The 57,671-nt window shown below is 63.3% G+C and carries 44 protein-coding genes and 2 pseudogenes (1 of these 46 running past the window's edge); 19 read left to right on the forward strand and 27 right to left on the reverse strand.

The window, feature by feature from the left end; all coding sequences use genetic code 11:
* Positions 1-150: 150 nt before the first annotated feature.
* Together ACVIGA_RS40330 and ACVIGA_RS40335 are read left to right on the forward strand one after the other, a co-directional pair.
* Entirely contained in the window at positions 151-1,338 is a 1,188-nt protein-coding gene (locus ACVIGA_RS40330; protein ID WP_456670405.1) for a pyridoxal phosphate-dependent aminotransferase, read from the forward strand.
* A gap of 185 nt (positions 1,339-1,523) precedes the next feature.
* The gene (locus ACVIGA_RS40335; protein ID WP_456670406.1) at positions 1,524-2,858 is read left to right on the forward strand and encodes a dicarboxylate/amino acid:cation symporter; all 1,335 of its coding nucleotides are present in this window, start codon (positions 1,524-1,526) and stop codon (positions 2,856-2,858) included.
* Positions 2,859-2,872: 14 nt separating this feature from the next.
* On the opposite strand, the gene ACVIGA_RS40340 is transcribed toward ACVIGA_RS40335, so the two are convergent.
* Together ACVIGA_RS40340 and ACVIGA_RS40345 are read right to left on the reverse strand one after the other, a co-directional pair.
* Complete coding sequence (locus ACVIGA_RS40340; RefSeq protein ID WP_456670407.1) at positions 2,873-4,105, reverse strand: FAD-dependent oxidoreductase; 1,233 nt, start codon at positions 4,103-4,105, stop codon at positions 2,873-2,875.
* Positions 4,106-4,211: 106 nt separating this feature from the next.
* Positions 4,212-7,418: an Rne/Rng family ribonuclease gene (locus ACVIGA_RS40345; RefSeq protein WP_456670408.1), complete on the reverse strand. Its 3,207-nt coding sequence runs from the start codon at positions 7,416-7,418 to the stop codon at positions 4,212-4,214.
* 705 nt (positions 7,419-8,123) lie between these two features.
* Here ACVIGA_RS40345 and ACVIGA_RS40350 point away from each other — a divergent pair.
* From ACVIGA_RS40350 to ACVIGA_RS40370, 5 genes are all read left to right on the forward strand, one after another.
* On the forward strand, positions 8,124-9,443 hold the full coding sequence (locus ACVIGA_RS40350; protein ID WP_456670409.1) for an N-acetylmuramoyl-L-alanine amidase: 1,320 nt from the start codon (positions 8,124-8,126) through the stop codon (positions 9,441-9,443).
* 280 nt (positions 9,444-9,723) lie between these two features.
* A complete protein-coding gene (locus tag ACVIGA_RS40355; protein WP_456670410.1) occupies positions 9,724-12,225 on the forward strand; it encodes a penicillin-binding protein 1A in 2,502 nt (833 codons plus the stop codon).
* A 106-nt stretch (positions 12,226-12,331) separates the two neighbouring features.
* Positions 12,332-13,463 (forward strand): peptide chain release factor 2 gene (gene prfB, locus ACVIGA_RS40360; protein WP_223967877.1). Its coding sequence is split into 2 segments (ribosomal slippage): positions 12,332-12,400 and positions 12,402-13,463, totalling 1,131 coding nucleotides; the frame shifts between segments, so codons are not numbered across the junction.
* A 3-nt stretch (positions 13,464-13,466) separates the two neighbouring features.
* A complete protein-coding gene (locus ACVIGA_RS40365) occupies positions 13,467-14,336 on the forward strand; it encodes an NAD(P)-dependent oxidoreductase (RefSeq protein ID WP_456670411.1) in 870 nt (289 codons plus the stop codon).
* Between the two features lie 84 nt (positions 14,337-14,420).
* On the forward strand, positions 14,421-15,356 hold the full coding sequence (locus tag ACVIGA_RS40370) for a DMT family transporter (protein WP_456670412.1): 936 nt from the start codon (positions 14,421-14,423) through the stop codon (positions 15,354-15,356).
* Here ACVIGA_RS40370 and ACVIGA_RS40375 read toward each other — a convergent pair.
* The gene (locus ACVIGA_RS40375) at positions 15,316-17,469 is read right to left on the reverse strand and encodes a carbamoyltransferase C-terminal domain-containing protein (RefSeq protein ID WP_456670413.1); all 2,154 of its coding nucleotides are present in this window, start codon (positions 17,467-17,469) and stop codon (positions 15,316-15,318) included. The genes ACVIGA_RS40370 and ACVIGA_RS40375 overlap by 41 nt on opposite strands.
* Before the next feature lie 159 nt (positions 17,470-17,628).
* Between ACVIGA_RS40375 and ACVIGA_RS40380 the strand changes: the two genes are divergently transcribed.
* Entirely contained in the window at positions 17,629-18,864 is a 1,236-nt protein-coding gene (locus tag ACVIGA_RS40380; protein WP_456670414.1) for an ABC transporter substrate-binding protein, read from the forward strand.
* Positions 18,865-19,044: 180 nt separating this feature from the next.
* Here the strand turns inward: ACVIGA_RS40380 and ACVIGA_RS40385 are convergent, their stop codons facing one another.
* From ACVIGA_RS40385 to ACVIGA_RS40410, 6 genes are all read right to left on the reverse strand, one after another.
* A complete protein-coding gene (locus ACVIGA_RS40385) occupies positions 19,045-20,355 on the reverse strand; it encodes an O-antigen ligase family protein (RefSeq protein WP_456670415.1) in 1,311 nt (436 codons plus the stop codon).
* Between the two features lie 6 nt (positions 20,356-20,361).
* On the reverse strand, positions 20,362-21,786 hold the full coding sequence (locus ACVIGA_RS40390) for a glycosyltransferase family 4 protein (protein WP_456670416.1): 1,425 nt from the start codon (positions 21,784-21,786) through the stop codon (positions 20,362-20,364).
* Entirely contained in the window at positions 21,783-22,523 is a 741-nt protein-coding gene (locus ACVIGA_RS40395; protein WP_456670417.1) for an ABC transporter ATP-binding protein, read from the reverse strand. Before ACVIGA_RS40395 ends, ACVIGA_RS40390 begins: the two co-directional genes overlap by 4 nt.
* Positions 22,524-22,526: 3 nt before the next feature.
* Positions 22,527-24,467 (reverse strand): glycosyltransferase, encoded by a 1,941-nt coding sequence (locus ACVIGA_RS40400; protein ID WP_456670418.1) that lies wholly within the window; start codon positions 24,465-24,467, stop codon positions 22,527-22,529.
* A 17-nt stretch (positions 24,468-24,484) separates the two neighbouring features.
* Complete coding sequence (locus ACVIGA_RS40405; protein ID WP_456670419.1) at positions 24,485-24,715, reverse strand: hypothetical protein; 231 nt, start codon at positions 24,713-24,715, stop codon at positions 24,485-24,487.
* 196 nt (positions 24,716-24,911) lie between these two features.
* Positions 24,912-25,346, reverse strand: coding sequence for a hypothetical protein (locus ACVIGA_RS40410; RefSeq protein WP_456670420.1), 435 nt, complete (start codon positions 25,344-25,346; stop codon positions 24,912-24,914).
* 149 nt (positions 25,347-25,495) lie between these two features.
* On the opposite strand from ACVIGA_RS40410, the gene ACVIGA_RS40415 reads away from it, so the two are divergent.
* Both ACVIGA_RS40415 and ACVIGA_RS40420 read left to right on the forward strand, forming a co-directional pair.
* A complete protein-coding gene (locus ACVIGA_RS40415; protein ID WP_456670421.1) occupies positions 25,496-26,371 on the forward strand; it encodes a DUF6502 family protein in 876 nt (291 codons plus the stop codon).
* Complete coding sequence (locus tag ACVIGA_RS40420) at positions 26,368-27,603, forward strand: DUF5666 domain-containing protein (protein WP_456670422.1); 1,236 nt, start codon at positions 26,368-26,370, stop codon at positions 27,601-27,603. The genes ACVIGA_RS40415 and ACVIGA_RS40420 overlap by 4 nt, the downstream gene beginning before the upstream one ends.
* Positions 27,604-27,673: 70 nt before the next feature.
* Here ACVIGA_RS40420 and ACVIGA_RS40425 read toward each other — a convergent pair whose 3' ends face one another.
* On the reverse strand, positions 27,674-29,017 hold the full coding sequence (locus ACVIGA_RS40425; protein WP_456670423.1) for a peptidoglycan DD-metalloendopeptidase family protein: 1,344 nt from the start codon (positions 29,015-29,017) through the stop codon (positions 27,674-27,676).
* Between the two features lie 99 nt (positions 29,018-29,116).
* A complete protein-coding gene (locus ACVIGA_RS40430) occupies positions 29,117-29,830 on the reverse strand; it encodes a peroxiredoxin (RefSeq protein WP_456670424.1) in 714 nt (237 codons plus the stop codon).
* Between the two features lie 228 nt (positions 29,831-30,058).
* Between ACVIGA_RS40430 and ACVIGA_RS40435 the strand changes: the two genes are divergently transcribed.
* Positions 30,059-33,766, forward strand: coding sequence for a hypothetical protein (locus ACVIGA_RS40435; RefSeq protein ID WP_456670425.1), 3,708 nt, complete (start codon positions 30,059-30,061; stop codon positions 33,764-33,766).
* Positions 33,767-33,990: 224 nt separating this feature from the next.
* Positions 33,991-35,745 (forward strand): hypothetical protein, encoded by a 1,755-nt coding sequence (locus ACVIGA_RS40440; RefSeq protein ID WP_456670426.1) that lies wholly within the window; start codon positions 33,991-33,993, stop codon positions 35,743-35,745.
* A gap of 249 nt (positions 35,746-35,994) precedes the next feature.
* Here the strand turns inward: ACVIGA_RS40440 and ACVIGA_RS40445 are convergent.
* The 5 genes and pseudogenes from ACVIGA_RS40445 to ACVIGA_RS40465 all read right to left on the reverse strand — a co-directional run.
* Positions 35,995-36,378 (reverse strand): annotated as a pseudogene (locus tag ACVIGA_RS40445) (cupin domain-containing protein); the annotation flags it as partial.
* Between the two features lie 17 nt (positions 36,379-36,395).
* Complete coding sequence (locus ACVIGA_RS40450) at positions 36,396-37,757, reverse strand: ester cyclase (protein ID WP_456670427.1); 1,362 nt, start codon at positions 37,755-37,757, stop codon at positions 36,396-36,398.
* Between the two features lie 94 nt (positions 37,758-37,851).
* Positions 37,852-38,154, reverse strand: a pseudogene (locus ACVIGA_RS40455) (MFS transporter); the annotation flags it as partial.
* Positions 38,155-39,513: 1,359 nt separating this feature from the next.
* A complete protein-coding gene (locus ACVIGA_RS40460; protein WP_456670428.1) occupies positions 39,514-39,687 on the reverse strand; it encodes a hypothetical protein in 174 nt (57 codons plus the stop codon).
* 62 nt (positions 39,688-39,749) lie between these two features.
* Positions 39,750-40,187 (reverse strand): hypothetical protein, encoded by a 438-nt coding sequence (locus tag ACVIGA_RS40465; RefSeq protein WP_456670429.1) that lies wholly within the window; start codon positions 40,185-40,187, stop codon positions 39,750-39,752.
* A gap of 236 nt (positions 40,188-40,423) precedes the next feature.
* Here ACVIGA_RS40465 and ACVIGA_RS40470 point away from each other — a divergent pair, with 236 nt between their 5' ends.
* From ACVIGA_RS40470 to tnpC, 4 genes are all read left to right on the forward strand, one after another.
* Positions 40,424-41,533, forward strand: a complete 1,110-nt coding sequence (locus ACVIGA_RS40470) for an IS110 family RNA-guided transposase (RefSeq protein WP_173643979.1) — start codon at positions 40,424-40,426, stop codon at positions 41,531-41,533.
* A 356-nt stretch (positions 41,534-41,889) separates the two neighbouring features.
* Positions 41,890-42,327: an IS66-like element accessory protein TnpA gene (gene tnpA / locus ACVIGA_RS40475; protein ID WP_224925010.1), complete on the forward strand. Its 438-nt coding sequence runs from the start codon at positions 41,890-41,892 to the stop codon at positions 42,325-42,327.
* Entirely contained in the window at positions 42,324-42,680 is a 357-nt protein-coding gene (gene tnpB, locus ACVIGA_RS40480) for an IS66 family insertion sequence element accessory protein TnpB (protein WP_224925012.1), read from the forward strand. The genes tnpA and tnpB overlap by 4 nt, the downstream gene beginning before the upstream one ends.
* 110 nt (positions 42,681-42,790) lie before the next feature.
* Entirely contained in the window at positions 42,791-44,263 is a 1,473-nt protein-coding gene (gene tnpC / locus ACVIGA_RS40485) for an IS66 family transposase (protein WP_224925014.1), read from the forward strand.
* A gap of 324 nt (positions 44,264-44,587) precedes the next feature.
* Here tnpC and ACVIGA_RS40490 read toward each other — a convergent pair whose 3' ends face one another.
* The 5 genes from ACVIGA_RS40490 to ACVIGA_RS40510 form a co-directional block, all read right to left on the reverse strand.
* Positions 44,588-44,800 carry a hypothetical protein gene (locus ACVIGA_RS40490; protein WP_456670430.1) on the reverse strand — a complete coding sequence of 71 codons (213 nt, stop codon included), beginning with the start codon at positions 44,798-44,800 and terminating at the stop codon, positions 44,588-44,590.
* Positions 44,797-45,285: a hypothetical protein gene (locus ACVIGA_RS40495; RefSeq protein WP_456670431.1), complete on the reverse strand. Its 489-nt coding sequence runs from the start codon at positions 45,283-45,285 to the stop codon at positions 44,797-44,799. The genes ACVIGA_RS40490 and ACVIGA_RS40495 overlap by 4 nt, the downstream gene beginning before the upstream one ends.
* Before the next feature lie 259 nt (positions 45,286-45,544).
* On the reverse strand, positions 45,545-46,222 hold the full coding sequence (locus ACVIGA_RS40500; RefSeq protein WP_456670432.1) for a hypothetical protein: 678 nt from the start codon (positions 46,220-46,222) through the stop codon (positions 45,545-45,547).
* Between the two features lie 744 nt (positions 46,223-46,966).
* Complete coding sequence (locus tag ACVIGA_RS40505) at positions 46,967-48,241, reverse strand: VapE domain-containing protein (protein ID WP_456670433.1); 1,275 nt, start codon at positions 48,239-48,241, stop codon at positions 46,967-46,969.
* Positions 48,124-49,188 (reverse strand): DNA-primase RepB domain-containing protein, encoded by a 1,065-nt coding sequence (locus tag ACVIGA_RS40510; RefSeq protein WP_456670434.1) that lies wholly within the window; start codon positions 49,186-49,188, stop codon positions 48,124-48,126. The genes ACVIGA_RS40505 and ACVIGA_RS40510 overlap by 118 nt, the downstream gene beginning before the upstream one ends.
* 34 nt (positions 49,189-49,222) lie before the next feature.
* Here ACVIGA_RS40510 and ACVIGA_RS40515 point away from each other — a divergent pair, with 34 nt between their 5' ends.
* Positions 49,223-49,390 carry a hypothetical protein gene (locus tag ACVIGA_RS40515; protein WP_456670435.1) on the forward strand — a complete coding sequence of 56 codons (168 nt, stop codon included), beginning with the start codon at positions 49,223-49,225 and terminating at the stop codon, positions 49,388-49,390.
* 378 nt (positions 49,391-49,768) lie between these two features.
* Here ACVIGA_RS40515 and ACVIGA_RS40520 read toward each other — a convergent pair whose 3' ends face one another.
* Both ACVIGA_RS40520 and ACVIGA_RS40525 read right to left on the reverse strand, forming a co-directional pair.
* Entirely contained in the window at positions 49,769-50,554 is a 786-nt protein-coding gene (locus tag ACVIGA_RS40520; RefSeq protein ID WP_456670436.1) for a hypothetical protein, read from the reverse strand.
* Position 50,555: 1 nt separating this feature from the next.
* Positions 50,556-50,708: a hypothetical protein gene (locus ACVIGA_RS40525; RefSeq protein WP_456670437.1), complete on the reverse strand. Its 153-nt coding sequence runs from the start codon at positions 50,706-50,708 to the stop codon at positions 50,556-50,558.
* Between the two features lie 387 nt (positions 50,709-51,095).
* On the opposite strand from ACVIGA_RS40525, the gene ACVIGA_RS40530 reads away from it, so the two are divergent.
* Positions 51,096-51,917, forward strand: a complete 822-nt coding sequence (locus tag ACVIGA_RS40530) for a hypothetical protein (protein ID WP_456670438.1) — start codon at positions 51,096-51,098, stop codon at positions 51,915-51,917.
* A 711-nt stretch (positions 51,918-52,628) separates the two neighbouring features.
* Here ACVIGA_RS40530 and ACVIGA_RS40535 read toward each other — a convergent pair.
* The 4 genes from ACVIGA_RS40535 to tyrS form a co-directional block, all read right to left on the reverse strand.
* Positions 52,629-52,889 (reverse strand): helix-turn-helix transcriptional regulator, encoded by a 261-nt coding sequence (locus ACVIGA_RS40535; RefSeq protein ID WP_456670439.1) that lies wholly within the window; start codon positions 52,887-52,889, stop codon positions 52,629-52,631.
* A gap of 205 nt (positions 52,890-53,094) precedes the next feature.
* On the reverse strand, positions 53,095-54,411 hold the full coding sequence (locus tag ACVIGA_RS40540; RefSeq protein WP_456670440.1) for a tyrosine-type recombinase/integrase: 1,317 nt from the start codon (positions 54,409-54,411) through the stop codon (positions 53,095-53,097).
* 226 nt (positions 54,412-54,637) lie between these two features.
* Positions 54,638-55,885, reverse strand: coding sequence for an MFS transporter (locus ACVIGA_RS40545; protein ID WP_456670441.1), 1,248 nt, complete (start codon positions 55,883-55,885; stop codon positions 54,638-54,640).
* Between the two features lie 56 nt (positions 55,886-55,941).
* On the reverse strand, positions 55,942-57,195 hold the full coding sequence (gene tyrS, locus ACVIGA_RS40550) for a tyrosine--tRNA ligase (RefSeq protein ID WP_456670442.1): 1,254 nt from the start codon (positions 57,193-57,195) through the stop codon (positions 55,942-55,944).
* Between the two features lie 152 nt (positions 57,196-57,347).
* Between tyrS and ACVIGA_RS40555 the strand changes: the two genes are divergently transcribed.
* A protein-coding gene (locus ACVIGA_RS40555; protein WP_456670443.1) for an anhydro-N-acetylmuramic acid kinase crosses the window boundary here: on the forward strand, positions 57,348-57,671 show its 5' portion. 780 nt of this gene lie beyond the right edge of the window; 324 of the gene's 1,104 nt are visible here — the first part of the coding sequence; the start codon lies at positions 57,348-57,350; the stop codon falls past the right edge of the window.

Genomic DNA, 57,671 nt, shown 5'->3' on the forward strand with positions numbered 1-57,671 from the left:
CAGTCTGTTGTTTTTGCAGTTCTTCTTCACGCGAACCGGGTATTCACTTGGCCTGAAAGCGTTATAAGGAGCCACCGAATGCGGCCAGTCTGGGGCGGTAGCCGGTATCGGAACCCGAATTCGGCAGCGGCCGTGCCATAGCAGAAATCCATGCCTGAAGCGACAGCGAGAGACCGTGTGAGCAGCCTTTTGACAGCGTCCGGCCGGAGCGATGTTCCGCCGTTCATGGTGATGGACGTGATGGCCGCGGCGGCGCGAATCGAGGCCGCCGGCGGCCATGTCATCCACATGGAGGTGGGGCAGCCCGCCGAGGGCGCGCCGAAGCCGGCGATCGCGGCCGCACAGGCCGCCCTTGCCGGTGGCCGGATCGACTACACCTCCGCGCTCGGCATCCCCTCATTGCGCGCGCGCATCGCCCGGCATTACCGCGACACGTATGGCTGCGCGGTCGATGCGGAGCGCATCATCGTCACCACGGGCTCGTCGGGCGGGTTCATCCTGGCGTTTCTTGCGATGTTCGAGCCGGGCGACCGGGTCGCCGTCACCGTGCCGGGCTATCCGCCTTACCGGCACATCCTGACGGCGCTCGGCTGCGAGCCCGTGCTGATCGAGACCTCCGGCGAGACCCGCCACGCGCTGACCGGGGAGGCGCTGCTGGCTGCCCATCGCAAGGCGCCGCTGAAGGGCGTGCTGGTCGGCAGCCCTGCGAACCCGACCGGCACGATGATGTCGCGCGAGGCGCTGTCGAGCCTGATGGCCGCCGCCGACAGCGCGGGCATCCGCTTCATCTCCGACGAGATCTATCACGGCCTCGACTACGCGTTTCCTGCGGTGACGGCGGCGGAGCTGTCGCCGAACGCACTCGTGATCAACTCGTTCTCGAAGTACTTCTGCATGACCGGCTGGCGCGTCGGCTGGATGGTGGTGCCCGACGTGCTGGTGCGGCCGATCGAGCGGCTGCAGCAGAATTTGTCGATCTCGGTGCCGACCTTGTCGCAGATCGCCGCCGAAGCGGCGTTCGAGGGCCGCGAGGAGATGGAGGCGATCAAGCGCGGCTATCAGGAGAATCGCCGCATCCTGATCGAAGGCTTGCCCAAGGCCGGGCTGACCAAGTTCCTGCCGGCCGACGGCGCATTCTATCTTTACGCCGATGTCTCCGACTTCACCTCCGACAGTTTCGCGTTCGCCAGCGAGATGCTCGAGAAGGCGCATGTCGCAGCGACCCCGGGCGTCGATTTCGACCCGATCCACGGCCGTGCCTTCATCCGATTTTCCTATGCGCGCTCGGCGGCGGAGATGCAGGAAGCAGTTGCGCGGATCGCGCATTGGCTTAAATAGCCCGCGAAGTTCGAGAGCCTTCCGTCTTGTCAGACAGATCGATTTCGCATCCGGCGCCGTGATCGCGGCCGCGCGGTGCGCGGCAGATCGTCGCGGATAAGCGGCAGGGCGCAAACAGTTCCAGTTTGACTCGAACGGCCAAGTTGATCTTGGCTATTTCCGCCATTTCTGAGGGGGAGTGACACATGGCAACGGCAACCGTTGCCACGGCTTCACCGGCGTCTGCCGGTGGCAAGCCGTGGTACAAGATTCTCTATGTCCAGGTTCTGATCGCGATCGTGCTCGGCGCGCTGGTTGGCTGGTTGTGGCCCGGCATTGCCACCAACGAGTGGATCAAGGCGCTCGGCGACGGCTTCATCAAGCTGATCAAGATGGTGATCGCGCCGATCATCTTCTGCACGGTGGTCTCGGGCATTGCCCATATCCAGGACGCCAAGAAGGTCGGCCGCATCGGCGTCAAGGCGCTGGTCTATTTCGAGGTCGTCTCGACTTTCGCGCTGGTGATCGGATTGCTCGTCGGCAATATCGTGAAGCCGGGCGCGGGCTTCGGTGGCGCGGCGGCGAGCGCCCAGGCGGTTGCCGGCTATGCCAAGCAGGCGGAAGCGCAGAAGAGCGTCGACTTCGTGCTGCACATCATTCCGGACACCGTGGTCGGCGCCTTCGCGCAGGGCGAGATCCTGCAGGTGCTGCTGTTCTCGGTGCTGTTCGGCTTTGCGATCATGGGCCTCGGCGAGCGCGGCCACACCATCCGCTCGTTCATCGACGACGCCGCGCATGCGGTGTTCGGCGTGATCTCGATCGTGATGCGGGCAGCGCCGATCGGTGCGTTCGGCGCGATGGCCTTCACCATCGGCAAGTTCGGCACCGGCGCCATCCTCAACCTGATGGGGCTGATTGCGACCTTCTATCTGACCGCAGCCCTGTTCGTCCTCGTGGTGCTCGGCATCATCGCGCGGATCGCCGGGTTCTCGATCTTCAGGTTCCTGGCCTACATCAAGGACGAGCTCCTGATCGTGCTCGGCACCTCGTCCTCCGAGAGCGCGCTGCCGTCATTGATGGAGAAGCTCGAGCGCCTCGGCTGCTCGAAGTCGGTGGTCGGCCTCGTGGTGCCCACGGGTTATTCGTTCAACCTCGACGGCACCAACATCTACATGACGCTGGCGACGTTGTTCATCGCGCAGGCGCTGGGCTACGACCTCTCGTTCAGTCAGCAGCTCACGATCCTGGTGGTGGCGATGCTGACTTCGAAGGGCGCCTCGGGGATCACCGGCGCGGGCTTCATCACGCTGGCGGCAACGCTTGCCGTGGTTGATCCGCGGCTGGTGCCGGGCATGGCGATCGTGCTCGGCATCGACAAGTTCATGAGCGAGTGCCGCGCGCTGACCAATCTGTGCGGCAACGGCGTCGCCTGCGTGATCGTCGCCTGGTGGGAAGGCGAGCTCGATCGCGACAAGCTCAACGCCAATCTCGCCCGGCAGATCGACCCGACCGACCTGGAGACCGCGCTGACGACGGAGTAAATCCGCGTCAGCGGTCAGAAGCGATCCAGCCGATACGGCGAGGTGTCCACCGAGGATGCCTCGCCGTTCATCGTTTCGGCCAGCACCCGCGCCGTCGCCGGGCCCAGCGTAAAGCCCTGGTGGCCGTGACCGAAATTCACCCACAGCCCGCGATGGCGCGGCGCAGGTCCGAGCACCGGCAGCATGTCGGTGGTGCAGGGGCGGGTGCCGAACCAGGGCTCGGGCTCGACGCGGCTGCCGATCTCGATCAGCTCGCGTGCGGCCGCTTCGGCATGGCCAAGCTGAATCGGCGTCGCCGGCGCGTCGGGGCTGGTCAGCTCCGCGCCGGTCGTGATGCGGACCCCCTTGGCCATCGGCGCCATCGCATAGCCATTCGCTGTGTCGACCAGCGGCAGGTCGAGCGAGCGACCGCCCTGGTAATGCATATGGTAGCCGCGCTTGCGCACCAGCGGGATCCGGTAGCCGAACTTGCGCAGCAATTGCGGTGACCATGGCCCGAGCGTGATCACGATGTGGGCGGCATCGATCCGGCCGCCGGTCGTGTCGACCGACCAGCCGGTTGTGGTCTCGGTCAGCGTCTGCGCGTCGCCGCGCAGCAGCGTGCCGCCGAGACGCTCGAACAATCCGGCATAGGCCGAGACCAGGCCGCCAGGGTCCGACACGGTCCATGGCCCAAGCCAGTGAATGGCGCCGGGCAAGTCGTCGCGCAGCAAGGGCTCCGCCTTGGCGAGCTCGCTGCCGTCAAGCACGCGAAACTGCACGCCGAAGTCACGCTGGTTCTCTTCGGCGACTGCGATCGCCTGCTCCAGTGCCGCCGGGTCGCGATGCAGCAGGCGATAGCCGGCGCGGCGGATCAGATTGTCGGCATGCGCATCGCGGATCAGCGTGTCATGCTCTGCCGTGGCGTAGGCGATCAGGCGCGCCCAGGCGATGGTGGCTTCGCGGTGCCGCTCGGGCGTCGAGTTCCACCAATAGCGCAGCAGCGGACCGGCGTGCCGGGGCAACGAGGCCAGACGGTAACGCACGTCGTTGGTGCGTCCCATCGCGATCCTGGCAAGCGTGGCCGGATCGCGCGGCATCGGATAGGGCCGCACCGCCTCGCTCTGGATGATGCCGGCATTGCCGTAGCTGGTCTCGCGGCCCGGTTCCTTGCGATCGACGAGCGTCACCGACCAGCCGCGGCGTTGCAGGTGTAGCGCCGTGCTGACGCCCACCATGCCGCCGCCAAGAACGATCGCGCTTTGCATCGGGATCCGTCTCCGTCAGGCTCCGTCACGCCGGCGTCTGACGAACGGATGGCCTGTGCAATAAAAACGCCCGGCGTGAACGGGGCGTTTTGACTTCCAGGTGGCGCTAGTTGCCGCCGCCGCCGAAGCGGCGCGACCACCAGCCCTTGCGGGCCGGAGCCTCGGCCGTGGCGGCGTCCGGTGTGGACTGCGGGGCAGCGGCCGCGGGTTCAGGGGCGGGGGCAGCTTCCTCCGCCGGGCTCTGAGCCAGCGCCGCGGCCTCGGGCTGCGGGTTCGACGCGAAGCTGACCTTTTCACGCACCGTCGAGCGGCGCCGCTGGGCGCGGTCGGCGTCCGCCGTGTCCTCGGCGGCAGGCGCCACGACAGGCTCGGGCTCGGGCTCGGGTGCTGCAATCGCCTCAACCGGTGCGGCCTCGATCGGCTGCCATTCCGCCGGCGGGGCAAACAGCTCGGGCTGCGCGAGCGAGGGCGCCGGCTCCGCATCGTGGCTGTCGAAATCGGCGACCGCATCGGTGGCCTCGGGGGCCGCCGCGGGGCTCAACTCATCGGAGATCGATCCGGCGAGACCGTCTTCCGGTCCGCCAGTGCCGCGCCGCCGGCGGCCGCCACGACGTCCGCGGCGTCGTGGACGGCGATCGCCGTTGCCGGCCGGGTCGTCGCCGGCCGCGCCCTGCGCTTCGCCGCCTTCATCCTCGTCGCCTTCCGCATCCGCGGCGGCAACCACCTCGGTGCCATCAGGCAGGACATGCATCAGATCGCCGTCCTCGCGCGGCTGCGGAGCACCGTCACGCGGCTCGTTGGCGCCACCACGGCCGCGGCGCCGACGGCGGCGCTTGCGGCGCTGGCCGTCGCCTTCGCCGTCAGCGGCACCTGCTTCCTCGCCGGCCGCCCGGTCGTCGACGAGGCCTTCGGTCTCGTCGGTCTCGATCTCGGCCTCGTATTCGAACAGTTCTTCCTCGTCATCCGGCTCATCGGCCTGCGCCGGCGCAGCGGCAGCTTGTGCAGCAAGCAGCGCCTTGGCGGCTTCGAGCGTATGCACCTGCTCGCCGCGATCGATGATGTAGGATTGCTGGCCGTGCACCGTGGCGTCGGCGACGATCGACAGCGAGACGCGGAAGGAGTCCTCGAGGTCGCGCAGATGGCCGCGCTTGTGGTTGAGCACGTAGAGGGCGACATCGGTGCGGGTGCGGACCACCAGATTGTGGGTCGCGCCCTTCATCAGGATCTCCTCGATGCCGCGCAGCAGCTGCAGCGCCACCGACGAGACCGAACGGACGTGACCGCTTCCGCCGCATTGCGGGCAGGGCTCGGTCGAGCTCTCCAGCACGCTGGCGCGGATGCGCTGGCGCGACATTTCCAGGAGGCCGAAATGCGAGATGCGGCCGACCTGGATCCGGGCACGGTCCTGGCGCAGACAGTCGGACAGCTTGCGCTCGACCGCACGGTTGTTGCGCTTCTCGTCCATGTCGATGAAGTCGATGACGATCAGGCCCGCGAGATCGCGCAGACGCAATTGACGCGCGACTTCTTCCGCGGCTTCCAGATTGGTCTTGAGCGCGGTGTCCTCGATATGGTGCTCGCGCGTGGCGCGGCCGGAGTTGACGTCGATCGAGACCAGCGCCTCGGTCTGGTTGATCACGATGTAGCCGCCGGAGCGCAACTGCACAGTCGGCGAGAACATCGCGTCGAGCTGGCTTTCGACGCCCATGCGCGAGAACAGCGGCTGGCCGTCGCGATATTGCTTCACCGCGCGCACGTTGGCCGGCATCAGCATCTTCATGAAGTCGCGCGCTTCGCGGTAGCCGGCTTCGCCCGCCACCTGAATCTCGTCGATCTCCTTGTTGTAGAGGTCGCGCAGCGAGCGCTTGATCAGCGAGCCTTCCTCATAGACCAGCGTCGGCGCCTGCGACTTCAAGGTCAGGTCGCGCACCGTCTCCCACATCCGGATCAGGTACTCGAAGTCGCGCTTGATCTCCGGCTTGCTGCGGGAGGCGCCGGCGGTGCGTAGGATGATCCCCATGCCCTCGGGCACGTCGAGGTCCTGCACCACTTCCTTCAGCCGCGAGCGGTCCTGGGCCGAGGTGATCTTGCGGCTGATGCCGCCGCCACGCGCGGTGTTGGGCATCAGCACGGCGTAGCGGCCGGCGAGCGACAGATAGGTGGTCAGCGCGGCGCCCTTGTTGCCGCGCTCTTCCTTGACGACCTGCACCAGCATCACCTGCCGGCGCTTGATCACTTCCTGGATCTTGTACTGGCGACGCGGGCGGAACGCGCGCTCCGGAACCTCCTCGAGCGCGTCGTCGCCGCCGACGGACTCGACGACATCCTCTTCCTCGCCGTCATCCTCGTCATCGTCTTCGCCGGCATCGTCGCCATGCCGAGCCTCGGCCGCGGCTCCGTCCGCAAGCGTTGCGTAGTCGGCGACGCCGTGCTCATCGGCGGCGGCGTGGACTTCATCGGCAGCCCCGTGCGGTGCGTCGTCGGCATGCGCGGCGTTTTCCGCGACCTGTTCCTCACGGGCCCGCTCGGGCTCATGATTGACCTCGGCGGTCTCGACGAATTCCGGCGCGGCTGACGCAACGGAGGCCTCGACCACCGCGACAACGGGATCGGACGGCGCGTCGGCGGCCGGCGCCTGGCTCGTTACGGGGGCGTGGTCGTGATCGTGCGCATGATCATGGTCGTGGTGATGATCGTGATCATCGTGGCCATGATCGTCGTGACCATGGTCATGGTGATGCTCATGCTCATGGTGATGGTCGTCGTGATGCGCATGATCATGCGCCTCATGCTCGTGACCCTCATGGGCGACCACGCCGTGCTCGTGATGCCGGGCATCATGTTCATGATGCCCGCTATCGACGGAATGTTCGTGAGCCTCGGTTGCCGGCTGCGTCTGCGCGTCGCCCGCACCCTCGATCACCTCGCTCTGGACGCGGTCGCCATGGCCGCGGCGGCGGGCGTTGCGATGGCGCGACCGGCGGCGATGGCCGCGGTTCTCGTGCTCTTCCTCGGCCTCGCGATGGGCGCGCTCGTCGGCTTCGATCAGCGCCTGACGGTCGGCGACCGGGATCTGGTAGTAGTCGGGATGGATTTCGCTGAAGGCCAGGAAGCCGTGTCGGTTGCCGCCATACTCGATGAAGGCAGCCTGCAGCGACGGCTCTACGCGCGTGACCTTGGCGAGGTAAATGTTGCCGCGCAGTTGTTTGCGCTGGGCGGTCTCGAAATCAAACTCTTCGACGCGATTGCCGCGGACCACAACGACCCGGGTCTCTTCCGGGTGGGTGGCATCGATCAACATCTTGTTGGGCATTTTGGGGCTCTTGACGGCGGCGGGCGCGGATCATGGCGCGCGCAAACTGCGCCGCCCGGTGACGCGACGGTCCACCTGATTCGGGGGTGAGGGGAAGGCCAAAACGCGTCTCGCGGCGCAGCGCCGGACGGGAACCCACCGGGATGATGCGACGGGCGAAGTTTTCACCTCGCGTCAGCGCGATCATTGGGGGGATCCTGGTCGGCAATGCAGTCTGGCGCATTAAGCGTCGGCCCGTCTAAACATGTTGGCGGCGAAATTGACCGCCGTATCTTTTGCTGAAGGCCCCGCCTGGCGCCGAAGCGCCTGCCGGCCATCGCATATCGAGGCCCCAAGGGGCCGGATAATCGGTTACGCCGTGTCTCAAACCGTCCCTCTGGCGAGGGAGTGTGTCTGGGACCGGACGCCGCTCGGGCTTGAATCCGCCTCTCCGTGTCAGCCGCGCGCGGCGCTGGCTGGGGAGGGACCGGAAAAACACGGCGGGATCTTCGACTTGGAAGGTTCCACCGCTGCACCAAGAGGCTGAACGTGACACAACCGGGAGTACTAGCCGTCAGCACTCCGTACATACGTGGATTGCCCGCCGCGTGCAAGGGAAGCGTCACGCCGCCGCAACACTCGGTTCTTTTCACCGGCGCGTCATTAGCCTGCGATTAACCGTGCGGTTCTAATGCGGTAAGAAGCAGCTGGGAGGCTCCGAATCGGGTGGAGAACCGCGCAAAACACCTTGTTTTCTTGGGATGCGGACTGTTGTGCGCTGCAGCATTGGCGCTTGCGGTGGCCAGCGCCCCGAGCGCGGCCGAGGGACCAAAGGACGGCCAGCCGGCCGCCACTGCTTCTGCCGCCAACGCTCCGAATTTCCCGATCGCATCCGGCGCCAGGCTCGCCGGCGACGACAAGCAGACCCGATTCATCCTCGATCTCGACCGCAAGATCGAGTTTCGCGCCTTCCCGCTGGCCGACCCCTACCGTGTCGTGGTCGATATCCCGCAGGTCAATTTCCAGCTTGCTGCCGGCACCGGCGCGGCGGCGCGGGGCTTGGTGAAGGCGTTCCGCTATGGCCTCGTGATGCCCGGCGGCTCCCGGATCGTGTTCGACATGACCGGCCCGGTGAAGATCGCCAATTCCTATGTGCTCGATGCCGCCAATGGCCAGCCGCCGCGGCTGGTGCTCGACTTCGAGCAGGTCGATCGCACCAGCTTCGTGCAGTCGCTCGCGCCGGAGAGCCGGCCCGAATTGAAGCCCGCGATCTCCGAAGGCAACACGGCAAGCATCCCCGCCGTCACCACGGCGGCATTGCCGCCGGTCGCGACCACCGACTCGCGCCCGCTGATCGTGATCGATCCCGGTCACGGCGGCATCGACAACGGCACCCAGTCCGGCGACCAGACCGAGAAGAGCCTGGTGCTGGGCTTCGGCCTCGCTTTGCGCGACCGGATCGAGAAGTCGGGCAAATATCGCGTGGTCATGACCCGGTCCGACGACACCTTCATCCCGCTCAACGACCGGGTGAAGATTGCCCGCTCGCAATCCGCGGCACTGTTTGTCTCGATCCACGCCGATGCCTTGCCGCGCCGCGAGGGCGACGCCCAGGGCGCCACGATCTACACCGTGTCGGACAAGGCGTCCGACGCCGAGGCCGAACGGCTGGCGGAAGCGGAAAACAAGGCCGACGCGATCGCCGGCGTGAACCTGACCGACGAGCCGACCGAGGTCGCCGACATCCTGATCGACCTCGCGCAGCGCGAGACCAAGACCTTCTCCAACCGCTTCGCCCGCCTGCTGATGGACGAGATGAAGTCCACGGTGCGGATGCACAAGCATCCGTTGAAATCGGCCGGCTTCCGGGTGCTGAAGGCGCCCGACGTGCCGTCGGTTCTGGTCGAGATCGGCTACGTCTCCAACAAGGGCGACCTCGAGCATCTGGTTTCCGAGAACTGGCGCAACAAGGCCGTCGGATCGATGGTCCAGGCGATCGACGCGTTCTTCGCCAAACGGCTGGCAACCGCCGGACCGGCAAAGTGAAATTGGCCGTCTGAAAAGCCCGGGCCGTGGCCCGGAAGCCCTAGTTTGGCCACAGCAGCGACGCTATAGACAAGGGACCGCAGGTCCGCAGAATCGACCATATTGTCCGGCGGCTTTTGTTTATTCGCGTGCGCAAGGCGGCTCGCTGGGCCAAGGCTTTGAAGTAAAGGCCTCACTGCAAAGGCCTCGAATGTAAAGGCCTCCGTTATGTGAGGCTTCGCACTTTTGGACAGGCGCTTCTGACGATTGAGCGCCGGAGGGTAGGAACGGAACGTCGATAATGCGCCTGCTCGTGCGGTTCATGGGTTTCTTGTTCGCCGCCGGAACCGTCGTGTTCCTGGTCGGGGTCGCTGCCGTCGCCGGCGCCATCTGGCATTTCTCCAAGGATCTGCCCGACTATTCGCAGCTCCAGGACTACGAGCCGCCGGTGATGACCCGCGTGCACGCCGCCGACGGCGCGCTGCTCGGCGAATACTCCAAGGAACGCCGGCTGTATCTGCCGATCCAGGCGGTGCCGAAGCTCGTGATCAACGCGTTCCTCGCTGCCGAAGACAAGAACTTCTACGAGCACGGCGGCATCGACTATCAGGGCATGGCGCGCGCTGCGATCGTCTATGCGCAGAACTACGGCTCCAACCGCCGCCCGCAGGGCGCCTCGACCATCACCCAGCAGGTCGCCAAGAACTTCCTGCTGACGAACGAGGTCTCGTTCGCGCGCAAGATCAAGGAAGCCTTGCTGGCGATGCGCATCGAGCGCGCCTATTCCAAGGATCGCATCCTCGAGCTCTACCTGAACGAAATCTATCTCGGGCTCGGCGCCTACGGCATCGCGGCGGCGTCGCTGGTCTACTTCGACAAGTCGGTCAACGAGCTGACGATCGCGGAAGCGTCCTATCTGGCCTCGCTGCCGAAGGCGCCGGCCGCGCTGCATCCGGTGCGCAACCGTGACCGCGCGATCGAACGCCGCAACTATGTGATCGACCGCCTGCTGGAGAACGGCTGGATCAAGCAGGCCGACGCCGACAAGGCGCGCAAGGATCCGCTCAACGTCACCAGCCGCTCAAACGGCGCGCACATCTTCGCCGGCGAATATTTCGCCGAGGAAGTCCGCCGCGACATCTTCGAGCGCTACGGCGAAAAGAAGCTCTATGAGGGCGGCCTGTCGGTCCGGACCACGCTGGATCCCAAGATCCAGGTGATGGCGCGCAAGACCATGGTCGCGGGCCTCGTGAATTACGATGAAGCGCAGGGCTGGCGCGGGGCGGTGCACAAGCTCGACGTCTCCGGCGACTGGGGCGTCAAGCTGGCCGATGTCAAATCGCTCTCCGACATCTCGCCGTGGCGGATGGCAGTCGTGCTGGAGACCAGTGATCAGTCGGCGCGGATCGGCTTCCAGCCGGGCCGCGAGCTCGGCGGCGCGGTCAGCAAGGAACGGCAGACCGGCATCATCACGATGGACGGCGTGCGCTGGGCGAAGAGCAAAGGCAAGGCGCCGACGGCGGTTTCGCAGGTGCTGCAGCCGGGCGACGTGATCTATGCCGACCCGCTGGTGACCAAGGACGGCAGTGCGGTCGAGGGCCAGTATCGCCTGCGGCAATTGCCTGAAGTCTCCGGCGCCATGGTGGCGATGGATCCGTGGACCGGCCGCGTGCTCGCGATGGTCGGCGGCTTCTCGTTCGACCAGAGCCAGTTCAACCGCGCGACGCAGGCCTACCGGCAGCCCGGATCGTCGTTCAAGCCGATCGTGTATTCGTCGGCGCTGGACAATGGCTACACGCCGTCGACCACCGTGATCGACGCGCCGATCGAGATCGATCAGGGGCAGGGCGCCGGCGTGTGGCGTCCGGAGAACTATTCGTCCGGCAAGTATTACGGCCCGACCACGCTGCGCAACGCGCTGCAGCGCTCGCTCAACACCGTGACGGTGCGGCTTGCGCAGGACATCGGCATGCCGCTGGTTGGCGAGTATGCCAAACGCTTCGGCGTCTATGACGAACTGCCGAACTATCTGTCGTATGCGCTCGGTGCCGGTGAGACCACCGTCATGCGCATGGTCACGGCGTATTCGATGTTCGCCAATGGCGGCCGTCGCGTGAAGCCGACGCTGATCGATCGCATCCAGGACCGCTACGGCCACACCATCTTCAAGCACGACACCCGCGAATGCCGCGGCTGCGACGCGCCGGGCGGCTGGAAGAGCCAGCCGGAGCCGCAACTCGTCGACCGCCGCGAGCAGGTGCTCGATCCGATGACCGCCTACCAGATCACCGAGATGATGGAAGGCGTGGTCCAGCGCGGCACCGCGACCGTCGTGAAGGAGGTCGGCAAGCCGATCGCCGGCAAGACCGGCACCACCAACGACGAGAAGGACGTCTGGTTCGTCGGCTTCTCGCCGGATCTCGCGGTCGGCGTTTACATGGGCTACGACAAGCCGCGCAATCTCGGCCGCACCGCCACCGGCGGTCACGTCGCGGCTCCGATCGCCCGCGACTTCCTCAAGCTTGCGCTCGCCGACAAGCCGCCGACGCCGTTCAAGGTTCCGGCCGGCATCAAGCTGATCCGCGTCGACGCCAAGACCGGCATGCGCTCCGGCCCGGGCGATAGCGGCAACACCATCCTCGAAGCCTTCAAGCCGGGCACCGCGCCGCCGGACAACTACTCGGTGATCGGTGTCGCCGATGCCGACGGCCGCGGCCCAGCACCTGGTCCGCAGCCGTCGCAGAGTGGCGGACAGCCCGACGGCGGCTTCTTCATGCGGCCGGGAACCGGGGGGCTGTATTAGCGGTCGTTTCGGCCGAATCGCCGGGATTGCGTGGCCAAGCCGATTGCGCTTTGCCGCGCCGGTCGTTACATCCCCGGCAAGCTTTTTCACCAACACCTGAAAGATCATGCGCGCGGAAATCGAACGCCTTGTTGAAGAGATCAAGCAGTCAGTCGGGCTGCTGAGGAGGCATCTTTGACGTCGAACAATCGACGGCACGCCTCGCTGAGCTGAACAAGCTCGCTGAAGACCCCAATCTCTGGAACGATCCGCAGAAGGCCCAACGGCTGATGCAGGAGCGCACCTCATTGGAGGACTCGCTGTCGGGCATCGGCAAGGTCGAGCGCGAGCTCGAAGACAATATCGGCATGATCGAGCTCGGCGAAGCTGAGAACGATGCGGCCGTGGTCGCCGAAGCCGAGAAGGCGCTCAAAGACCTCAAGAAGGAGGTCGCCCGGCGCGAGCTGGAAGCGCTGCTCTCGGGCGAGGCCGACAAGTTCGATTCCTATCTCGAAGTCCATGCCGGCGCCGGCGGCACCGAGAGCCAGGACTGGGCGCAGATGCTGCTGCGCATGTACACGCGCTGGGCGGAGAAGCACGGCTTCAAGATCGAGTTCCTCGAGGAGCAGCAGGGTGAAGAGGCCGGCATCAAGTCCGCCACCATCCAGATCTCCGGCCACAATGCCTATGGCTGGCTGAAGACCGAGGCCGGCGTGCATCGCCTGGTGCGCATTTCGCCGTTCGATTCCAACGCGCGGCGGCACACGTCGTTTTCGTCGGTGCAGATTTTCCCTGTGATCGACGACTCGATCAAGATCGAGATCAAGGAGTCCGACGTCCGCACCGACACCATGCGGTCGGGCGGCGCCGGCGGTCAGCACGTCAACAAGACCGAGTCGGCAGTGCGCCTGACGCACATTCCGACCGGCATCGCGGTGGTCTGTCAGGCCGGACGCTCCCAGCACAAGAACCGGGCACAGGCCTGGGACATGCTGCGCGCGCGGCTTTACGAGATCGAGCTGAAGAAGCGCGAGGAGCAGGCCGCTGCCGATCAGGCCGCCAAGACCGACATCGGCTGGGGTCACCAGATCCGCTCCTACGTCTTGCAGCCGTACCAGATGGTGAAGGATTTGCGCACCGGTGTGCAGACCTCCGACACCTCGGGGGTGCTCGACGGCGATCTCGATGAATTCATGGCGGCGACCCTGGCGCAGCGTGCGTTCGGCACCGGGCCCGGCTCCGTCGAGGATGTGGATTAGCCCATGACGCGCGTCGCTTTCATCGGATTGGGACGCATGGGCCACGGCATGGCCGGCCGTTATCTCGATGCCGGTTTCACGGTCGCGGTGTGGAACCGGAGCAAGGCCAAGGCCGAGGATCTGATCGCGCGCGGCGCGCTGTGGGCGACTTCGCCGGAGGACGCCGCGATCGACGCCGATGCCGTCGTGACCATGGTCGCCGACGATGAGGCATCGCGCGCGGTCTGGCTGACCAAAGACGGCGCCGCCGCCACCATGAAAGCCGGCACGCTGGCGATCGAGTGCTCGACGGTCTCGTACCAGCACACGCTGGACATGGCGCGCGAGCTCAACAGCCGCGGCCTGATCTACATCGATTGTCCCGTCACCGGGCTGCCGGAGGCGGCAGCTGCCGGCAAGCTGACGCTGCTGGTGGGGGCTGATCCGGCCGATCTCGAACGGGCGCAGCCGTTCCTCACGCCGATCGGCAGCACGATCCGCCATTTCGGCGCGGTCGGCACCGGCACCGTGTTCAAGCTGATCAACAATCTGATCGGCGCGGTGCAGATCGCAAGCCTCGCCGAGGGCGTCGCGATCGCCGAGCAGGCCGGTCTCGACATGCAATTGGTGGCCGAGGCGCTGGGGACCGGTGCGATCGCGAGCCCGCAAGTGATCCGCCACTCCAGGCGGATGATCGAGCGCAACTTCTCCGGCGCGTCGTTCACGGCGGCGCTGCGCCACAAGGATGCCGACTACGCCGTGCGGTTCGCCGAGACGCTGCTGCCCGGCGTGCCCGTCAGCCGCGCCGCGCTCGCTGCCTACGAGAAGGCCAAGGCCCATGCGCCCGACGGCGACGAAGGCCAGATGATCGAGATCGTGTCGCGGCCGAAATAGGCAGAGCCGCCATTCACAGAAATCGGGTGGCCAGCGCCGCCGCGCCCGGCTAGGCATCTGCGCCAGCGCAGATGAGTGCCCGCCATGCCTTCCGTTGACAACAGGATCGATCGCCGCGACTGGGGGCTGCTTCTCTTTCTGTCGGTGTTGTGGGGCGGCTCGTTCTTCTTCAACGGCGTCATCCTGCGCGAATTGCCGCCGCTGACGCTGGTGCTGCTGCGCGTCGTGCTCGGCGCGCTCATCCTGCTGCCGCTGCTGCGCGCCCGGAAGATCGAATTCCCGCGTGGTCTGTCCGGCTGGGCGCCGTTCGCCGCGATGGGGCTGTTCAACAACGCGCTGCCGTTCTCGCTGATCGTGTTCGGGCAAACCTATATTCCGAGCGGGCTGGCCTCGATCCTCAATGCGACGACGCCGCTGTTTGCGGTGGTCGTGATGGCGGTGGCCGGCGAGGAGCGGCTGCAGGCGCGCCGCGTGGCGGGCGTGGTGGTCGGACTGATCGGGGTCGCGATCCTGCATGGTGATGCGCTCGGCTTCGAGAGCAGGCAGGGCATCGGCATCCTGCTCTGCCTCGCCGGCGCCTTCAGCTACGGCATCGCGGCGCTGGTCGGACGGCGGCTGCCGCAGCGCGTGCCGCCTCTGGGCACGGCGACGTTCCAGATGATGGCCTCCAGTGTCATGATGGCGGTCGTCGCCGGCGTGGCCGAACGACCCTGGCTGCTGCCGATGCCGCATCTGACCACATGGCTCGCCGTGCTCGGGCTCGCGGCGCTGTCGACGGCGCTGGCCTATATCGTGTTCTTTCAGATCCTGCAGCGCTCCGGCGCGACCAATGTGATGCTGGTGACGCTGCTGCTTCCGGTCACCGCGATGCTGCTCGGATATCTCGTGCTCGGCGAGCCGGTCGCGCCGCGCGAAGTGATCGGCGCGCTCGTGATCGCCAGCGCGCTGCTCCTGATCGACGGGCGCGTCTTGACCTGGTTCAGCCGCGCGCCTGCTTCCACGCCGCATACCAGCCCGTAAAGCGGCCGCTGTCGCGCTCGCCGCCGTGCCAGGCGGCATAAGTCGTGCCGTCGTCGGCGACCAGCACCACGGCATCGAGTCCCCTCGAGCGGCGCAGCGTGTCCATCGCCTGCGCCGGCGTCTGCGCGATGGGACCAGCCACGTTGAACGACGTGTTGACCGACATCTCGACGCCGATATGGCGGCCGAGCGCCTTCAGATAGGCATAGGTGAGGGGATCGTCGGTCTCGCGCACGATCTGGATGCGGCCGGTGCCATCGGCATGCACCACGGCGGGAATCTTCGCGCGCGCCTCCGGCTTCGAATGCGCCGTGAGCACCATGTAATTGTACGCGTTGTAGTCGGCGTCGGACGCGCCGTCTTCGAGCTCGAAATAGTCGCGCGCGGCTTGCAGCGTCGCCATCGGCGCCAGCGGCCGGATCGCCTCGCGATACTTGACGCGCTCGTTGAGCCGCTCGCGCACCTCGGGGTCGCAGGGGTTGGCGAGGATCGAGCGATGGCCTAGCGCGCGCGGGCCGGTTTCGGCCGCGCCCTGATAGATCGCGATCACGCCGCCCTGCGCAACCATGCTGGCCATCAGATCGGCAACCGCATCGCGCCCTTCCGATGTCGCGACATTGCCGATCTCGGTGGAGGCGACGTCGTCGGCGCGCAGCGCCGCGGTGATGTCGGCGTTCGAAGGCGGCAGGCCGCAATGGAAGGCGTGCGACAGCGGCGCACCGCGCGCCGCGCCCGCCATATGCGCGAACAGCCAGGCCGCGCCGATCGGCACGCCGGGATCGCCGGGCACCGGCGGCACCCACATATGCAGCCGGGTCTTGCGCTGCTGCACGCGTTCGAACCACGCCTCGTCGAAGTGCTCGAGCAGCCGCATATTACCGAGCGCGTTCAGCGCCACGCCGCCGGTCAGCACCAGGCGGTCGGTGCCGGTGATGCGCAGGAGATGATCGATGACATGGATCATCGCATCCTCGAACACCAACTGCGTGGCGGCGGCCTTGTCGACGCGGTCCTTGGTGTCGGGGCGGTGATTGATGTCCTCGACGCGCAGCACGGCGTCGGGATTCCAGAGCTGCTCGGGCCGCAACGGCGGGCCGAGGATATCGATCAGCGGCTGATGATAGGGGGTGTCGGCGGGGTCGGCGTACCAATTGGCCATCGCGCGATTGAGCTGCACGCTGCCATTGGGCCCGAGCTGCAGCACCGCCTTCAGGCGCTGATAATACGGATTGGTGGCGCGGTCCATGTCGCCCCAGGCGGCGGCGCCCATGTAGCGGCCCTCGCTGGAGAGCCAGGTCCAGCCGCCCTGGCTCGACGAGATCACGGTGTAGAAGGCGCCGAGCGAATCGAACAGGCTCTCGTTGCAATAGAGCTGCTTCATCTCGCCGTTCTCGGCGACATAGAGCGAAATCGAACCGACGTCGCCGGTGCCGTCGAGCACCGCAATCGCGACCCGCTCGCGCACATCGGCGAACGGCGATGCGGTGAACGAGTACCAGGCGTGATTGTCGTGATGCGGCATGCAGATCAGCGGCAGCTGTTCGCCGAGCCCGTACATCCTGCCGAGCCTACGCGCGATGCGCCGCACCTGGTCCATTTGACGCAGATTGATCGCCGGCGCGATCGGCGCGCGCAGCAATTTGATGCTGCCCGGCGCTTCCTCCAGCGAGGTGCGGATCAGCATCGCCAGCAGCGCTGGATAGTCCCACGTCGTGACGAAGGCCGCGATGTCGCCGACGTCGCGGCCCATCCGTTGCAACACCTTGCGCATGTCGTCGAGCGCGTGTTGCGGAAACTCATTGGTGTGTTTGTTTCCGGAAAAGCGCTCTTCCTCGTTGTTGACGATCAGGCGCGGTCCGTCCTTCTGGGTGACCTCGACCAGTGCGACGCCGGTGTTGTGCGTGCCGGGGCAGGCGAGGCCAGCGATGTAGACGGTCTCGCCGCGCTGCAGCTTTTCGCGGACCGAAGCGATCGTGCGCTGCGCGAACTCGCCGTTGGCCTTGTGCAGGCCACGCTTCGCCAACGCACGTTCGCTGAGGCGGCGCGTGATCTCATAGCCCGCGGCCGCAATACGCGGATGCCGCGGACCGGTACGAATGTCCGGTTTACGCAATCAGAACGCCTCGACTCGTGATCCCCAGATCGACTTCAATCATAAATAGCGCCAGGCAACAATGCCGTTTCGCCCAACGGAAAAACCCAGCGCTTGCCAGCACATGCGTCTCTTGCGAGACTTGCCGTCAAAACTACGACAAAAATCGGGGAGAAAACGATGCCGGCTCGTTCTGGATATATTGGCGCGATCGTGGCCTTCGCAAGTGCCGCATTGATCACGACCTCGGCGACAGCGCAGAAGAAATACGACCCCGGCGCAAGTGATGGCGAAATCAAGATCGGCAATATCATGCCGTATAGCGGCCCGGCGTCGTCCTACGGCGTGATCGGCAAGACCGAGGCTGCGTTCTTCAAGATGATCAACGAGCAGGGCGGCCTCAATGGCCGCAAGATCAATTTCATCAGCTACGACGATGCCTATTCGCCGCCGAAGGCGATCGAGCAGGCGCGCAAGCTGGTCGAGAGCGACGAGGTGCTGCTGATCTTCCAGGCGCTCGGCACGCCGTCGAATTCGGCAATCATGAAATACATGAATGCCAAGAAGGTGCCGCAATTGTTCGTGGCCTCCGGCGGCACCAAGTTCGGCGATCCCAAGAACTTCCCCTGGACGATGGGCTTCCAGCCCAACTACCAGAGCGAAGGGCGGATCTATGCGAAATACATTCGCGACAAATTCCCCGACAGCAAGATCGCGGTGTTCTGGCAGAACGACGACGCCGGCAAGGATCAGTTCAAGGGCCTGAAGGACGGGCTCGGCGACAAGGCCAACATGATCATCGCCGACAAGTCCTACGAGGTCTCCGATCCCTCGATCGATTCGCAGATCGTTGCGCTGCACGATTCCGGCGCCGACATCTTCTTCTCTTGGGCGGCGCCGAAGGGATCGGCGCAGGCGATCCGGAAAGTGGGCGAGCTCGGCTGGAAGCCGAAGTTCTTCCTCGCCAACACCGCGACCACGGTCGCCTCGGTGCTGAAGCCGGCGGGGCTCGAATATGCCAAGGGCATCATCTCGACCCAGTACCTGAAGGATCCGACCGACCCAACCTGGGACAAGGACCCCGCGGTCGTGAAGTGGCGCGGCTTCATGGACAAATACTATCCTGACGGGGACAAGGCCAATTTCAACAACGTCTACGGCTATGTGCAGTCGGAGGCCATGGTGCAGGTGCTGAAGCAATGCGGCGACAATCTCACGCGCGAGAACGTCATGAAGCAGGCGGCCAGCTTGAAGAACTTCCACTCCGACCTGATGCTCCCGGGCATCATGGTCAACACCTCGCCCGACGACTACTACCCGATCGAGCAGATGCAGTTGATGCGGTTCAACGGTGAAGCGTGGGAGCTGTTCGGCGACGTCATCACGGGCGAAGTCGGACACGACGCGACGCGGTAGGCGGTGATGGGAGGCACTGCTTGTATCGCAACACCACCGTCGTCCCGGCGAAGGCCGGGACCCATACGCCGCGGCGGTCGTTGTGAACGGGACTTGTCGTTCCAGCGTTGCGCGACAAGCAGCATCGGTGGTTATGGGTCCCGGCCTTCGCCGGGACGACACCGAATATGTTGCGCGGTACTAGCGCGGCGGCGCACCGCAGGTGTCCGCCAAGATCTTCTCCGGCCGGCGGGCGCGCAGCGCCATGCCGCCGGCGACGCCGACGCCGATCACGTACATCCAGCCTTCGTGAAAATCGGACAGATGTGAGTTCAGCAGCGAGCTCGTGATGTTCTGCACGACGACGGCGAGGCCGATCCAGCTCACGAGATCGCGGCCGGCGAACAGGCGGATGTGGCTGATCCACATCGCGTACAACAGCAGCACGCCAATGAGCCCCCACTGGATCGCGACATCGAAGGTCTGGTTGTGCGGGTTGTTGATCACCTCGGCCTCGAGGCCGGTTTGTCCTGTCGCATCCTGCGTGAAGAGGTGCCTGATCGCGCCGGTGCCGTGCCCGATGAGCGGCGCCTCGGTGATGAACTTCACCGACTTCCGCCAATAGGTCAGGCGCTGCGCGGTGGAGGCGATCCCGGACGTGTCATGCGCGCGATACTCGACGCCGACGTCGGCGATGCGTTGGCGCAGATAGGGGGACGTCGTCCACACCAGCAGGCTCGTCAGCGCGACAGCAGCGAACAGCAGCCGTGTGGCGCGGCGGGACAGATGCAGCGAGGCGAACGGGACCAGCAAGACCGGCATGGTGACCAGCGCGGTCCGCGCCGAGACGACGTAGGACATGTTGGCGACGAACAGCAGGATCAGCGCGATGGCGCCGGCTGCGATGCGCCATTGCCGGGCCCGCAGCGCCGTCAACGCCGGCAGCATCAGCGCGAAGGCGCACAGCACGAATTCCTGGCTCTGGTCGAGGTAGTTCTTGACTGGCACGCCGTCGGAGGCGGTGTGCGCGAGCTTGAGCTGCGGCAGCGCCAGCACGATCCAGGACAGCATCATCAGCAGCGTGCATGACACCAGGAAAGCCAGGAACACCCAAAGCCCGCGCCGCGAGCGCTGGAAGTAGCCGAGCAGGAACGGCAGCAGCAATAGCTTGCCGAGCGGCTTGATGCCTTGCAGCCGCTCAGTCCAGCCGGTCTCCGACCATGCCATGCCGAGCACCGCGAGCGCGACCAGCGCGACCGGCAATGCAAAGGCCGGTTGCGCGAGGTCGAGAATGAACTGCTCCCAGTCGATGGTCGGGATTACGGTGACCAGCCACAGCAGCATGAAGACGGCGAGCGCGGTGGTCGACCACGGCAGCGAGGCCGCGGCGAGTGCGATCAGGATGTCGGTGGTGCGGACGTAGGCGGCCGTACCGGACCAGGCGCGAACCCGGTCGCGCCATCGTGTCGGCGGTTCGATGGCGAGACTGATGGCGTCGGAATCGGTGCTCATGACCCGTCACACACTGTGCGCGGTCGCGCCGTTGAAGGTCGCCATCGCGGCGGTGAGCGCCGCGGCGGCGGTCGCGACATCAGGGGCCGGCCGATGCGACAGCAGGTCGCGCGCCTGGGTGTGGTGGCCGAAGCGCTCGGCGAGCTCGGTGCGGCGCGCGCGGATCTTGTTTCGCCATTGCTCTTGCTCGGCCAGAACCCGGGTGACCGAGGCGCCGATGGATTCGATCGAGAACGGGTCGAAATAATCGGCGAGCTCACCGGCGACTTCGCGGAACACGGCGATATCCGAGCACAGCACCGGCGTGTTGACGGCCAGCGCCTCGATGATCGGGACGCCGAAGCCCTCGGCGAGGCTCGGCATGATCAAGCCATGGGCATCGGCAATCAGGTCGGCTTTCTCGTGCTCCTCGACATAGCCGGAAAAGCGGACATTGGGTGGCGCATTGCGGGTCAGGCTAGGCGCGCCGGTGTAGCCGATCACGACGAGATCGGCCTGGGGCAATTTGCGGAAGGCGCGGATGACCGCGGCGAGGTTCTTGCGCGGCTCGGCGGAGACGATCACGACGAAGTATGGCCGTCCGCTCGGCGCACCTGCTGCCGGCAGCGCCTGTGCATCGAATCTGGTGCGGGGATAGACCACCCGCGCCGGCAGATGCGCGAACTGCGGAAGCAAAGCGCGGAACCGGCCCAGGCTGTAGTTCGAGACGAAGGCGAGCTCGTCGGCCTGCTGCAGGCTGGTGAACAAGCGCGACAGGAACAGTCGCGTTGCGACGTCGCTGAGCTTGAGGTCGGTGAGCGGCAGCAAATCGTGCACCACGCAGATCAACTTGGCGCCGCGCTTGCGCTGGATCGCGACCCGCGTCGGCGTATCGACGAGGATGACATCGTAGCCGCGCGCATCGACCCGCGGCGGCGGCAGCCGCAGCAGCGCCGAGGTGTCCTGATAGCTGTAGAAGCCGGGTTCGAGCAGAAAGTCGCCGAACAGCTTGAGATGGCGCAAATCGGTCGGGATGTATTCGAGGCCGTCGGCGTGGTTCTCGATCAGGCTGACGCCAGCCGGCAGCAGATGGAGCGCGCGTAGGAAGCTGACCGCGAATTCCAGCGAGGTCGCGGCGCGCAGCTTGCCTCGGAACCAGTCCACGGTGCGGCGCAGACCGCCGCTGCTGCGCATAACAGGCGCATTCATGTCGGCCTCGTCGAGGAAACGATAGAGCGCAAGCAGCTCGATCAGCCGCGAGCCGTCGGGCAGCAGCCTGGTGCGCTGCTGGCGTTGGCGCAGCTTGCGATAGCGGCGCGTGGTCTCGACCAACAGCGTCAGCTCGTGGCCGTCGCCGGCCAGCGAGCGGATCAGTTCACGCGTGAAATGGAAGATGCCGCGCTTGTGGTTGGGTTCGCCGAGCGCCTCGCTGACGACCAGAATCTTTGTCATGCGGTTATTTCTCTGAGTTCGAGGTGATGCGGGACGGGCGGAACCAGCGCAACGCTGCTGGTGATGCGGCCGTGATCGAGATTGATGATGCGATTGCATGTCCGGCGCAGCAGCCCCTGGTCATGCGAGGCGATGATCACGATCGCCGCGGCCTCGACCATCTTGCGCAGCCGCTGCTCGGCCTTGGCCGAGAAATTCTCGTCGACCACGCTGAGCCATTCGTCGAGCAGCAGGATGTCGGCGGGAAAGGCGGTCGCGGTCGCGAACAGCACGCGCATCAGCATGCCCGACGAGAACATGCGCAGCGGCAGCCGCTGCATGCGCGCCTCCAGCTCCGTGAACGCCCAGATCTCGTCCAGGATCGCCGGCGTCGGCTTGCGTCCGGAGATCCGCAGCAGCAGGTTGATATTGTCGGCGGCGACGAAATCGAGATTGACGCCGGCGCCGAGGCCGAGCAGCGGCACGATGTTGCCGGAAATCCGGACCTCGCCTCTGGTTGCCGGAAACACGCCGGCGATCAGCCGCAGCAAAGTGGACTTGCCGGAGCCGTTCGGCCCGGCCAGACCGATGCGGGCGCCGGCCTTCGCCTCGATCGAGATGTTGTCGACCGCGCGGATGGTGCGCATCTCGCTGGTCTGGCGGAACAGGCGGCCGAGCAGGCGGCGCTTCAGCGAAAAATCGTAAGCGCCGTACAACGGATAATCGAGGCAGACGTCGCGGAGGTCGATGCTTGCCATGTGCTAGATCCAGAATGCCGCTTTGCGCAATTGAGCGACCGTCACGGTCGCGGCGACCGCGAGCGCAGCAAGGCAGGCCAGCACGTAGATCACGCTCGTCATCGCGACATGGCCCGATGCCAGCGGGTCGCGCCAGACCGCGAACAGATGGGTCAGCGGATTGAGCCGCATCACGGTAGAGCCGCGATCGATCATCTCAGGCGTCCAGATGATCGGCGAAGCCAGGAAGGCCAGCGTTAGCGAGGACTCGATGATCGGCTTGATGTCGCGGTAGCGCGTCGCCAGCGCGCCGAGCACGAGGCTGACGCCGAGCGCGCAGATGACGAACAGGACGAGCCCGGGCAGCGCGGCGATCGCACCGCCGACATCCCGCGGCGTCAGTGTGAGCCACAGGATCAGCGGCACGACTGCATTGTGAGCCGCGAACAGCGCCTGGCGGAAGGTACATTGCAGCAGGAAGATCACCGGCGGCAGCGCGCGATCCTTGATCAGGCTGGCCGAGCCCTGCAGCGCGGTGGTGGCGTCGAGCACGACGCTGTTGAGGAAGGTCCAGGCGGTGAGGCTCGCCGCCAGCATCGGCAGCCGCGCCACCGCGCTGGCGTTGGAGAGATGGCCGATGACCGAGCCGAGCACGGCCACCATGATCGCCATCTGGATCGACATCCAGAAGGGTCCAAGGAGGGAGCGGACATAGCGATGGCGAACGTCTGACCAGGCCAGCGCTGCCGCGATCTGGATCGCGCCGACGAGACCGGCCGTTCGGGGGCGCGGGGCTGGGGCTGACGACCCTGCGTCCTTTGCGGCGGCCTCTTCGGTAACGACCTTGCGGTACACCGTCTCCACTCCCTCCTTGAAGGCTGATGTCGAGTATTTCGTGATCGCGCGATGCCGCGCTGCCTGCCCCATGCGGCGGCGGCGTTCGGGATCGTTGATCAGCGTCTCGATGGCGTCGGCGAGAGCTGTGGGATCGCCGGGCGGCACCGTGATGGCCTCGATGCCGTCGCGGGCGACATGCGGAACGCCGGTGTCGAGCGTGGTGTTGACGATGGGACGGCTCGCCGCCATCGCCTCGAGCTGGGCCAGCCCGAAGGTCTCGGCATTGGTCACTGACGGCATCACGAAGACGTCGGCGATGCGCATCAGCTTGACGCGCTCGCTCTCGGACACCGAGCCGAGCAGGCGGACGCGATCCTGCAAGCCGTAGTCGCGGATCAACTGTTCGAGATGCTCGCGCTCACGGCCCTCGCCGACGATCCAGACCTCGAAATTGCGGGCGTGGGCGGCGCGCACCAGCACGTCAAAACCCTTGTAGGGCACCAGCCGGCCGCAGGCGAGGACGAGGCGGCCGCGGGCGTTGACGTCGTCGGCTTGCGCGGCCGGGCGGTCATACTTCTCGACATCGACGCCGAACGGAACGGCGTGGCACTTGTCGGCAAATTCCTGCAGCAGCGGCGTGGTTTCGATTAGCACCGGATCGGAGACGATGATCGCGGCGGCACGGCGCAAGGTCCGGCGCATCATCGGCTCGACCAGAAAGCGCAAGGCCGCGTGCGAGACGATATCGGCGTGCCAGTGCACCACCAGCGGACGCGCGCGGCCGAGCCCGCATGCGAACACCAGGTCGGCGAGCGGGAAGGGCGCGTGCAGCGCCAGCAGATCGTGCTCGGCGATGCGGCGCCACAGCCGCCACGGATAGGTCGGCGCCGCCGGCAGCGACAGCACATCGCCGAACGAATGCACGCGCTCGACCGCAACGTCATTGACCACGATCTGCCGCTCGCCGCCGGCGCGCGAGCAGACCAGCACGGCGGCGTCGAACGTGTCCTTCAGGGAGGCGCAGATGTCGCGGATCACGGTCAGCGTGCCGCCGAACAGGTCGGGGTAGTAAACCTTGAAGATATGGAGCACCGACGGACGCCGGACCGGCGTGTTCAGACCAATCATGGGCGGCTCGATCCGGATCATGCGACGAACAGGGCGACGACGAACGGCAGCGCCAGCGCGGCGGCGAACACCAGCGAGCGCAGCAGCGCCGGAAACACCGGCTCGATCGGGCCGCAAGGCGCCTGCGGCGCGAAGCAGAAGCCTGCCTGCGGCGGGAAGCGGAGTGTGGTGGCGGCGAACCGGCCGGGTTCGCGATGTGAACCGGGTTCGCAAGACGAACCGGGATCGTGGGCCGAACGAAGAGACATAGCGTCGGATTCCCTGTTGAATGGATTTCTGGGTGCGTGGGAAAATGTCACACGTCAATGGCATCGGACTAAAATGTGGGATTATGTCCCACGTGTGGCGGTGGATAACTTTTTTGACAGGAGGCATCGGAGCGCATGCCGGCGCGATCGCGCCGTGACGGCGCGAGGCGAACAGGTCGTGAGTGCTAGCGAGGTGTCAGGCCGGCTCGGCGGTGCTGCCCGTCGTCGATGGCTGCAACTGGCGGCGGATGGCGGGGATGTCGAAATGGATCCGCTCGGGCAGCATCGCGGCTGCGGGCCGCTGCAGATCCTGCTCGATGACGACGCGCTTGCCGCCATCCGCAGTCACCGCGATCGAGATCGAGTTCGCCCGTGGCTCGGCGGTGAGGCCGGCATGCGCGCGGCAGGCATATTCGCCGGCGCGCAGGCCGCCGAAGCCGAAGGCGAGCAGGCGGCCATAGATGTACAGCGCCAGCAGGTCGGTTTCGCCGAAGCGGCGCGGCGAACCGGGCGCCACGCCCGGCAGGCAGGGATAGCCGCCCGCCATCACCGTCGACACAAACTCGTCGTAGGGAACCTGGGCGATCCGGCAGGCTTCCGCGATCGCAAGGTCGAATCGGGCAGGCGTCATGGAGCGGTCCGTAGGGATATCGGCGCCCGCAGGCCGCGCCGTGTCCGGAGGTTACTTTGTTTCCCATAAGTGGGAAAATGTCACACGTCAAGCAAGGTGGGCAAAACGGTGGGATTGTGTCCCACGCGGCGGACGGCTAAAAGTTAGGCATGAATGCCAAGCCCCCGAAGCCGAAGCCGGGATCGTCCGCGCCGATCGCCGCCGCGAAGCTGCACGCGCCGCTGGCGCGGATGCTGCGCCCGCTGGTGCGGCTTTGCGTGCGCGGCGGCATGACATTTCCGGCGCTCACCCAGCTGTTGCGCGAGCTCTATGTCAACGTCGCCGAACACGACTTCGCGCTCGAGGGCAAGGAGCAGACCGACAGCCGCGTCAGCCTGCTGACCGGCATCCATCGCAAGGAGGTGGCGCGGCTGCGCGGCGCGGGCGCGCCGGTCAATGCGGTGCCGGCGACGCTGTCGCGCACCAGCGCGATCATCGCGCGCTGGCTGGCCGCGCCCGAATTCACCGACGCCAAGGGCGATCCGCTGCCGTTGCCGCGCACCGCCGATGGCGGCGCGCCGTCGTTCGAGACGCTGGTCGAATCGATCACCAAGGACGTGCGGCCGCGCGCCGTGCTCGACGAGTGGCTGGACCGTAAGCTCGTCACCATCAATGACGACGACGAGATCATGCTGGTCGAGGAGGCCTTCGTCCCGCATGGCGACGACGACCGCAAATGGCATTATCTCGGCCGCAATTTGCACGACCACGTCGCGGCCGCCGAGATGAACGTGTCCTCGGCGACACCGCGCTTCCTCGAACGCGCGGTGCATTACGACGGGCTGTCGGCCAAGCTGGCCAAGCGGCTCGAAGGCCGCTCGCGCGAGCTCGCAATGGAGGCTTTGAAAGTCGCCAACCGCGAGGCCAACCGCGCCTTGGCCAAGGACAAGGGCGGCGACTACCGCTGGAATTTCGGCATCTACATCTATCGCGAGGGCCCCGACGGCCCGGTCGATGACGATGCCGACGAAGGCGGTGCGGCATGAAAGGCCCGTCGGTTATTTCCCGTCGCGCGCTGCTGATCGGCTTCTGGTTCGCCGGAACGTCGCTCGCGGGCGCGCAAGTCAAGAAGCGCGGCAACGATCAGGGCATCGGCGGCACCGGGATCACCGGCTCCGACCAGGGCATCGGTGGCACCGGCATTGTCGGCGTGATCCAGCGGTTCGGCTCGATCTACGTCAACGGTGAGCGCGTCGCCTATGCGGCCGACGTGCCAGTCCGGATCGACGGCGAGGCGGCGAACGCAAAGGCGCTGCGGATCGGGCAGCTCGCGCGCGTGGTGGCGGAGCGCGATGCCGGCGGCACGCTGTCGACCAAGCGGATCGACGTGGCGAGCGAAGTGACCGGGCCGGTCGAGCAGATGAAATCGGGCGAGCTGACGGTGCTCGGCCAGAAGGTCGCCTGGAGCGGCCGCGAGAGCTGGCTGAAGGTCGGCGCGCATATCGCCGTGTTCGGGCTGCGCCGGACGGATGGCGTGGTCGTCGCAAGCCTGGTGCAGGAGCGCCATGACGCTGCGATGCGCGTCGCAGGACCGCTCGAGCGCGATCGCGCAGGGACGTTGCGCATCGGCGAGCTCAAGCTCAGCGGCGTCGATGCGGCTTTGGCCGGTCAGCGCGTGCAGGCCGAGGGCCATGTCACGCAGGGCGTGATGCAGGTCTCGCGCAGCCGCGCAGACGACTTCTCCGATCTCACCGGCGCCAAGCGGCTGTTGATCGAGGCCTATGTGCGGCGGGTCGGCAATGACCTGCAGCTCGGCTCCGGCTTCGTCGCGCGCGACCATTCGCGCTTTTCGCCGGCTGCCGATACGCGCGTGGTCGTGAATGCGCAGCTGTCGGGGACGCGCGAGCTACGGGTCGAGTCGGTGCAATCGGTCACCAGATTCCCGGGCTCGTCGGTGCGGAGCACCGGCACGCCGGGCCGCGGCTCTGGCGGCGGTGGCTCCGGGCCGGGACATGGGTCCGGACCAGGCGGGCGCGGCGCGCCTGGCGGTGGCGGCCCTGGCGGGCCATCTGGTGCGCCCGGCGGCGGGCCGCCTGGTGGTGGCGGTCCTGCGCCTGATCCTCTGAGTGGCGGAACGACTGGCCCGGGTCCGGGCGGCTTTGGCTCGCCCGGCGGACCATTCGGCCCCGGTGGTGGTGGCGGTGGCCCATTCGGGCCCGGCGGCGGATTCGGTGGTGGCGGGCCGCCCGGCGGCATGGGCGGCGGCGGCCGTCGCTGATCCGGCAAGACAAAACCGGCGCAGGCTTGGGCCCGCGCCGGTTTCAGAACGTGCCGTGTGATTGGAGGCTTTAGCCTGCGCTGAGCCGGACGCCGGCGCGGAGAAATTTCTGCGGATCGACCGCTTCGCCGTCGATCCGGGTTTCGTAGTGCAGATGCGGACCGGTGGAACGGCCGGTCGAGCCGACAGCGCCGATCACCTGGCCGATCTTGACGTACTCACCGACCTTGACGCCGATCTCGGAGAGATGGCCGTAGCGCGTCGACAGCCCGTTGCCGTGATCAACCTCGACCATGCGGCCGTAACCGCCGGCCCAGCCTGCCGACACCACCTTGCCGTTGGCGGTGACGCGTACCGGATCGCCCTGTGCGGCGCGGAAGTCGAGCCCGGTGTGCATTGCCGGACGGCCGAGGAAGGGATCGGAGCGAACGCCGAAGCCGCTGGTGAATTCGACCTCGCCGACGACAGGCTTGCGGTAAGGCACCAGCGCCAGCGTCTGGTTCAGGCGCTGCATCTGCGCGCGGTTGATGTTGATGCGGTAGAGCTGACGCTCGAACGCGCCGGCGTCGGGTGCGAGCTTCACCGGGACATAGGGGCCGCCCATGCCGGAGCGAGGCGTCGCGGCTTCGAGCTGCGCCATGTTGAGGCCGAGATCGGAGATCACGCCGCGCATCCGGCGCACCCGCGATTCGATGCCGTCCTCGACCGAGGAGAGCGCTGCGACCTGGCGCCGCTCGACCTGGTCGAGCGAGGTCTGCAGGCGGACCAGGACGTTGTCGACGCCCTGGGCCTTGGCGAACTGGTTCGGCTGCGACTTGGCGATCAGCGGCGCGCGCGATTCCAGCCGCGCCTCGCGATCCGGCGGCGCCACGAAGATCACGGTGTCGCTGATCGGGGAGGGCTTTGGCGTGCCGGATGACGGCGCGGCGTCGGCGCGGCCCTGCGGCTTGATCGATCCTGTAGTGGTCGCATCGGGCATTGCGCCGAGCGCGGTGGCGCGCGATTCCAGCGCCGACTGCCGCTTCATGATCTGGTCGAGCTTCTGGTCGAACTGCTCCTGGTCGAGCAGCTGGCGGCTGGTGGTGCGGTCGACCTTGGAGCGCAGCTCCGAGATGCGGTCCTCATAGGCGTATTGCATCTCGGCCTGGCGTGCGATCAGCCGGGTCAGGACGTCGTCACGGAACGCGAAATAGGTCGCAGTCGCCGCCGACCACATGCCGAGCAGGACCACGGTGCCGACCGCGATCCAGAACACCACCGGTCCGAACCGGACCTGCTTGCCGGCATGGACCAGCGTATAGCCCTCGCCGGAAGCCGCCGCCGCTGCTTGCTGCGCGACCGGACGGCGTGCCGGCGTCCGGCCATGGTCCTGAGGATGATGGTGTTTCTGGTGATGACCGGACCGGCTCGACATCGGTACTCCCGCGGCCGGTCGGACCAAGCTCCGTACGGCTAATTTGCGCGGCCGATTTGAGCTCGCCATGGTTAATTTTCAGGAAACGGAACCCCTCCGTCAGAGTGATCGGGCTGCCTCCAATACCGCCTCGGCATGGCCGTCGACCTTCACGTGGCGCCAGATGCGGGCAACTTTTCCGCCGGAATCGACCAGAACCGTGGTGCGAATAATTCCCATGAAGGTCCTGCCATACATGGATTTTTCGCCCCAGGCACCATACGCCTCCAGCATCTGATGGGCGGGATCCGAGACCAGCGGCACCGACAGCTGGTGTTTGTTTCGAAATGACTCCTGCGCCTTAACCGTATCGGCGGAAATGCCGACCACCTCGGCTCCTGAAGCCGCGAACTCATTCTTGAGCCGGGTGAAGTCGATCGCCTCCCTTGTGCAGCCGGGGGTATCGGCGCGGGGATAGAAGAACAGCACCAGCTTCTTGCCGGCAAAATCCCTCAGTGAAACGCTGCCTCCACCGTCGCGCGGCAGGTCGAAGCCGGGCGCCGCGGCGCCCTCAGCGAGTGTGACGGCGGACGACTTGGTCACGCTCGCGGCCGCCTTCGGCTTTAACGGTTTCGATGCGGCCTTGTGCGAGGCTTTGCTTGGAACACCCGCTGCGCTCTTGGTCTTTGCGGTTTTGGCCGCTGCCTTCTTCGCAACCATTGTGCGGGTTTTCGTCGCGGACTTCCCAGTGCTTGCGCCTGCGGCGCGCGCAACTTTTGTTGCGACCCGCTTTCCGGTTGTGTTGGAGGATTTCTTGCGCGTTTTCTTGGACATACGCCTTCCTTTCGTCGCTTTCCGAAGATCAACCATTGGGGTATTGCGGGTCTCATTCGCAGCGGCCGGATTCGCATCGGCCGCTGGGCAAGTTTGATGGCCACGGAGTATGGTGACAAGGAATTCGACGCATTACCCGTCCGCTTGCTGAATTGGCTTTCGATTGATTGGTTTGGTCCGTTCCGAGGGCCATCGGCGAGTAACATGATTAGGCGAGGATAGGCGGCGATGCCGGCAAGGGAGCGCTCGATAACAGTCGACGGGCGCCCCGATGGCGGCGATCAGCTTCGCCGTCAGCACCGAGAGGCAATGGCAAGGAACACGTCGCCGCAAGGTCCAAATTCGCGCGCCGGGACTGACTTCTCGCAATGGGAAGACGACGGCGCGTGGGACGAGCAGGATGAGGCGGCGGGCAACCGTGCGCGGCAATTGCTGTCGCGTTCCAACACCAACCTGCATCGTTTCACCGATTTCTGCTCCGGCATGCAGCGCTGGCTGAACCGCGAACGCTGGATCCGTCGCATCGGACTGGTCCTCGTCGTGCTGGTCGTGTTGTTCGCGACCTGCTTCGGCGCATTGTGGTGGCGGCTCGGCGCCGGTCCGATCAATCTCGATTTGGCGACGCCATGGCTGGCGGCGGCGATCGAGGAGAATATCGGCCACGGCAACACGGTCGAGGTCGGCGGGACGCAGATCGAGCGCGCCGGCCGCGTCAGGATCGCGGTGCGCATCCGTGACATCATCGTCCGCGACCGCGACCATGCGGTCGTCGCCAGCGCGCCGAAGGCCGAAGTGCGCTTGTCGGGTACGGCATTGCTGATGGGCCAGTTGCGGGCGGAGAGCCTCAATCTGGTCGATGCGGAACTGTCGGTGCGCATTACGCCGGACGGCAATGTCACCGTGTCCGCCGGCGACACCGCAAAACCGCTGGCCACCGGCGTTGCATCCAAGCGCGAGGCGGGGTTGCCGCCGACATTCCCGCGGCCGTCGACCGCTGCACCGCCGCCTCCGGTTGCCTTGCCTCCGGTTGCCTCCGGGCCCTCGGCCACCGCACCCGATTCGGCCCAGAGCGGGCTGCTCGCCGGCCTCGACTGGCTCGACAGCCTCAGCCTGACCGGTCTCGACGGTCAGAACCTCAACGAGATCGGCCTGAAGAACGGCAATCTCGTCGTCGACGACCAGCAGCGCGGCAACAAATGGAGCTTTGAGAATATCAGCCTGAGCCTGCGGCGCCCGAGCGGCGGCGGGGTTGCGCTCAGCTTCGGCGAGGACGGCGCAAAGCCCTGGTCGGTGCGCGTGCTGATTGGACCGCAGCAGAACGGCGTGCGCTCGGTCGACATCAAGGCGGACAAGGTTTCGACGCGGAACATCCTGCTCGCGATGAGGACCAAGGATCTCACCTACACCGCCGACCTGCCGCTGTCGGGCGAGATGAAGGGCGAGCTCGGCCGCGACGGACTGCCGACCTATTTCCGCGGCAAGCTCAATGTCGGCGCCGGCAACATCATCGACACCGACACGCCCGACTACCCGATGCCGATCGATTCGGCCGAGATGAGCGTCGAATGGGATTCGGGGCGCCGCGTGCTGCTGGCGCCGATCAAGATCGTCTCGGGCGCCAACCGCATCACGCTGCTCGGCCATCTCGAGCCGCCGAACGACAACGTCACCGACTGGCAGGCGGGCCTGTCCGGCGGCACCATCGTGCTCGCCGGCGCCGACAAGGACGAACCGCCGCTGATCTTCAATCGCATCAACATCGGTTTCCGGTTCGACACCGAGAAGAAGCGGGTGCTGTTGACCCAGGCCGATATCAGCAATGGCGAGATCGGGGTCGCCGGCACCGGCAGTATCGACTATTCGGGCGAGCCGCGGTTGCAGCTCGGCTTTGCCGGCACGCCGATGTCGGCCTCGGCCCTGAAGCGGATGTGGCCGATCATCATCGTACCCGAGGTGCGCGAATGGGTGCTCGAGCGGATCGACCGCGGCACGCTCCAGCGCATCGATGTCGGCGTCAACTCGCCGGTGCATAATCTGTCGCGCAAGGGACCGCCGATCCCGGATGACGGCCTCTCGGTCAACATCGTCGCTTCGGGTGTCACGGTGCGTCCGGTGGACAAGATGCCCGCGGTGCATGATGCGGACCTGAAGGCCAGGGTGACTGGCCGCACGGCGACCGTGACCATCAACCAGGGCATCGCCGACACGCCGGCAGGCCGCAAGATCACGCTGTCGGATTTCAGCTTCGAGGTGCCGGACATGGCGCCGAAGCCGTCGCCGTCGAAGGTCAAGTTCCGGGTCGACTGTCCGGTGCCGGCCGCCGCCGAGATTCTCGCATCCGACCGGCTCAGCGATCTCTCAGGTCCACCGATCGATCCCAATGCCAGCAAGGGCAACGTCACGGCCACGATCAATCTCGGCATGCCGGTGACGGGCGGGCTGACCAAGGCCGACACGCAATATTCCGTCACCGCCGACATCTCCGGCGTTGCCGTCGACAAGCTGGTGATGAACCAGAAGCTCGAGGCCAACACGCTGAAGGTGATTGCGAGCAACGCCGGCTTCCAGGTCAAGGGTGACGTCAAGATCAACGGACAGGCGGCCTCGCTCGACTACCGCAAGCCGGCCGACGGCGATGCCGACGTCAAGCTGCAGGCGACGCTGGACGATGCGAGCCGCGCACGGCTCGGGCTTGATCTCGGCCCCGCAGTGTCAGGCGCGATCCCGATCAAGCTGAGCGGCAAGATCGGCAGCGGCGACAATCCCACCACCAAGATGGGTGTCGAGGCCGACCTGACCCAGCTCAAGCTCGACAACATCCTGCCCGGATGGGTCAAGGCGCAGGGCAGGGGTGGCAAGGCGACCTTCAACGTGGTGCCGAAGGGGCAGTCGACGCGGTTCGAGGATATCTCGATCGAAGGCAGCGGCGTCTCGATCAAGGGCGCGCTCGAGGTCGACCAGAACGGCGACCTCATGAATGCGAACTTCCCGACCTATGCGCCGTCGGACGGCGACAAGACATCGCTGCGGGCCGATCGCGGTCCCGACGGTGTGATCAAGGTGACGATGCGCGGCGACGTGTTCGATGGCCGCGGGTTCCTGAAGTCGGCGATCTCCGGCCGCGACAGCGATCCCAAGAGCAAGGCCAAGACCACCGATTTCGATGTCGACCTGAAGCTCGGCGCGGTGGCCGGTTTCAACGGCGAGGCGCTGCGTGCTGTCGACGCCAAGATCTCGCGCCGCAACGGGTTCTTCAAGGCGTTCACGCTGAGCGGCAAGGTCGGCGGCCAAGCCACCCCCGTCAGCGTCGATATGCGCGGCCGCCAGCAGGGCCGCGAGGTGATCTATTTGCAGACCGGCGACGCCGGCGCGTTCCTGCGCTTCATCGACACCTATTCGAAGGTGGTCGGCGGCCAGCTCACGCTGGCGATGGAGCCGCCGATCCCCGAGCCGAGCCCGAGGGAAGGACTCATCAATATCACCGGCTTCTCGGTGAAGGGCGAAACCCAGCTCGACCGCGCGGTCGCCGGCGGGCCGGTCAGCACCCAGAACGGCATCGGGTTCGACGCGTTGCGCGCCGAGTTCACACGCCAGAGCGGCCAGCTTTCGATCCGCAACGGCGTGGTCAAGGGACCGAGCATCGGCGCGACCATCGAAGGCAGCATCGATTATGTCGGCAACCAGGTGCGGATGAACGGCACCTTCATTCCGATGTACGGCTTGAACAACATGTTCGGCCAGATCCCGTTCTTCGGGATTTTCCTCGGCGCCGGCAGCAATGAAGGCCTGATCGGCGTGACCTATGAAGTGGTCGGCACGCCCAACCAGCCGGTGCTGCGCGTCAACCCGATCTCGGCGCTGGCGCCGGGCCTGACGCGCAAGATCTTCGAGTTCAAGCAGTACGGGCCGAACGATCTGCCGACGACGAACAATTAGCGCGTCGGTTCATTCCCTCGGCTTCAGCCGAGGTCCCGGACGAGATCGCCGGACCTAGCCGACCGGATCATCCATCGTCACAAGCGTGATGCTGCAGTGGACATGCGGTCGATTGTCGCACGCCCGTAACAGTCCGCCCGCAGATTGCGCGCGCCGATTGCCTACATGGCGGACGGCTACGCGCCCCTCGTTTTCTGAGAAAATCTTACATTGGGAGAAAAGCAATGATCGCCAAAGGATTGCGCCCGCCTGTGCGGCTTCCGCTGTCTCGGCCGGTTTTTGCGCTGACGCTGCTCGCCTCCACGGCGCTCGCCAGCAGTCTTGCGCACGCCGACGGCGACGACGTTCATTTCCGGCCGGGTCATCTGTTGTTGAGCCGTGCGGTGTTCGTCAACAACGCCGTCACCATCACGCCCGGCGTGACCCAGTTGCCGCCGAACTGCGTGTCGCCCAATTGCGTGACCGCCACAGCGGACGGCACTTATCCGACCGTGTTCAACAACGACGGCGTCGACGGCTCGTTCGGCCTGACCGCGAAGATCCTGCTCGACGAGCTGCGTCTCGACGGCCGACACGTGCAGTCGCTCGAGGTGCCGAACAGCGCCCAGCGCGGCGTTTCCCAAAACAAGGACCAGATGGTCACCAGCTTCTCGTCAAAATCCGAGCTGGCGCTCAATCTGTCGCTCGATCATCGCAGCGTGACCTTCATGGGCTATCTCGCTCCGATCGGCGCCATCGACGTGTCGAACTCCAACACCCCTGACGTCATCGATCCGACCAATCCGGTGCCCGGCACCTACTATCGCCTGGTGGCTGAAGTCGACGAGAACGGTCGCTTCCACTTCACCAAGGTGAACGGCTATAGCGGCAACAACGGCCGCGCTGCGGTGTTCAACGATCGGCATGGCGCCGGCGTGTTCTACACCGCCGGCAACGCGGGCAATGGCGGCAACCCGCAGCCTGCGGGGGTCATCACGGGCGCCGGCATGCAGATCGCGCGAGAGGCCGACGTGCCGCTCGCTCGCCAAGCAGATCCGGGCGGACCTTTCCCGCTCGGCAGCTTCAACATCACCGAACTCGGCCAGAAGGCCGACAAGATCGGCAAGGACACCAATTTCCGCGGCCTCACCGTGTTCAACAACGTGATCTACACGACCAAGGGCAGCGGCGGGAACGGAATCAACACCGTCTACTTCATCGACACCACCGGCAACGCCGCCAATGGCAGTCCGAAGGCGTGCCCGAATGGAGTCGGCCTGCCGGCTCCGTCGGCGTCGCTGCCGACGACGCAGATCTTCTACGACGGCTCGAAGTTGGCGACGCAGGGCGTCACGCCCTACAACATGTGCGTGCTGAGCGGTTTCCCGACGGCGCTCAAGAGCACAACCTCGTTCCCGTTCGGCATCTGGTTCGCCGACGCGAACACGCTCTATGTCGCCGACGAAGGCAACGGCACCGCGACATTCGATCCGGCATCTAACAGCTATACCGCTGCCAAGGCGCAGACATCAGCCGGATTGCAGAAGTGGGTGTTCGACAGCACTGCGGGTGCGTGGAAGCAGGCCTACACCTTGCAGGCGGGACTTGATCTCGGTGTGCCCTACACGGTGCAGGGCTATCCGACCGGCAACAACGCCGCGACCGGCAAGCCGTGGTCGCCGGCGACCGACGGCCTGCGCAACATCACCGGCCGGGTCAATCGCGACGGCAGCGTGTCGATCTGGGCGATCACCTCCACGGTGAGCGGCAGCGGCGACCAGGGTGCCGATCCGAACAAGCTCGTGATGATCACGGACAAGCTTTCCGCTGCGACGCTGCCGGCCGGCGAGCGCTTCGTCACGCTGCGGACCGCGAACTCCGGCGAGGCGCTGCGTGGCGTGTCGTTCACGCCAGGCACCGGCGATGGCCGGGAGGAAGCCCATGACCGCGGCTCCTGCGGCCGTGATCACCGCGGCGACGATTGCCGCGACATCGACTGAGCGAAAGACGTCGTAGCCTTCGGCCTCTCCCCATGTGCCTGTGGGGAGGGGCCGTCTACCATGCCAAATCATTGCGGCGCGGGCGAAGGCCCTCCCGGAAAGCGAATCCCGAAGCGCAGGATCAGGCGGACCGTTGCTCAACTCTGCCCCGAGCTCTCGGAAATAGTTCTCGAAGGCGGCCGGCGAAATGATCTCCAATATGCGGGTGGGCGTGTCCCCGGCATTCCAGAACGTGTGCCACTGCTCGCGCGGCTTGAAGATCAGATCTCCCGGATTGCCGATCACGACGGTGTCGCCGAGCATCGCCCCGATGCGGCCCTCGAGGACGAAACTGTATTCGTCCTCGCGATGATGCCGGTGCATGGGCGCCGCCAAGGCGCGCGGCTGCATCGGATGTTCGACAACAGCGAAGCGCTTGCCGGCATCGTCCCCGTCGATCATGAAGCGGGCGCTGGTGCCGCCGAGAATTGCGAGATGACCATCATGCGGGCCGAGTGTTCGCGGCGATGCCATGGTGTCCTTCCTGGAGAGCTCCGGATTGCTCGGCATATCCGCGGCTCTGGTGGTTGGGCCGGCGGCGGCGACCGCGATGCCGGCTGTGATGATGCCAAACTGGCGGCGCGTTGTTCTCATCGCCGTCCGGTCCCCCGCTAGGGCCGGCCTTGCGGCGGAGGCGGCAGCGCTCCGATCTGATGAAGCAGCGCAAACCGGTCGGGTACGCCCCAGTGCTCGACGAGCTTGCCGTCGGCAAATCGGCAGATATCCATGACATCGATGGAAACAGGTTTTCCAGAGCGCGGGTCGACGCCCGTTGCCTTACTTCGCGCCCACACCGTATCGCGCGTTTCCACGATCGCCTCGATCGTGAGCTTCAAGTCCTTGATGCTGCGCCGCGCGTCCTCGATTTGCCCTTTCAGGATTTGTGGGCCGGGAATATCAGTTTTCGACAGATACTCATGCTCGATCAGCGTCTCGGCGCAAACTTCGTCCGCGACTGTCAGGTCGCCGTGAGAAAAGCCGCGCTCGACGATGGCCTTGAAGCGCTCCAGGTTGGTCGACATGTTCATTGCTCCAGCTCTCGGGCCGGCGACCGCGATGCCAATCCCAACGACGCCGAGTTGCGCCGCGTCATTCTCGTTGCCATGCTGGCCTCCCGCGAAGGCAGACCTTGCCGGAAGCGCTGGCGAAAGCGCTTGTAAATTTTGGTCATCAGCCGGGGAAAAGACATTGTCCCAATCGCCGATGAGGCTGCTTGGCGGCAGGCCGGCGAAAGTGTGGCATTCGCGGATGAAATGGGCCTGATCGAAATAGCCGAGTTCGTGGACAATGTCGGTCCAGGACCGGTTTGGGGCATCACGGCGGGCGACCAGCGCCCTGTCGAACCGGATCGTTCGCGCAAACAGCTTTGGCGTCATTCCGACCTGCATCGCAAAGCGACGCTGGAACTGGCTGGCGCTGAGGCCGGAATTTGCAACGAGGTCCTCGATCCGTGTACGGCCCCGGACGGCGATCATCCGGCGTGAGGCGGCGGCGATCGCGCAGTCGGGGCCGCGCTTCTCGAGCATCGCCTCGACCCAGCGTTCGACCGCGGCGACGCGCAGATCGAAGTTAGGCGCCATGCGCACGGCATCGCCGAGCGACGTGGCGGAATTGCCGAGAACATCGGAGGCCGCAGGGTCATGGTTGACCAGGGTGGTCATGTCGATCCCAACCAATCGGTTCAGGCCGGTCGGTTGAAACAGGATGTTGAAGACATGGACCGAGCCAGACAGGCAAACATGCGCGCGACGATAGGTCTGCGGTCCGACCACGCCCACATCCGGCGTCGTGCTGACCTGGCCGCCGTCGATGCGCACGCGATATGGTTCAGCCAGATGGATATCCAGGATCTGATGCGGCCGGGCGGCGACGGGCCAGGCCAGAACGGCGCCTCCCAAGTCCACGCGCCGTTCCTCGAACGAGCGCAGGACGCCGCGAAGTCGGGGATGGGGTAGCGCCCGCTTGATATCCATTGAGGACCTCGGCGGCGGAAGCCTAGATCGACCTGGGACCTGCGACAATATCTGTCTTGTCGGCGCAGTTGCTGCGCATGCGCCGAACGGAGCGCTAGCGACGCAGCGCCGGCACCACCAGGAACGGGATCAGGCCGAGCACGACATTGACGAGCGCGAAGGCGATCAGCGGATTGTAGCTGTGGGTCCAGTCGTGGATCAGGCCGCCACCCCAGGAGCCGAGCGCCGAGCCGAGGCCGCTGCCGATCATGATGGTTCCGTAGATCGTGCCGACGCGCTCACCCCGGAATATCTTCAGCGCGGTCGCGGTGATCAGCGGGCCGCGCGAGCCGATCATGCTGCCGAAGCAGATCACAAAGCCGGTTAGCAGCCAGTAGTTCGGATACCACTGCATGATCCCAATATTGCGAAAATCGCCGATAATATCGCTATTTTTTGTTCATGGGCGCGCGACTAACCGCCGTCGTATATGCCAAAAATGCGTCCGCGTTGATCGCTAGGGTGTATCACTCATGAAGGCCCGATGTCCGTTTAGTCCTCAACAGCGGCGCGGAAGTGGACGCTGCGCGAGGTCCGAGACGGGCCACTTGCGGACTCATGCACCGTGGCAAAGAATGTGGGAAACGGCAGTCTTGTGAAGATTCGGCTCGATACCGGCCGTCGGGGTAGAAACATGTCCAACCATTCAGACGGACCTTCGCGCCTATTCGCGATCGATCCTGCCACCAAGGCGTCGATCGGACGGATAACCCAGCGCGAGCACTGCGCTTGTTTGGCAGTGAGGACAAAGAAGGGGTCGCCCCTCGTTCCGAACATGCACGTGGAAGCGCAGGACCAGAGCGCGGCGGGTTGGGCGCAGGTCAAGGATTTGATCGGGCGGCTTGCACGAACGAGTTCTCCCATCCTTGAGCCATCGGCACAAATCCCTTGGGAAGACTGGATGCGCGTCATCACGCTCCCACCTCAAGTGGCGTCTCTAACACATGTGGTGGAAATGCGCTTTTATGGCAGCCACTTGCGGCGATTTCCCCCAGAGATCGGGCGAATGGCGTCGCTCGGAGAGTTGGACATCTACACGTCTTATTCGCTGCATTGGCTCCCTTACGAAGTCACACGGTGCGCGAACCTGAAGGTCAGCAGGATGAGCACACGCGCGCTTTATGGGAACAGGAAGACGCGATTGCCATTCCCGCGCCTTTTGGACCCGATCGAGGCCCTGCTACCGGCAACCTGCAGCGTTTGCGATCAGCCGTTCGGTGAAAGAACTCCTCAGCCATTCTGGACAACGCAGCGGGTCGGCACAGACTACGTTCCCCTCCTGATTCACAGCTGCTCGAGTGCCTGCATCAACGCAGTTCCATCCGCGCCGTCCGGTTTCTTCGAGCGCCCTCACAGGGGTGGTGGTGGCGTTGGTATGCCGATCGCCTAGGGTCTCGCAAACCGTCGCATCAAATGAGCGATGGACGATGGGAAATTGAGTCAAGAAAGGAATGGCCGCTTCGGGTCAATCGCGTCGGTTTGACAGTGGACCGGTCACTTCCGGTCTACCTCTAACTGCGGACATGCTGTCGCACTGCGACAATTTCCGCTCGTCCGGCACGCGAAGATGCGCGTAGCGTTCGATTATTGGTGCGATGGTGATTGGCGTGAGGTCGTTTGGTCGTCCTTGCGATATGGCTCTCAAAATACATTCCCCGGACGTGATGTGTGCATCCGACATCACGTCCGGGGTTGCATGGACCGGCAGAAAAAGCGACTAAACTGCCGGAGCATTCTTGTTGGGGATTGCGGCAGCAAGCAATGATCGCATGTGCGCTGCGTGCAGGTGCAACGTTGCCTTATCGCCGTCGCGGTCTAGCAATTCGCGCATATATTCGAGATGCGACAATCCAGCCTCGCGGTGTTCTTCGTTGGTCAATTTCGTTGCCATGGGTAACTATCTCCGTTGTTTTCGGACGTGTTGAGACGGCCCCGTCCTTCAGCCGTTTGCATTCAGTTAAATTGCTGTTTCCACGCTGCGCGAAGTTCCTCGAATTCTGCCGCGTGCCCATCGCGGATCTTCGCGCAAAACCAAGCGCAATCGCCGAAAGCAGTGTGCTCAATGTCCGCAACGACGCGGCACACTGCGCGAATGATGTCGGTGATATCCGAGGAGTTGGGAAACAACCGCATGAATGCAGCGTTGAACGCCTTGTCGCTCGCAGTTGGCATTCTGCGATACAACCAAGCCATTACGTCGGTCAGCGCGAAGCCGTCCAGACACAAGCGATTGTAAGCGTTGACGTGGATTGGAGCAGTTGTTGCGTCGAAGGATTCGACGACAATTGCGTGCAGGTTGATCGCTTCGTTGCGGTCAGCCCTCTGAATTTTGAAGATGGTTCCGTTTAGGACGAGAACGTACAACTTGGGCTGTTCAACGTAGTAAAGCATCGCAGTATTCCTTGTAAGTTTGTTCGGCCTGATAATCCGTCATCGTGATCAGAATTCGCGGCATGTCGCCGAACAAAGCCTTGCTGATCGTTTCGGGCAATCGCGGACCGTAGTTGCGTAGCGTCATTGCGTAAGACCGTATGTCCGCCTCTACCGATGAGGTGGCTCGCCCTACACTGCGCGTCCGAGGGTTGCTCGGGCGAACCGAGCCGATCCTCATCACAGGAGGACGAGCCGTGGCAGATTATAGGGAAGCATTCGTCGGAATCGATGTGGCCAAGCTGAGAAATGCCGTCGCGATTGCGGATGCAGGCCGGGAGGGGGAGGTTCGGTTCTTCGGCGAGGTTGATGCTTCGGCCACCAACATGCGCCGCGTCTTAGGGCGGATCGCCAACCGGTTTGACCGCGTCCACTTCTGTTACGAAGCCGGCCCGACTGGCTATGGTCTTTATCGCCTGATCCGGTCGCTCGGCCACCAATGCACGGTGGTGGCGCCGTCGCTGATCCCAAGGAAGCCGGGTGATCGTGTGAAGACGAACCGCCGGGACGCCGTTTCTCTCGCGCGGCTGCTACGCGCCGGCGAGCTGACGGCGGTATGGGTTCCCGATGAAGGTCACGAAGCGATGCGCGACCTCGTTCGCGCTCGATCGGCAGCGGTTGAGACGCTGCGCATCCACCGGCAGCAGGTGAGCGCCTTCATGCTCAAGCATGGCCGCACCTATCCCCGCAAAAAGGGCTGGACGATGCGCTATTTGCGTTGGCTCCAGGAACAACAGTTCGACCACCCCGCACATCAGATCGCGCTACAAGAAATGGTCGAAGCAGTTCGCGTCGCCAGGGACCGGGTCGACCGGCTCGAGCGCACGATCGAAGAGTTCGTCTCGACCTGGTCTCTGGAGCCGCTCGTGCGGGCGCTTCAAACATTGCGCGGCGTCGATCTGGTCGTCGCAGTGACATTCGCAACCGAGGTCGGTGACGTGAGCCGTTTTGAGGGCCCACGTCAACTTATGGGTTACCTCGGTCTGGTGCCAAGCGAGCGATCGACGGGAGAGGCTGTCAGACGTGGCGGCATCACCAAGGCCGGCAACGGCCGTGTTCGCCACATGTTGGTCGAAAGCGCCTGGACATATCGACACCCGCCGAAGATCGGCAAGACAAAACTATACCGGCTCGAACAGACGTCGCCAGCAGTGCGAGAGATTGCTTGGAAGGCGCAGAGCCGCTTGACGGCCCGGTACCGGAAGCTGGCGGCGCGCGGCAAACGAACGACGGTGGTCTGCACCGCTATCGCCCGTGAACTGGTGGGGTTCATGTGGGCGGTTGCCAGGCAAGTGCAGACAGCCTGATCGAGCGCCCTTATCATCGTGCATGGGCGGAGGCGGGACCACGGCAGAGGGAATGCCCGTCAGACGCTTTGTGGCCGGCAAGAGCGCCGACGCCCGCAGTAAGATAGGAGCAGACCTCGGACGCACAATCGGGAATGCGGTAGCCAACCCGCGCATCAGAGCTTGATCACCGACGTCCTTCGGTTCCGCCTCCACCTATGCACGACCATCTCTATGAATAGCCGATCGACGACGATCGGGGCGGTGCTCTGCGTTCTAATCCTTGACAGCGGACATCAGAGCGCTGTTCAGGGGCCACCTACCAGATGAGGGGGTGATCTGCGAGTCTGCGGTCGGTTTGGACCGTTAGGCTTAGAATGGACACAGTGCATAATGCTATCACCGAGCCGGCGCGGCGGCTGGAGGTCTTCACCGGAGCCGGTCGTCGGCGGAAGTGGAGCGACGAGGACAAGGCACGGATTGTTGCAGAGATCGTGACGAGTGGCGACTCGGTCTGCTCGGTAGCGCGACGGCATGGATTGTCGCCGCAGCAATTGTTTGGCTGGCGACGCCAGTTGAGAGAAGCCGTGGGCGGTCAATCCGGGACAGAAGAAGTACAGTTTGTGCCGGCGGTGGTGGATGCCGTGGTGCCGACACCTGACTTTAGCCGAGAGCGCAAGGTGGTGCGCTGTAAGCCCAAGGCGGATTCCGGGATCATCGAGATCGAAGTTGACGGCATAACGATCCGAGCCGGTCGTGGCGCGGACGCGACTATGATTGCGTCGATCGTGCAGTCGCTGAAGGCAAACCGGTGATCGGCCCATCGGGTGCTGTCCGGGTGATGGTGGCGACCAAACCGGTAGACTTCCGCAAGGGGATGGAAGGGCTTGCGACCCTGGTGCGTGAGAGCATGCGGGCTGACCCCTTCTCGGGTGCGGTCTATGTGTTCCGGGCCAAGCGAGCGGATCGCATCAAGCTGGTGTTCTGGGACGGAACGGGTCTGTGTCTGTTCGCTAAGAGGCTCGAGGAAGGGATCTTCCGCTGGCCGAAGATCGAGGACGGCGTGATGCGTCTGTCGGCGGCGCAGTTGTCGGCGCTGCTGGAAGGGCTCGACTGGCGGCTTGTGCATGAGGCACGGGAGACGTCGGCGCCAACGCAAGCGGGATAGTTGCTGGCAGCGCTGCGGCGAAGTGAATCAGGAGCGTCGGACGCGTCGCCAGATGGCGATGAATATGCTCTGAATTGGGTGTGAGCGACGCCCTGCCTGACGATCCCGAGATGCTGAAAGCGATGCTGCTTGCCGAGCGGTGCGAGAGCGAACGGCTGCGCCAGATCATCAAGGAATTGCAGCGGCATCGGTTTGGCCCGCGAGCCGAGACGCTGCCTGAAGATCAGATGCTGCTGGGCCTGGAAGACGTCGAGCAGGTGGCCGCGTACGGCAAGACGGCGCAGGACGTCAGCGCACCTGAAGGCCGTGAGGTGCGGGTTCGTAAGCGCCGCGGCAACCGTGGTGCCTTGCCGGCGCACCTGCCCCGGATTGAGGTCGTCGTCGACATCGAGGATAGGACCTGTCCCTGCTGCCAGGGTGAGTTACATCGGATCGGCGAAGATAGAACTGAGCGGCTGGACCTGGTCCCGGCGCAGTTCCGGATCCTTGTAACCCGGCGACCCAAATACGCCTGCCGGACTTGCGAGGACGGCATCATGCAGGCGCCGGCCCCAGCGCGGCTGATCGAGAGCGGATTGCCGACCGAGGCCACCGTCGCCCAGGTGCTGGTGTCCAAATATGCCGATCACCTGCCGCTCTATCGGCAGGCACAGATTTACGCCCGCCAAGGCATTGAGCTCGACCGTTCGACGCTGGCGGACTGGGTCGGGCAGGCAGCCTTCCATTTGCGTCCGTTGCATGAGCGCCTCCTTGGCAAACTTAAGCAACGGGCAAAGCTGTTCGCTGACGAGACGACGATGCCGGTGCTCGATCCCGGCCGGGGGCGCACCAAGACCGGTCAGCTCTGGGCCTATGCGGCGGACGACCGGCCATGGGGCGGTGCCGATCCGCCGGGCGTCGCCTATGTCTATGCCCCCGACCGCAAGGCCGACCGACCGATCGCCCATCTGGCAGGCTTCAGTGGGATCCTGCAGGTCGATGGCTATGCCGGCTATGGCAAGCTGGCCGAACGTGGCGACGTTCAGCTTGCATTCTGCTGGTCGCATATGCGGCGTAACTTCTACGAACTTGCCGCTCCTGGCCCCGCGCCCATTGCGAGCGAGGCGCTTCAGCATATCGCCGAGTTTTATGCCATCGAGAAGGACATCCGTGGCCGCAGCGCCGAGGAACGCTGTCTCGTTCGGCGGCAGAAAGGCCGCCCGCTGGCGGAATCCTTCGAGCGGTGGCTCCGCGCAAAGCTCGCGTTGATCAGCCAAAAGGGCAAGTTGGCCGACGCCATCCGCTATGCGCTCTCACGCTGGGAGGGCCTGACGCGCTTCATCAATGATGGCCGTATCGAGCTCGACAACAACATCGTCGAGCGCTCGATCCGCCCGATCACGCTGAACCGGAAAAATGCGCTGTTCGCAGGCTCCGACGGCGGTGCTCAGCACTGGGCCGTCATCGCCTCGTTGATCGAAACCTGTAAGCTGAATCGCATTGACCCGCTGACCTATATCACCGATGTCCTCACCAGAATCGTCAATGGTCACCCGAACCGCCAGCTCGACAGTTTGTTGCCATGGAACTACGGAAGCGGCTAGAATCCGGCCTAAGCGAAGAAAATCGACGAACCAACATTCTTGAGGCGCGCCGGTGAGCGACAAGAACATCTTGTGGCAACAGGACGGGGTCGATCCCGGTTGGTTTACAGCCGATCATATCGGGTCGATTAGGAACAGCACGAGTTACCGCCCGGGTGGTTGGTGGTTCTTGCCTGCTTGGCTACCCGACACGCAAGAACACGACGTTGGTCCATTTAAAACCAAGGCAGCAGCACTAGCTGAGGCGGAACGGCTGGCAGCCCTCCACAAACGAAAAACGTAGAGATCAGCTAACGTCTCGAAGCTGTGTGTTCGGAACAGCGCTTACGTCATTGCGTAGGCGTTGCCGGGATTGCCGTCCGGATCGATATCGTTACGGGCGATGAATGCTGACATGCGTTCGGAATAATACTCATAGTGCGCGCGTTGCTCATCGGTTAGCGTTTCGAGCTTCGCTGCGAGGCTGCCGCGCGGCCTGATGATCGCAATGATATCGCGCAAAACCCTACGATCACGTTCCAGCAAAAGCGCGCTCATCGTGTTTGTAGTTTTTCCAGAATTTCGTTCAGCAATGCGCGATGGTCATCAAGTTCGTTAATCGATTTGACGTCCTTTTTGTTTGCGATCATCGCTTTGGCTTGTTCAAATGAGATATCGCCCGAGGCCATTGCGCCGTCGATGTCTTCCACCGTTGTTCCATGCATTTCGATTGTGATGCCGTTAGGGAGCATTAGCGCGAAGTACAATTGCAAAGCCCAGCGTTCTCCGCTGTTAATTGCTTCCGTTAGCTTCTGAGTGGCTATTTCTGCCGGAATGGCTCTTACGAGAGCAGAGAGGTCACGAGCATGGCGCGAAACCGCCCCCTTGGGCCGCCCAATATTTCCGGGGCCGCTGGCAAATCTACCCTTGCCATCGCGCCCGATAAGATCGGCCGATAACGGCGTGACGTTGCTGCTCATGATTTCAAATCCAGAATACAGCGCAACCGTGAAGTTCGGCCCAGCGCGCGATTGCGGCAGCATCAGTGAAACTCGGCCATCGCGCAACGCCGGTCCCGTCTGCTTTGCTTCGGGGGACGCGAACAGATTGTGGAAAACCGAATCTACATCTCCATGAGGACAATCGAGCTTTCGAGCAACAGAATGCGTCCATGATCTCGGGCGCGCTTAACTGCGATGCTGTTCGCAAAACGATTTGATGTGGCAACCGTGGTCCGCGCATGATCTGCCTGTTGATGTTATTGATCGGACGGTGTTGATCACCGTCCGATCGTTGCGTTGGTTATGCAATCTTGCCGGTGGTGAGGAGCGAATACGCTTGATCGCGAGTGCATTCGCAAGAAACTGCAACAACACTCACAACGTTGTTGAGAACGGTTGCGACGGTATCGATGTTCACGGAGCGCTGTTTCAACCTAGCGACCGAAGCCTTTGCTGCTGCCATCGCAGATTCGGGGTCTGGACCCGTGGCGAGCGGGGCATCTGCGGACGGTGAGAGCGCATAATCCGCCTGCAAGCCTGCAAGTCTGATGTGCCGCAGCACCACGTACCGCTCGCGGGCCATGGTCGCGATATCGAGCGGAAGATCGTCCAAAATTCCGACCTCAATGGTTCCGGCGAGTTGCTGCTCATTGAAGCCCTGCAAGAGCCTTGCCTTGCCCGCGATGTCCGTCCCGTCCATAAGGGCCGTTGCTCTCGCTCTCACGGCTTCCGTTGCAATCGTGGCGGGATCGACCGTGAGCGCCATGGCCCAATCCTTGGCTACGGCAACTGCCTCCGCGATACCCGCCTTCTGCAATGCCTTGAAGGCCTGCGAGAGCACGTTGACGACGGCCGCGCGGATATGGCTCGATACAACGTTCGGCAGGAATTGCGCGACCGCGACGCTGACGTTCTGACCGAAAAGAGCCAGGGCAGTGACAAGCGCGGCGATCAGCGTTTCAAAGACGGTGCCGGTCATCGTCGGTGCGAACACGCCTGACCGCTGGTCACTCCGTGTGTGCGTGACAGTGATGTTCGTTCCCCGACCGTCCATGACGCTCTGAGTTAGTTCGACTGACATTGCGAAATCCCCGCGTGCTTGACCTTCCAAGGTTGCGCCGCGCGGAAGGTCAATCGTCCGGGCGGCACTCAATGCATAGGTGCTTCGCGGAGACCGTACAACACGATAATCGTTGTTATACTATTGGAATTACTTATTTTTTGTCGACTGACCATCACTCTACTGATTGCAATCGCAAGACGCTAAGTAGTGCGCAAGTAATTCTGCGTGATCATCGATTGACCATGGCAATGACCAGCGCAACATAGGTTGGTAGATTGATCGCGAAGATCACCGCTATCGTTTTGAAATGACTCAGCGCGTGGCTAAGGGGAGCACAGCCGCGACGACCGGACGGGCAAGGGCGGGCTATATTTCCGTGTCACCGCCGCACCACGGCAATGTTTTCAGTGGTGACAGAAAATGCCCTGCATTTTTGGTGTCATCGCCACTGTCACCACTGTCACCAGTAAAAATCGGAATGCGAATAGCGATCTATGGGGAGGGCATATAGAGAAGCGAGGTAATATAGGCGTCACCACGGTGACAGCTGGTGACGCGGTGACAAACCCCCGTCCGGACGGCAAATCAGCGTCCAAATAGCAAATGCGTAAACTATGGAAGTGAGAAAAATGGCCCGGACGACGCCGGGCCATGCGCGCGTCAGGTAGTGGACGCTTTCACGTATCGCCAATCGCGTTTCTCACCGTAGCGAATTTGCTTTCTGAAATAGCCGACTTGGTTCAAGCAATTTGCGATGCGCTTATTGACGTTCGAATTTTGTCGTTCAAAGGGAATGTTGAGAATGACGCAAATCGTTTCTACGGTGGTTGGCAATCCGGCCAATGCACTGACGTGTGAACTAATCTTTTCTTGCCACGGATCAACCTCGCGGCGTTTCTCTTGTTCAGCGCGTGCTAGATGTTCCTCGCTTGCGTCAAACCACCATCGTTCGCCGTTGCGATAGCGCGCGAGCGCTTCTGCCCATAGTTGATCGCGGTCGCGCTTAATCGCCTCAACGTCGATTGTGCCGCAAGCCAGTGGCCAGAAACGGCGGTTGCCGGTTTGATCCTTTAGGTATTGCTCATCGTTGGTTGTGGCGACAAACACGGATTGCCGAAGGTGGTCAGACGCGATCTTCTCATATGGCGCGCGGTATCGGTCGTTTGACCGGCTCATAAACTTCTTGATCGTCTCAACGTCCGAACGTTTTAGGGCAGACAGTTCAGAAACTTCAATGATCCATTTCCCTGTCAATTGAATTGCGGCATCCTTTGTTTGCAGGTCCGGCAATTCGTCCGTGAACCAATCTGATCCTGCGAGCGCGGCGACGGATGATGATTTCAGTTTACCTTGCGCGCCTTCTAAGATGACTACGTTGTCCATTTTACAGCCGGGTTTCATAATGCGAGCAACAGCGCCGATCATGAATTTCACGCCAACAGCGCACGTGTAGGGCGTCCGTTCTGTTCCGAAATACCGAGTTGCGAGCAGCGGCAAGCGCTCGATACCATCCCATTGAAGCATATTGAGATAGTCGCGCACTTGATGTCTTTTGTGCTTGTCCGCGATGATCCTTACTGCGTCGTGAACAGTATCCTTGCCGGGTTTAATAGAGCAGGCTTGGACATATAGCTGGCAGTGGATCGTATCCGTCTCCGTCCACTGTCGCGGATATGAGGAAGTTTTGTCCCAAGCCAGTTGATTTATTGCCGAGATAGTTTGCGTGAATTCATCGAACGCAATGGGCAGGTTGTTGTGCAGCATCCTGACTGCCTCAATCAAAGTATTCTTTCCGTTGTCATTGGTTACCGTCGATATCACGTTTTCATAGCCGTCCAACTGTCGCGGCGTTTGCGTGAGCGGCATCGGTGGAGATAATGACTGCTGATCAGGCTTGCGTTCGCCGAATATAATTTCTGCGTGGATGTGGGGCACGCGGCGTTCGAATGATTTCCATCCAATCTCAGTTTCTCGAATGCTGAGCCAATTTTTCGAATTCTCGGCGGGATCATTCGCGGCGTATCTCGCGCACCATTGTGACCACACGTCAAATAGCTGTGCTTCCGTTGCGAAACTCCAGCGGCCTGTTTGAATGCGGATGTAACTGAAATCCAATTACCGCGATCAAGCGTGTTGGGATCGATGGCGTTGAGCGCTCGCATGGCAAGATCAAGCGATGGTGCTTGCAATGACGCTTCGCCCAACGGATGCCTTCCGCCAGTGCCATCAATCACAGGGACGCGAGCCAGGGCGATCTCCAACATGCCCGGAGCAATCGGCCTTCCGTAGCCGCTCAATGACCAGCACGTCACAAGATGCGGCTGTTCTGGCGTTTTGAGATGCAGGAAGCCGGGCAGTCGCAGCACGCGCGATGGATCGATGACGGTCTTATCGCCGTCGAAATGCTGGATTAGCTTGCGCTGCAACAGCGTGAATTTATTGCGGTCGGTGTGGTGTTGCGTTTGCCAGTAGATATGCAGTTTTCCGGGCGATGACTGTACAGCGAACGACGGGGGCGGGTTGAATTGCGCCGCGCGCTCATAGTTCTGTTGTGCGCTGAGATTGTCTAAATCTACAGCCTGACAACGTATCGTCTTGACGTTGGCGATCTCATAGCGTCCGCTTCCGTCCATCTCATTGATGCACAGGAACACGCCAAATCCAACGTTGTTCCATGCGCACAGTTCTGACCAAAGGTCGCGTAATGTGCCACGGCGCGGTATTGCTGCGGTGGGCTTGTTTGCATCATGAAAGCATCTCGCATCGATCAAGACGCGATCAGGATCAGATTGTGTGAGAGCGGCGACAAACGAGTAAGCCTGCTCATAACTCTGCGGTGGCACGGAGGAGTTGAAATGCTGCGGCAGATTGTGTACGGTCACGGTTGCGTTCTTTCTTGGACGGAAGGCGCGTTGAGTGATTACAGGCGACCCGGTTGCGACCCGGGTCGCCTTTTTCATTCGATGGCTACTGCGCGGCGGTAGCGCGGGCGGCGAGGGCCGCTTCAAGGGCTTCGCGGACGATATGAGCCTGTTCAAGTACTCCCCTGAAAACGTCTGGCTCGGCCGCGGCGACGCGTTCTAGCATCGCGTCTATGGCAGCCAGGGCGACGGCCTTGTGTGCGAGACGTTCAGCGCGTCGGCGGTCACGCCATTGCCGGTGATATTCGAGGGTCGCCATGTGTGTGCCTCCGTTGCTGTTACGAATTTCGCATCAGCAACCGTCACTGCTTCGCGCCGATCTCACAAGGTCGCGAAAATGCGCGCTGCACGGTCACGCACGGTCCTGCACGGAAGGGGTAGACTTTTCCACAAGTGGTCGCGATCCGTTCCGATCGAACGGTGACGGCTAATCCTGTAGTAGCCGAACACCGGGGAGTTTGCGGGAGTATTGCGCGTGCGGGTTTGCACTCGCAGCGGTATATGCCAAGTCACGCACCTTCCGCGCTTATCTTGCGCCGCTTCAGCTATCCATATTTCTTAGACTCGCGGGCACCCTAGTGGCATCAGCAATACGACGCCATTTGCGCCGAAATTCGGAAGCAACCCATGGTAAGGCGGTTGCTTCACTGATGATCACGGGACTGTCGCCACGGCGAAAGTCCGTCCAATAATCCAATTCGGCTAACACCAACGGCGCGTTCTTCAAATCCAATTCGAGGTTCCTACGTCGCAGAACCAAATCGTCACTAACCTCGGACCAGCGAAGGCCGTGCAACCACTTCATTCCACGCCAAATAACATTGGTACAGCCGGGATATTCCAATGGTACGTATTCGCCGAGACAATCACGTTGCGTCAAAGGAGTTTCGAACTGCAATGCTTGCACAAAGGCGATGGAATGCGCACCCCATTCGTGAGCCTTCGCGATAATCGCTTTAGCTTGTTCGATGCTCAGTTTCGCTGTGGATCTCGCGACCGTTTCGTTGTGGATACCTTTGATGGCTTCGAGTAGCTCAATGCACTTCGTGTCCTGTTTTGAAATAGCGCCATAGGCAAACAGAGACCTCAATTGCCATTTGAGTGCGCGAGCTGTGGCATTCTTACCGTCACGGCCCCACATCTGATTCCAATAGACAAGCATGGAAGAGTTGATCGCTTCGACGGGGTATGCTCCTTTTTCAGCTTTGATACGGCGCAAGTAACGACGGCTGTTCTCGCGAGCTCGATAGCTGAGATTGCTGAGTCCGGAATTCGGATCAGCCACATAGAAGTCGATTAATTGGCCCAAGGTGGTCATGGCGATCATCTCAGAATGTCAGAGATGCAGCGTGCATCGCAACGAAAGCAATAATAAAACTCAGCAACGCTAACGCTGCAACTACGCCAACGATGCCAACGGCACCCTGTGCTTCGATTTGCCAGCCGAGTAGTCGAATTGTGAATTGCGGATCGTGTTCCATATGTAGGTTGTCCTCCATCAAAACTGAGAACTACCTCGCGTCCTGCTCATGTCTTGGCAACACCGTCGAAAACGCGCGTGCCAAATCATTGAATTATCAGATACTTAGCGGCCGATGCTATCTTATCCGCACTCTCACCGGCGTGGCTGTGCGGATTGTGCGAAAGGCCCTATCTTGCGGGCTATGTCGATTCCACCTCAGCTGTGGCGCTTTGCCGAGAGGCACCAACGTATCTTCAAGACGAAGGAGTGCCTTGCCGCTCGCTACCAGCCGCCATGTCGAGGCCACATCGTCCGTGCGCACATCGTTCCTCGTTCCCAACTGAGGCAAATCTCGCGGAATGGGCATATCGTTGCCGTTCCAAACTCGCTGCTTGCTATAATGAAGATGCAGCGAACCAAGTTTGAGGCGGTAGAGATTGGCATAGGCGAGTTCTCGACCATGAACTGTTTCTGCGCTGGTCACGACAAGAAACTGTTTGCGCCCATTGAAGACACGCCGCTTGTCTTTTCGCCTGAGCAACTGGCGCTGCTGCACTATCGAGCAATGGCCGCTGAATTCTATCAGCGCAGCAACCAGCTTGAGTCAGCGGAGAGGGAGCTTGATTGGGAATCGGAAGAACCGCAGGATGTCAGATATTCATGGATTTCTATCTGTAACCAGAAGGCCTTGGATGATGCGCACCCGGCCTTGAGCCGCACAGAAAAGTTGATTGCAGCTCGACGTTTTGGGGATGTTGAGAGCCTCATCGTGCGCTTCGATGCGCCGCCTGCCGTGGTGGCCGCTGGCGCCTTTTGCCCACACTACGATTTCACCGCACGACGCGTGCAGAATCTTGCTGACGATTGCTGCTATGTGGCGATGCACCTGCTCGCTGCCGATGGCGCAGCAGTACTTGTCTTCACTTGGCTCCAGGGCGAGGCGGCACCAAGAAAGTTCGTGGACACCTTTGTTGCTCTGCCAAAAGAGCAGATGGCATCGCTGGCTGTTCAATGCGCCTTCGAGCACGTTGAACACACTTGCATGTCCGATGCTTGGTGGAGCGATTTAACGAGCCACAAGAGGGCTGCGCTGGTCGAGCGCGTTCGGCGCGCGAATTCCTTAGCTTATCGTCGTTCACACCGTTGCCTATGCTATCGCATTCGGTTCGCCGATTGGCCGGTCGCGGACATCCGTCTGTCTGGTCGCTCTGCCAATAGGCAACGATGACGGCTTGTCGCATCGGTCGCGGTTGTCGAAGCTAAGACGTTAGTAGCCGAACAGTTGCGAAATGATCGAATGAAATTGATCGCGCGTTTCAGTGAACGGGTCCCATCTACCATCGCATCAATCAACGCAGTGCGATGAGAGCAACGGAAACCTATACACTGAGGATGGTAGCCAGCAACGGCCTGTCAGAACTTGCCGATCGCGACTGAGACGGCGCGGAAGATTGTGAAGCTGAGTACGAGGACTTGAGAGCCTACTAGGCCGATACACAGCACTTGATAGAATGCGGCGGATGGTTCTATCGGTCTTACCGAACCCATCGAAGGCGATATCTCCCGCGCTCGAACGGCGGCCGTATCAGCAGTCATGCTGGCTGCTCGCTTGCCTCCAAACCATGGCATCACGACAAGCCAAATCAGAAAGCATGGGATGGAGAAGAGGTAGGATATTGAGCTCTCAGGCTCAAGCGGTCTACCAAACTTATCGAGTCCATGGCGGATGATTTGGGAGGGGATTGGAAAATTCAAGTAGACATACAGAGTCACGCTTAAACCCACAAAGGCGAGCAGTGCATTGATGATCGCCGTGCGTTTCGTATATTCACGAAGAGTATTCGCTAGCTCTTCGGGCGTTGGCGAGGATTGGTTTTGCATATGCAAAGACATTCAGGTCAAGATAATAGGCGATAGCGGAGCGAAAATCCCCATGTGATCAGGCGTCCTTAGCGCGGCTTTCGTGACGTTCAATATCGCTCAATCTAAACCGTGTCACACGCGCCGACAACTTCACCGGCTGCGGATAGGTCGGCGACTTCTTTGCATTGCGCCAGATGGTCGATGGATCGACGCCCCAACGCCCCGCAAGCTGTTTGTCCGTGATGAACCTCTCTGGGCCGGGTGGCTCGCTGTTGGCGAATGCAGCCAGGTTGAGCGGCGAGGGCAGTATGGCTGCTAGTAGTCGGGTGGAAAGCATCGGGCGTCCTTTCATTGCCGTGCGCTAGGTCGCACTGCTAAGCCGGAAGACGCATCTATAATGGCAAGAATATGCCCGGTAGCGCGTGAAGCGTACCGGGCCGACAGATTACAAATTGTTGGCTGTGATTATCGCGATGGTCACTTGCGAAATTCGTAAATGAGCCACGCGATGAACGCTATGAAAAAAAGGGTTTCCATGCCCATTAGTGCGTTGCCCGTCTCTTAGTCGCGGTGGTCATGTCGATTACGTTGTCGGATGCCGCGCGGTTGCCATGCAGGAAGTTAGCCCAATCCTGCATCATGTGTCGGCGCTTTTCGATCATGTCGCCGCGACGATAAGCCGCCTCGACTTTATCGCCAACGGTGTGCGCCAACGCCAGCTCAGCCATTTCGTTGGGATAGGTGGTTTTCTCGCCTGCCCAATCACGGAATGTGCTCCGAAGGCCATGGGGAACGGCGGGCCGTCCATTCTTTGGATCGATCCATTGCTTGCCGTCGTCTTTGGTCATCCGCTTCATCGCCGCGCTGATAGCGGCATCGGTCAACATCCCGCCAGATGGTGATGCAAACACGTAATCGCGGCCGTCCGAATGCGGTTGCTTTTCAATGATTGCAATCGCTTCGTCGCTCAGCGGAATACGGTGTTCTTTACGTGATTTCATGCGCGCTGCGGGGACAGTCCAAATCTTCGCCTTGGCGTCGTATTCCGATCGCTTCATTCCGCGAACTTCGCCGGATCGGGATGCGTTCAAGGCGATGAATTCCAGCGCTCGCGCTGCGGTGCCGTCCCGATCGCGCAGCGCTCCGAACCATGGCGTTGCGTCGGTCAATGCGATGGCCGGATGATTTGCCGTTGCGACAACCTTGGACGGTCGCGGCAGCGTCAAGGCTAGATTGCCGTCCCAACGCGCGGGATTATCGCCTGATCGGCGACCGTGAACAGTGGCCCATGCCAACACGTTTTCGATTTCGGCGCGTAGCCGCATGGCCGTTTGTGTTTTGGTGTCCCAGATCGGTGATAAGACGCGCAGAATGTCTTGCACGGTGATAGCGCCAACCAACATGCGGCCAAGTTCAGGCTTGGCATATGTGTTGATTGTCGCCTCAAGCGCTTTGCGGTTTTTCTCGCTGCCGATAGATGCAAGCTTGGTCGGCAGATATTCGTCTAGTGCTTCGGTAAACGTCATTCCGCGTTTCTGTTCGGCGACCAACGCGGCTTTCTTTTCGCCCCGTTCAATGATCGGATCGCGCCCGTCACGGACGCTTGCCTTTGCGTTGCGGGCCGCGTTACGCGCCGCTTCCAAGGTGACCTCGGGATAGCTGCCCAATCCCATGTTTCGGCGCTTCGTTGCGACGGTCGTTCGCAGCACCCATGATCGGCCGCCGTTGGGTGTGATTTGGAGCATCAGCCCGGCGACGCCTCCGACCGCGTAATAGGCGTTGAATTCGCCGTTGTCCGGATCGGGATGTTTGAGGCGAGAAACCGCTAAAGCGGTCAATTCCTTCGCTATTCTGGGCATTTAATACCTTGATGGTCATTGCGATGTTCTTTGCGATGGTTATCAAATACCGCCTATATGCCAAAAAATGAGATATCGGGCTAATTTTTAGGATACAGCGAAGTATGCGACGGTCATCACAGGCGCAAATATAACCAATCTATATGCCAAAAACAATGCGACTTTGTGCAATGTTGAGCGCGGTTGCGCACGGTTGGCTTGGGTGCGACGAAGCCGATAGCGTTCTTCAGCGCCGCAGCGCCGGTACCACCAAAAACGGGATCAGGCCGAGCACGACGTTGACGAGCGCGAAGGCGATCAGCGGATTGTAGCTGTGGGTCCAGTCGTGCAAAACACCGCCAAACCAAGAGCCTAGCCCTGATCCGAGGCCACTGCCGATCATGATGGTGCCGTAGATCGTGCCGACGCGCTCGCCCCGAAATATCTTCAGCGCGGTCGCGGTGATCAGCGGGCCGCGCGAGCCGATCATGCTGCCGAAGGAGATGATGAAGCCGGTCAGCAGCCAGTAGTTCGGATACCACTGCAACAGCCAGAGCAGGATGGTGCCGAGGATCGAGACGCCGTAGCTGAACAGCACGCTGGGACGGCGGCCGATGATGCCGTCGAGCGTGGACACGCCGAGCATGCCGACGAACAGCGCGACGCCGGAGAAGCCCCAGGCGGTGGCGGCCTGGAGCGGCGGGAAGCCGACATCGATCAGGTAGGCGACGATCTGCGCCGTCAGCGCATACATCGCGACCGCCGTGAAGAAGAAGGTGGAGAACAGCGCCCAGAAGGCGTGGTGGCGCATCGCGGCCAGCAGCGTCCAGCCTTCTTCGGCGAGGCCGGCTTGCGCCTTCCTGACGATGTGCGGCGATCCGCCGGCGAGCAGCCGCCACGGCAGGAAGACGAGCGGGACAAGCAGGCAGAGCGCACTGACGCCGAACACCTGATAGGCCTCGCGCCAGCCGATCCGGTCGATCAGCACCTGTGACAGCGGCAGCAGAACGAGGAGGCCGGCGCCAGTCGCCGAATACATCACCGCCATCGCGGTCGGCAGCCTTGGTCCGAACCAGCGGCCGAGCAGGATCGAGTTCGAGACGTTGCCGATCAGCGCGGTGCCGAAGCCGACGCAGAGGCCGACGCTGAGCTGGAATTGCCAGAGCGTTTGCGCGCGTGAGGCGATCAGGAATGCGCAACCGAGCAGCGACAGGCCGAGCGCGTAGACCACGCGCGGACCCGAGCGATCGAACAGGCGTCCGACCAGGGGCGCGGTGAGGCCGCTGGCGAGCCAGGTCAGCGAATAGACCGACACGACCGAGGCGCGGTCCCAGCCGAAATTTTCCGAGATCGGTTTGAGAAAGACCGTGAAGCTGTCGCTAAGGCCGCGTCCGAGCACCGACAGCACGAAGCAGAGCGCAAGCACGTTGAGTGCGACGCGCGACTGTTTCGCCGGCGTTGCAAGCGTGTCGTTCGGCGGCGTGTTCTGGTCCATCGAAAAGGAGGGAGCGCGCTTTCGGCACCCCCTGCAACCGACAAATACGAATGCGCCTATGCAGGCCTCAGCAGGACGTGGCGCTTCTTGCCGAGCGACAATTTGACCACACCTTCCGGCGTCAGATTGGCCGGCGTCAACAGCATCTTCTCATCGGTGACCGCAACATCGTTGACGCGCAGGCCGCCGCCCTTGATCTGCCGGCGCGCTTCGCCGTTGGACGCGACGAGCTCGGCCTTGACGAAGGCGGCGAGCACGCCGACGCCGGCTTCGAATTCGCCGCGCGGAATTTCCACCGTCGGCAAGGTTTCGGCCAGCGCGCCTTCCTCGAAGGTGCGGCGCGCGGTCTCGGCAGCCTCGTTCGCCGCATCGCGGCCATGGAGCAGGGCAGTTGCCTCGGTCGCCAGCACCTTCTTGGCTTCGTTGATCTCGCTGCCGCCGAGCGCTGCAAGCTTGTTGATCTCGCTCATCGGCAGGATCGTGAACAGCTTGAGGAACTTGACGACGTCGGCGTCCTCGACGTTGCGCCAGTACTGCCAGAAGTCGTACGGCGAGAACTGGTCGGCGTTGAGCCACACCGCGCCCTTGGCGGTCTTGCCCATCTTGTCGCCGGAGGCGGTGGTCAGCAGCGGCGTGGTCAGCGCGTACAGTTGCGGCGAGCCCATGCGGCGGCCGAGATCGACGCCGTTGACGATGTTGCCCCACTGGTCGGAGCCGCCCATCTGCAGCCGGCAGCCGGCACGGCGCGACAGCTCGACGAAGTCGTAGGCCTGGCAGACCATGTAGTTGAATTCGATGAAGCTCATCTCCTGCTCGCGCTCGAGCCGGAGCCGCACCGAATCCATCGTCAGCATGCGGTTGACCGAGAAGTGCCGGCCGATGTCGCGCAGCATCTCGATCCAGTTCAGCTTGGTCAGCCATTCGGCGTTGTCGAGCATGATGGCGTCGGAAGGCCCGTCGCCATAGCGCAGCACCTTGGCGAACACGCCGCGGATGCTCGCCTTGTTGGATTCAATCTCCGCGACGGTGCGCATCGCGCGCGTCTCGTCCTTGCCGGAGGGGTCGCCGACCATCGTGGTGCCGCCGCCCATCAATGTTATCGGCTTGTTGCCGCTCTGTTGCAGCCAGTACAGCATCATCATGGTGAGGAAGTTGCCGATGTGCAGCGACGGCGCGGTGCAGTCGTAGCCGACATAGGCGGTCGCCTCGCCCTTCGTGGCAAGCGCGTCGAGGCCCTCGAAATCGGAGCACTGGTGGACGAAGCCGCGTTCCTGTAGAGTGTTCAGGAAATCCGATTTAAATGCAGTCATTTGTCGGCGAGCCAGATCATTCTTGTTTTACGGTTTTTGCATCTATTTGCGGAACCCTGACGCTTGAGGCTGCCGCAGGCGGACGCGCAGTGGCATTATAGGATGTACTTGTTTGAGACAAGCCGGGGGTTCCCGGCTGGGGCGCTTCCAAGATGATGTTAACGGCACTCGGTCTGATGAGCGGGACCTCGCTCGACGGGGTCGACGTGGCACTGATCGAGACCGATGGCCGACAGATCAAGGCCTTCGGACCTACGGGCTATCGACCCTATACCGACGGCGAGCGCAGCCTGCTGCGCCAGGCGCTGACCGAGGCCGTTCATCTGTCGCGGCGCGATGCCCGGCCGGGGATCCTGCGGCAGGCCGAGCAAGCCGTCACGACAGCCCATGCCGAGGCGGTCGCCAGCTTCACGGCGCAGACCCGGATCTCCGCCCAGGACATCGACATCGTCGGGTTCCATGGCCAGACCGTGCTG

Source organism: Bradyrhizobium sp. USDA 3240 (assembly GCF_054063295.1).

Bases quoted from the DNA above. Each gene is read 5' to 3' on its own strand.
- ACVIGA_RS40330 (WP_456670405.1), top strand. From the start codon at position 151: ATGCCTGAAGCGACAGCGAGAGACCGTGTGAGCAGCCTTTTGACAGCG.
- ACVIGA_RS40335 (WP_456670406.1), top strand. From the start codon at position 1,524: ATGGCAACGGCAACCGTTGCCACGGCTTCACCGGCGTCTGCCGGTGGC.
- ACVIGA_RS40340 (WP_456670407.1), bottom strand. From the start codon at position 4,105: ATGCAAAGCGCGATCGTTCTTGGCGGCGGCATGGTGGGCGTCAGCACG.
- ACVIGA_RS40345 (WP_456670408.1), bottom strand. From the start codon at position 7,418: ATGCCCAACAAGATGTTGATCGATGCCACCCACCCGGAAGAGACCCGG.
- ACVIGA_RS40355 (WP_456670410.1), top strand. From the start codon at position 9,724: ATGCGCCTGCTCGTGCGGTTCATGGGTTTCTTGTTCGCCGCCGGAACC.
- ACVIGA_RS40365 (WP_456670411.1), top strand. From the start codon at position 13,467: ATGACGCGCGTCGCTTTCATCGGATTGGGACGCATGGGCCACGGCATG.
- ACVIGA_RS40370 (WP_456670412.1), top strand. From the start codon at position 14,421: ATGCCTTCCGTTGACAACAGGATCGATCGCCGCGACTGGGGGCTGCTT.
- ACVIGA_RS40380 (WP_456670414.1), top strand. From the start codon at position 17,629: ATGCCGGCTCGTTCTGGATATATTGGCGCGATCGTGGCCTTCGCAAGT.
- ACVIGA_RS40385 (WP_456670415.1), bottom strand. From the start codon at position 20,355: ATGAGCACCGATTCCGACGCCATCAGTCTCGCCATCGAACCGCCGACA.
- ACVIGA_RS40390 (WP_456670416.1), bottom strand. From the start codon at position 21,786: ATGACAAAGATTCTGGTCGTCAGCGAGGCGCTCGGCGAACCCAACCAC.
- ACVIGA_RS40395 (WP_456670417.1), bottom strand. From the start codon at position 22,523: ATGGCAAGCATCGACCTCCGCGACGTCTGCCTCGATTATCCGTTGTAC.
- ACVIGA_RS40400 (WP_456670418.1), bottom strand. From the start codon at position 24,467: ATGATTGGTCTGAACACGCCGGTCCGGCGTCCGTCGGTGCTCCATATC.
- ACVIGA_RS40405 (WP_456670419.1), bottom strand. From the start codon at position 24,715: ATGTCTCTTCGTTCGGCCCACGATCCCGGTTCGTCTTGCGAACCCGGT.
- ACVIGA_RS40410 (WP_456670420.1), bottom strand. From the start codon at position 25,346: ATGACGCCTGCCCGATTCGACCTTGCGATCGCGGAAGCCTGCCGGATC.
- ACVIGA_RS40415 (WP_456670421.1), top strand. From the start codon at position 25,496: ATGAATGCCAAGCCCCCGAAGCCGAAGCCGGGATCGTCCGCGCCGATC.
- ACVIGA_RS40420 (WP_456670422.1), top strand. From the start codon at position 26,368: ATGAAAGGCCCGTCGGTTATTTCCCGTCGCGCGCTGCTGATCGGCTTC.
- ACVIGA_RS40425 (WP_456670423.1), bottom strand. From the start codon at position 29,017: ATGTCGAGCCGGTCCGGTCATCACCAGAAACACCATCATCCTCAGGAC.
- ACVIGA_RS40430 (WP_456670424.1), bottom strand. From the start codon at position 29,830: ATGTCCAAGAAAACGCGCAAGAAATCCTCCAACACAACCGGAAAGCGG.
- ACVIGA_RS40435 (WP_456670425.1), top strand. From the start codon at position 30,059: ATGCCGGCAAGGGAGCGCTCGATAACAGTCGACGGGCGCCCCGATGGC.
- ACVIGA_RS40440 (WP_456670426.1), top strand. From the start codon at position 33,991: ATGATCGCCAAAGGATTGCGCCCGCCTGTGCGGCTTCCGCTGTCTCGG.
- ACVIGA_RS40450 (WP_456670427.1), bottom strand. From the start codon at position 37,757: ATGGATATCAAGCGGGCGCTACCCCATCCCCGACTTCGCGGCGTCCTG.
- ACVIGA_RS40460 (WP_456670428.1), bottom strand. From the start codon at position 39,687: ATGGCAACGAAATTGACCAACGAAGAACACCGCGAGGCTGGATTGTCG.
- ACVIGA_RS40465 (WP_456670429.1), bottom strand. From the start codon at position 40,187: ATGCTTTACTACGTTGAACAGCCCAAGTTGTACGTTCTCGTCCTAAAC.
- tnpA (WP_224925010.1), top strand. From the start codon at position 41,890: ATGGACACAGTGCATAATGCTATCACCGAGCCGGCGCGGCGGCTGGAG.
- tnpC (WP_224925014.1), top strand. From the start codon at position 42,791: ATGCTGAAAGCGATGCTGCTTGCCGAGCGGTGCGAGAGCGAACGGCTG.
- ACVIGA_RS40490 (WP_456670430.1), bottom strand. From the start codon at position 44,800: ATGAGCGCGCTTTTGCTGGAACGTGATCGTAGGGTTTTGCGCGATATC.
- ACVIGA_RS40495 (WP_456670431.1), bottom strand. From the start codon at position 45,285: ATGCTGCCGCAATCGCGCGCTGGGCCGAACTTCACGGTTGCGCTGTAT.
- ACVIGA_RS40500 (WP_456670432.1), bottom strand. From the start codon at position 46,222: ATGACCGGCACCGTCTTTGAAACGCTGATCGCCGCGCTTGTCACTGCC.
- ACVIGA_RS40520 (WP_456670436.1), bottom strand. From the start codon at position 50,554: ATGATCGCCATGACCACCTTGGGCCAATTAATCGACTTCTATGTGGCT.
- ACVIGA_RS40525 (WP_456670437.1), bottom strand. From the start codon at position 50,708: ATGGAACACGATCCGCAATTCACAATTCGACTACTCGGCTGGCAAATC.
- ACVIGA_RS40530 (WP_456670438.1), top strand. From the start codon at position 51,096: ATGCAGCGAACCAAGTTTGAGGCGGTAGAGATTGGCATAGGCGAGTTC.
- ACVIGA_RS40535 (WP_456670439.1), bottom strand. From the start codon at position 52,889: ATGCTTTCCACCCGACTACTAGCAGCCATACTGCCCTCGCCGCTCAAC.
- ACVIGA_RS40540 (WP_456670440.1), bottom strand. From the start codon at position 54,411: ATGCCCAGAATAGCGAAGGAATTGACCGCTTTAGCGGTTTCTCGCCTC.
- ACVIGA_RS40545 (WP_456670441.1), bottom strand. From the start codon at position 55,885: ATGGACCAGAACACGCCGCCGAACGACACGCTTGCAACGCCGGCGAAA.
- tyrS (WP_456670442.1), bottom strand. From the start codon at position 57,195: ATGACTGCATTTAAATCGGATTTCCTGAACACTCTACAGGAACGCGGC.